At 41.8% G+C, this 57671-nt stretch carries 48 protein-coding genes (1 of these 48 running past the window's edge); 29 read left to right on the forward strand and 19 right to left on the reverse strand.

Translation table 11 applies throughout. The annotated features are described in order from the left end of the window. Positions 1 to 2597: S8 family serine peptidase (locus QZY09_RS19465; protein WP_295675080.1), on the reverse strand; the 2597-nt coding region annotated here is incomplete at its 3' end. 545 nt (positions 2598 to 3142) lie between these two features. On the opposite strand from QZY09_RS19465, the gene QZY09_RS19470 reads away from it, so the two are divergent. After that, complete coding sequence (locus QZY09_RS19470) at positions 3143 to 7876, forward strand: YDG domain-containing protein (RefSeq protein ID WP_295675082.1); 4734 nt, start codon at positions 3143 to 3145, stop codon at positions 7874 to 7876. 367 nt (positions 7877 to 8243) lie between these two features. Here QZY09_RS19470 and QZY09_RS19475 read toward each other — a convergent pair whose 3' ends face one another. Together QZY09_RS19475 and QZY09_RS19480 are read right to left on the reverse strand one after the other, a co-directional pair. Continuing rightward, positions 8244 to 8879 carry a DUF4136 domain-containing protein gene (locus tag QZY09_RS19475; RefSeq protein WP_295675084.1) on the reverse strand — a complete coding sequence of 212 codons (636 nt, stop codon included), beginning with the start codon at positions 8877 to 8879 and terminating at the stop codon, positions 8244 to 8246. 69 nt (positions 8880 to 8948) lie between these two features. Then, a complete protein-coding gene (locus QZY09_RS19480; RefSeq protein WP_295675086.1) occupies positions 8949 to 10598 on the reverse strand; it encodes an NAD+ synthase in 1650 nt (549 codons plus the stop codon). Between the two features lie 101 nt (positions 10599 to 10699). Here QZY09_RS19480 and gldB point away from each other — a divergent pair, with 101 nt between their 5' ends. Further along, the gene (gldB, locus tag QZY09_RS19485; RefSeq protein ID WP_295675088.1) at positions 10700 to 11737 is read left to right on the forward strand and encodes a gliding motility lipoprotein GldB; all 1038 of its coding nucleotides are present in this window, start codon (positions 10700 to 10702) and stop codon (positions 11735 to 11737) included. Between the two features lie 110 nt (positions 11738 to 11847). Here gldB and QZY09_RS19490 read toward each other — a convergent pair whose 3' ends face one another. From QZY09_RS19490 to QZY09_RS19530, 9 genes are all read right to left on the reverse strand, one after another. Then, on the reverse strand, positions 11848 to 12033 hold the full coding sequence (locus tag QZY09_RS19490) for a hypothetical protein (RefSeq protein ID WP_295675091.1): 186 nt from the start codon (positions 12031 to 12033) through the stop codon (positions 11848 to 11850). Between the two features lie 143 nt (positions 12034 to 12176). After that, on the reverse strand, positions 12177 to 12884 hold the full coding sequence (locus QZY09_RS19495; protein WP_295675093.1) for a DUF4349 domain-containing protein: 708 nt from the start codon (positions 12882 to 12884) through the stop codon (positions 12177 to 12179). 268 nt (positions 12885 to 13152) lie between these two features. Next, a complete protein-coding gene (locus QZY09_RS19500; RefSeq protein ID WP_295675096.1) occupies positions 13153 to 14010 on the reverse strand; it encodes a DUF4349 domain-containing protein in 858 nt (285 codons plus the stop codon). 186 nt (positions 14011 to 14196) lie between these two features. Continuing rightward, positions 14197 to 14577 carry a T9SS type A sorting domain-containing protein gene (locus QZY09_RS19505; protein ID WP_295675098.1) on the reverse strand — a complete coding sequence of 127 codons (381 nt, stop codon included), beginning with the start codon at positions 14575 to 14577 and terminating at the stop codon, positions 14197 to 14199. A 36-nt stretch (positions 14578 to 14613) separates the two neighbouring features. Then, the gene (locus tag QZY09_RS19510) at positions 14614 to 16587 is read right to left on the reverse strand and encodes a hypothetical protein (protein WP_295675101.1); all 1974 of its coding nucleotides are present in this window, start codon (positions 16585 to 16587) and stop codon (positions 14614 to 14616) included. 18 nt (positions 16588 to 16605) lie between these two features. Continuing rightward, complete coding sequence (locus QZY09_RS19515) at positions 16606 to 18405, reverse strand: response regulator (RefSeq protein ID WP_295675104.1); 1800 nt, start codon at positions 18403 to 18405, stop codon at positions 16606 to 16608. A 57-nt stretch (positions 18406 to 18462) separates the two neighbouring features. Continuing rightward, entirely contained in the window at positions 18463 to 19056 is a 594-nt protein-coding gene (locus QZY09_RS19520; protein WP_295675106.1) for a hypothetical protein, read from the reverse strand. Next, positions 19007 to 19594: a hypothetical protein gene (locus QZY09_RS19525; protein ID WP_295675109.1), complete on the reverse strand. Its 588-nt coding sequence runs from the start codon at positions 19592 to 19594 to the stop codon at positions 19007 to 19009. Before QZY09_RS19525 ends, QZY09_RS19520 begins: the two co-directional genes overlap by 50 nt. Positions 19595 to 19610: 16 nt before the next feature. Beyond that, positions 19611 to 20789, reverse strand: coding sequence for a hypothetical protein (locus QZY09_RS19530; RefSeq protein ID WP_295675112.1), 1179 nt, complete (start codon positions 20787 to 20789; stop codon positions 19611 to 19613). A gap of 661 nt (positions 20790 to 21450) precedes the next feature. Between QZY09_RS19530 and QZY09_RS19535 the strand changes: the two genes are divergently transcribed. The 19 genes from QZY09_RS19535 (at position 21451) to QZY09_RS19625 (ending at position 40433) form a co-directional block, all read left to right on the forward strand. Further along, complete coding sequence (locus tag QZY09_RS19535) at positions 21451 to 22728, forward strand: cytochrome c3 family protein (RefSeq protein ID WP_295675113.1); 1278 nt, start codon at positions 21451 to 21453, stop codon at positions 22726 to 22728. A gap of 41 nt (positions 22729 to 22769) precedes the next feature. Further along, on the forward strand, positions 22770 to 25820 hold the full coding sequence (locus QZY09_RS19540) for a TAT-variant-translocated molybdopterin oxidoreductase (RefSeq protein ID WP_295675114.1): 3051 nt from the start codon (positions 22770 to 22772) through the stop codon (positions 25818 to 25820). Between the two features lie 25 nt (positions 25821 to 25845). Then, complete coding sequence (nrfD, locus tag QZY09_RS19545) at positions 25846 to 27321, forward strand: NrfD/PsrC family molybdoenzyme membrane anchor subunit (RefSeq protein ID WP_295675115.1); 1476 nt, start codon at positions 25846 to 25848, stop codon at positions 27319 to 27321. Then, positions 27318 to 27854: a DUF3341 domain-containing protein gene (locus QZY09_RS19550; protein WP_096355288.1), complete on the forward strand. Its 537-nt coding sequence runs from the start codon at positions 27318 to 27320 to the stop codon at positions 27852 to 27854. The genes nrfD and QZY09_RS19550 overlap by 4 nt, the downstream gene beginning before the upstream one ends. Further along, positions 27847 to 28422 (forward strand): cytochrome c, encoded by a 576-nt coding sequence (locus QZY09_RS19555; RefSeq protein ID WP_367119244.1) that lies wholly within the window; start codon positions 27847 to 27849, stop codon positions 28420 to 28422. The genes QZY09_RS19550 and QZY09_RS19555 overlap by 8 nt, the downstream gene beginning before the upstream one ends. A gap of 13 nt (positions 28423 to 28435) precedes the next feature. Then, positions 28436 to 29704: a quinol:cytochrome C oxidoreductase gene (locus tag QZY09_RS19560; RefSeq protein ID WP_295675119.1), complete on the forward strand. Its 1269-nt coding sequence runs from the start codon at positions 28436 to 28438 to the stop codon at positions 29702 to 29704. Between the two features lie 49 nt (positions 29705 to 29753). Beyond that, positions 29754 to 30953: a cytochrome c oxidase subunit II gene (locus tag QZY09_RS19565; protein ID WP_295675120.1), complete on the forward strand. Its 1200-nt coding sequence runs from the start codon at positions 29754 to 29756 to the stop codon at positions 30951 to 30953. Between the two features lie 16 nt (positions 30954 to 30969). Continuing rightward, positions 30970 to 32856, forward strand: a complete 1887-nt coding sequence (locus QZY09_RS19570; protein ID WP_295675121.1) for a cbb3-type cytochrome c oxidase subunit I — start codon at positions 30970 to 30972, stop codon at positions 32854 to 32856. Between the two features lie 181 nt (positions 32857 to 33037). Beyond that, positions 33038 to 34099, forward strand: coding sequence for a COX15/CtaA family protein (locus QZY09_RS19575; protein ID WP_295675124.1), 1062 nt, complete (start codon positions 33038 to 33040; stop codon positions 34097 to 34099). Beyond that, a complete protein-coding gene (gene cyoE, locus QZY09_RS19580) occupies positions 34096 to 34959 on the forward strand; it encodes a heme o synthase (RefSeq protein WP_295675126.1) in 864 nt (287 codons plus the stop codon). Before QZY09_RS19575 ends, cyoE begins: the two co-directional genes overlap by 4 nt. Beyond that, on the forward strand, positions 34956 to 35537 hold the full coding sequence (locus QZY09_RS19585) for a heme-copper oxidase subunit III (protein WP_367119245.1): 582 nt from the start codon (positions 34956 to 34958) through the stop codon (positions 35535 to 35537). Before cyoE ends, QZY09_RS19585 begins: the two co-directional genes overlap by 4 nt. 20 nt (positions 35538 to 35557) lie before the next feature. Then, entirely contained in the window at positions 35558 to 36286 is a 729-nt protein-coding gene (locus tag QZY09_RS19590; protein WP_295675128.1) for a cytochrome c oxidase subunit 3, read from the forward strand. 20 nt (positions 36287 to 36306) lie between these two features. Then, a complete protein-coding gene (locus QZY09_RS19595) occupies positions 36307 to 36663 on the forward strand; it encodes a cytochrome C oxidase subunit IV family protein (protein ID WP_295675130.1) in 357 nt (118 codons plus the stop codon). Then, the gene (locus QZY09_RS19600; protein WP_295675132.1) at positions 36660 to 37361 is read left to right on the forward strand and encodes an SCO family protein; all 702 of its coding nucleotides are present in this window, start codon (positions 36660 to 36662) and stop codon (positions 37359 to 37361) included. The genes QZY09_RS19595 and QZY09_RS19600 overlap by 4 nt, the downstream gene beginning before the upstream one ends. A gap of 168 nt (positions 37362 to 37529) precedes the next feature. Next, positions 37530 to 38102, forward strand: a complete 573-nt coding sequence (locus QZY09_RS19605) for a DUF420 domain-containing protein (RefSeq protein WP_295675134.1) — start codon at positions 37530 to 37532, stop codon at positions 38100 to 38102. 96 nt (positions 38103 to 38198) lie between these two features. After that, positions 38199 to 38477, forward strand: a complete 279-nt coding sequence (locus QZY09_RS19610; protein ID WP_295675136.1) for a hypothetical protein — start codon at positions 38199 to 38201, stop codon at positions 38475 to 38477. Between the two features lie 40 nt (positions 38478 to 38517). Then, positions 38518 to 38925, forward strand: a complete 408-nt coding sequence (locus tag QZY09_RS19615) for a DUF983 domain-containing protein (RefSeq protein WP_295675138.1) — start codon at positions 38518 to 38520, stop codon at positions 38923 to 38925. After that, positions 38903 to 39565 carry a DUF2461 domain-containing protein gene (locus tag QZY09_RS19620; RefSeq protein ID WP_295675140.1) on the forward strand — a complete coding sequence of 221 codons (663 nt, stop codon included), beginning with the start codon at positions 38903 to 38905 and terminating at the stop codon, positions 39563 to 39565. The genes QZY09_RS19615 and QZY09_RS19620 overlap by 23 nt, the downstream gene beginning before the upstream one ends. A 19-nt stretch (positions 39566 to 39584) precedes the next feature. Then, complete coding sequence (locus tag QZY09_RS19625; RefSeq protein ID WP_295675142.1) at positions 39585 to 40433, forward strand: OmpA family protein; 849 nt, start codon at positions 39585 to 39587, stop codon at positions 40431 to 40433. Positions 40434 to 40509: 76 nt separating this feature from the next. On the opposite strand, the gene QZY09_RS19630 is transcribed toward QZY09_RS19625, so the two are convergent. Together QZY09_RS19630 and QZY09_RS19635 are read right to left on the reverse strand one after the other, a co-directional pair. Further along, positions 40510 to 40812 (reverse strand): DUF4286 family protein, encoded by a 303-nt coding sequence (locus QZY09_RS19630; RefSeq protein WP_295675145.1) that lies wholly within the window; start codon positions 40810 to 40812, stop codon positions 40510 to 40512. A gap of 130 nt (positions 40813 to 40942) precedes the next feature. After that, positions 40943 to 42751, reverse strand: coding sequence for a tetratricopeptide repeat protein (locus QZY09_RS19635; RefSeq protein WP_295675147.1), 1809 nt, complete (start codon positions 42749 to 42751; stop codon positions 40943 to 40945). A 247-nt stretch (positions 42752 to 42998) separates the two neighbouring features. Between QZY09_RS19635 and QZY09_RS19640 the strand changes: the two genes are divergently transcribed. Genes QZY09_RS19640 through QZY09_RS19650 form a run of 3 tightly spaced genes read left to right on the forward strand, consistent with a single transcriptional unit; the run spans position 42999 to position 47248 of the window. After that, positions 42999 to 44900, forward strand: coding sequence for a prolyl oligopeptidase family serine peptidase (locus QZY09_RS19640; protein WP_295675150.1), 1902 nt, complete (start codon positions 42999 to 43001; stop codon positions 44898 to 44900). An 8-nt stretch (positions 44901 to 44908) separates the two neighbouring features. Next, entirely contained in the window at positions 44909 to 46552 is a 1644-nt protein-coding gene (locus QZY09_RS19645; protein WP_295675152.1) for a HAMP domain-containing sensor histidine kinase, read from the forward strand. A 3-nt stretch (positions 46553 to 46555) separates the two neighbouring features. Then, on the forward strand, positions 46556 to 47248 hold the full coding sequence (locus tag QZY09_RS19650) for a response regulator transcription factor (protein WP_295675154.1): 693 nt from the start codon (positions 46556 to 46558) through the stop codon (positions 47246 to 47248). A 43-nt stretch (positions 47249 to 47291) separates the two neighbouring features. Here QZY09_RS19650 and QZY09_RS19655 read toward each other — a convergent pair whose 3' ends face one another. Further along, the gene (locus QZY09_RS19655; RefSeq protein WP_295675156.1) at positions 47292 to 47912 is read right to left on the reverse strand and encodes a bifunctional 2-polyprenyl-6-hydroxyphenol methylase/3-demethylubiquinol 3-O-methyltransferase UbiG; all 621 of its coding nucleotides are present in this window, start codon (positions 47910 to 47912) and stop codon (positions 47292 to 47294) included. A gap of 164 nt (positions 47913 to 48076) precedes the next feature. Between QZY09_RS19655 and QZY09_RS19660 the strand changes: the two genes are divergently transcribed. Beyond that, complete coding sequence (locus QZY09_RS19660) at positions 48077 to 49918, forward strand: CocE/NonD family hydrolase (RefSeq protein WP_295675160.1); 1842 nt, start codon at positions 48077 to 48079, stop codon at positions 49916 to 49918. 98 nt (positions 49919 to 50016) lie between these two features. Here QZY09_RS19660 and QZY09_RS19665 read toward each other — a convergent pair whose 3' ends face one another. Further along, positions 50017 to 50910, reverse strand: coding sequence for a c-type cytochrome (locus tag QZY09_RS19665; protein WP_295675162.1), 894 nt, complete (start codon positions 50908 to 50910; stop codon positions 50017 to 50019). 229 nt (positions 50911 to 51139) lie between these two features. Here QZY09_RS19665 and QZY09_RS19670 point away from each other — a divergent pair, with 229 nt between their 5' ends. The 4 genes from QZY09_RS19670 (at position 51140) to QZY09_RS19685 (ending at position 54496) form a co-directional block, all read left to right on the forward strand. Further along, complete coding sequence (locus QZY09_RS19670; protein WP_295675164.1) at positions 51140 to 51313, forward strand: hypothetical protein; 174 nt, start codon at positions 51140 to 51142, stop codon at positions 51311 to 51313. Then, positions 51300 to 51671: a type II toxin-antitoxin system VapC family toxin gene (locus tag QZY09_RS19675; protein WP_295675166.1), complete on the forward strand. Its 372-nt coding sequence runs from the start codon at positions 51300 to 51302 to the stop codon at positions 51669 to 51671. Before QZY09_RS19670 ends, QZY09_RS19675 begins: the two co-directional genes overlap by 14 nt. Positions 51672 to 51736: 65 nt before the next feature. After that, a complete protein-coding gene (locus QZY09_RS19680) occupies positions 51737 to 53455 on the forward strand; it encodes a glycosyltransferase family 39 protein (RefSeq protein WP_295675170.1) in 1719 nt (572 codons plus the stop codon). An 18-nt stretch (positions 53456 to 53473) separates the two neighbouring features. Further along, positions 53474 to 54496, forward strand: coding sequence for a hypothetical protein (locus QZY09_RS19685; protein ID WP_295675172.1), 1023 nt, complete (start codon positions 53474 to 53476; stop codon positions 54494 to 54496). Positions 54497 to 54624: 128 nt separating this feature from the next. Here the strand turns inward: QZY09_RS19685 and QZY09_RS19690 are convergent, their stop codons facing one another. The 3 genes from QZY09_RS19690 to QZY09_RS19700 all read right to left on the reverse strand — a co-directional run. After that, positions 54625 to 55362, reverse strand: a complete 738-nt coding sequence (locus QZY09_RS19690) for a head GIN domain-containing protein (RefSeq protein WP_295675174.1) — start codon at positions 55360 to 55362, stop codon at positions 54625 to 54627. Between the two features lie 186 nt (positions 55363 to 55548). Then, a complete protein-coding gene (locus QZY09_RS19695) occupies positions 55549 to 57207 on the reverse strand; it encodes a M1 family metallopeptidase (RefSeq protein WP_295675177.1) in 1659 nt (552 codons plus the stop codon). A 39-nt stretch (positions 57208 to 57246) separates the two neighbouring features. Then, a protein-coding gene (locus QZY09_RS19700; protein ID WP_295675180.1) for a CocE/NonD family hydrolase crosses the window boundary here: on the reverse strand, positions 57247 to 57671 show its 3' end. Its footprint extends 1450 nt past the window's final position; 425 of the gene's 1875 nt are visible here — the last part of the coding sequence; its start codon lies off the right edge, out of view; the stop codon is at positions 57247 to 57249.

The raw sequence follows: 57671 nt of genomic DNA on the forward strand, positions 1-57671 counted from the left end.
TAGTTTTTATTGTTATTACAGTAATAGGCTGATAAATTGTTGATGGTTGACGGGGTATTGATGGTTATCGTTTCGGTTGCCTGGTTATTGGCGCTTATCGGGTCACTGCCAAGGTTGGTTGAAGCTGTTATGGTGTAAACGGCACCGGCAACAGCGGTAAAGCTGCCGCTCAGGGTAAATGCTTCCTGATCCTGCGGTTGCAGCGTTGCGCTGTAGGTTTGGGTTAATGTAGTTACCGTTTGACCGGGACCTGTAATCACCACCTTTACAGGAACATTGCTGATAGGTTTACTCCCATAATTTTTGATCATCACTGTAATTTGCGGGTTGCCCGGACACGTGCCCGTAGTATCCGGGTTCACAATTGAAAGAATACCGGCGTCAGTAGTTGTTTGTAAAAACTGCACGCGGTAGTCCTGCGTTTCGCCTTTGGCATAGTTTCCACATTGCTTAATGGTTGATGTATCGCTGGTTTCGGTCAGCACAACACGTAGCAGACTATAATTTCCCGGAATAACGGTAGCGGGAACTGTAATATTGGTACTGTATGTCCCGGTTCCGTTGATGATCCCTGTGGTAGCAACCAGCTCTTCTCCATCAAAAACACCATTACCATTCCAGTCGATATATATTTTAGCCGCTTTATTAAAATTACCACCACAGGTGCCCAATGTTATATTGAAAGGATATGTTTTTCCCTGCTCCAGTTGAATGGTTTGATCGGTATGATCTAAGTAAGTAGTGCAACCTGCGGGCGCTAGATAATTAAGGTTAGCAAGTGACAGGCTATTCACCTTTGAATCGGCATTGGATAACGGCCCTGATAAACAGTAAGCGTGGCCCCCGCAACCTGTTACGATCAATGAATAATCCTGTAGTCCACCTTTTAACGTGCCTTTGTGAGTTACCGTAATGGTATAAGCTTTCCCGGGCACTGTTCCGGGGATAAAAACCTGTTCAACATTATCCAGAATATTATCACCCGTTTTTGCAGCCGAGGAGGGGTTATTAGGGTCGAGTATCCATGGATAAAAGGTAGTTGAACCATCAGTTATGCGGATATCGAGGTCATTCACCAATTTGGGGATACGGCTGTTAACTACCCCATCCGCATTGGCCTGTCCTGCCGGATCGGTCCATGAAATAGTTGCTGACAAAGGGCCGCTTCCTGCAGCAACAACGCTATAGGATTGGGTTTGCCCCTGCTGCAGTGTTGCTTCAGTCACCAGGCTTCCTGATCCGTTATCTGTTAACGCCTGCGCTGCTTTCTTCATATCCAGCAGTCCCCATCCATAAATATAATCAGGTCCGGTATTACCGGCATCATAGGCCGTATGGCATGCAATGCCTTTCAGTGTCGCTGCCCGCATGAAGGTGCCATTGTGTTTTTGGGCATAATATTCCTGCAAAAGGTATAACGAGCCGGTAACATTGGGTGCAGCCATGGAGGTGCCTGACAAGGTAATGTAAGTGTTTGAACTGGCTGCTCCGGCAGAAGTTACGTCAACCCCATCGGCAACGATATCAGGCTTTACCCGTCCATCATCCGTTGGCCCCCAGCTGCTGAAATAGGCGATAGAAATATTGTTGCTGCTTGCCGGGCCATTGGGTAAAGGGTTTACCGCGCCTACAGTGAGTATATTTTTTGCATTTCCCGTCGAACTGATCACATCGTAAGCACCATTACTGCTAATAGTTGATGGCCTTGGGCCCTTATCGACCAATGTTTGATTATTAACACTTTGATATCCATAATAATCCTGGCCAACATCCGGGCCGGGATAAGCATGTGCATTGCCTGCTGATTCAACAATTAAATAATAACGTGCATTAAAAGCGATCTGGTCATACTGCATCGTCCGGGTTCCGTAAAATCCGAAGTTATAATCAACTGTATCTCCCGGTAAACCGTACCATTCCCATCGATTTTGGTCGTTGTTAAAATTCCAGCCGGCTTCGTCGCCGTAGGAATGATTTGACAACAATAAGCCTGACGCTGCAGCATTCATTTTCGACACGTCGTTATCAAAATAATACGAATGCAGGGTAGCCGCATTAAAAGCCATTCCCTTTGCTGGGGGATATACGCCTTTTGCTATCATAGTCCCCGCCACATGGGTAGCATGATCTGCAACAGGTTGTGCATCTTCAAGCGTTATTGTTTTCCCCGCAAACTCCTGGTGAGCTTTATCAACTTCGCCGCCATCCCAAATGGCTAGTTTATCATTTAAACCTGCGCTCGCGCCTGAAAGGTTCAAGCCCAAAAAACCTCCCGGCTGTACGGTATTTGTTTGGGTGGTTGCTGCTGCGATAATATTGTCATAAGTAACCAGGTAAACCGGGTAGCCAAGGCTATTTGTGCCTTGCAGTGAAGCCAGTCCCCCATTTTTTGTTTTGATGGTCACAGGCCATCCATGGGTTTTAGCAAGCGTTATTGCCTTTTGATGATTTACCTGGAATAAATTATTTAAACGCGTAGACGTATCAGCCAACTCCCTGCTTTTTACATCGGAAACCAATTTGTGCTGACCGAATGTTTCAGATGCTATACACAGCAAAAAAAATGGCATTAAAACTGCTGCGTATAAATTATTCATACTGACCAAGGGTGGTTATTATTTAAAATTCTTTGAAGTAAATTAAATTTCAAAATCAAGCTCGGCGACAATATATTATGAATTTGACTATTTCCCTTCATCTAAATAAAAATATTAAACAGGGCAAACGCTTTATTTTTTATAAATTATTCTTCAAAAGAAAAGTATTTAGTAAAATCACTGTTTCCAAACTTTCCCTGTTGGTGAACAGGCCGTCGTTTTAACCCGATTAACTACTATCACCCCATTTAAATGAGCCTATTTAATAATTGAGAAAGCATTACGGGTAAAAATGGGGAATTTAGTCTAAAATATTGGACGGGCGTGAATTTAAATTTTACACACCTCGTTAATCCTTAAGAAACAACTTATATTTTTGATTAACGACAATCTCTATAAAAGAAATTTTCAAATATTATAGATAGTTTTTTTCATTTTATTCCACACATTTTCATGCATTGAAGGCCCTTAGCACTTTATGGCAGAGATTTTGCCATAAATGGTTCTATAAATTATTTGTAAATAGAGAATTAATCATCTGGCGTATGCGTGGTAAATTATTTTGGGGGGCTTTAATTTTGGTAACGGCCAATTTGTTTTTAGCAAACAAAACATTTGCAACCAATTACAAACTCCCGGCGGCGGCTTATGGAGCACAAACCGGTACGGCCACCTATGGCACTGTTTCATCGGTAACCTATACTATAACTTATGCTGTCGTTACTTCAACCGGTACCAGTGCCCAGGATAAACTTGCTCTTGCTTGGACCAGTGGGACACCAACAGGCGTAACCTACTCTTTGACGACTGTATCTTCAGGCATGGGGCTAACCGGCGGAACAAATGCAGCGGCTAGTTTTTTACCTACGTCTACCGGGACAAAAACAATTACGTTAACCATAACAACATCTGCTGCAACACCTGCGTCAACAGCCGGATATGGTTTCACCCTTTCCACTACGGATAATAACGGCGGCGTATCTGGCAGCAGTTCCGGCCTGACATTGGTTGTCGGCACAAAACCTTTAACAGTTACGAGCCCCGTTGCCGCAAACAAAGTTTATAACGGCACCACAGCCGCAACAATTGCCGGAACGCTAAGCGGCATTGTGTTGCCCGATGTAGTTACCCTTTCCGGCACCGGCACTTTTGCGAGCGCTAACGTTGGTACCAGTATTGTTGTTACACCAACGTGCACGCTAACCGGCGCAAATGCGGGTAATTATACATTAACACAGCCTGCTGGTTTGGCGGCCAATATCACGGCGGCGCCCTTAACCATTACTGCAAACAGCGTTTCAAAAGTTTATGGTACCCTTTTAACGGGGGCGGCAGGATCAACAGCATTTACTTCTACCGGGTTACAAAATGGAGAAACTATTGGCAGTGTAACCATTGCCTATGGTACCGGTTCAGCTGCAAACGCCCCGGTAGGCACCAATACCGGTACCGTAACTGCATCAGCCGCAACCGGCGGTACTTTTACAGCCGGAAATTATTCATTAACCTATCTAAGCGGGAACATAACAATAACACCAAAAGCAATAACCATGATCGGCGCTGCCGGTGGCAACAAGGTTTATGACGGAACAACACTGAATTCCGTTACCGGCGGCACATTATCGGGCATTATTTCACCCGATGCGGTAACAATAAACGCTACCTGTACGTTCGCAACAGCAAATGTAGGTAATGGGATAGTGCTAACTTTTTATATCGGCGGTGCAAATGCCGGGAACTATACACTTACACAGCCAGGCGTAACTGCCAATATAACGCCAAAAGCTTTAACAGAAAGTGGTGCCGCAGCAACTAACAAGGTATACGACGGAACAACCGTTGCAACGATCACTGGCGGAACGCTTATCGGGGTGGTTTCACCGGATGTGGTAAGTGTAAGCACAACCGGAGTTTTCGCAAGCGCAAACGTAGGAACCGGAATTTCCGTAACCATAGCGTTAACGGGTGCAAGTGCCGGTAACTATACCATAACACAACCAGGTATAACTGCCAATATTACCCCTAAAGCTTTAACAATTACAGGCATAACCGTCAGTAATAAATCCTATGACGGTACAACAACTGCAACCATATCAGGCACCGCAGCATTAAGCGGGATTATAGGCAGCGACGTTGTAACACTGGGCGGAACGCCAACTGCCGTATTTACGTCTCAAAACGTTGCTACGGGCATTGCTGTAACAGTAACCGGGTATGCGTTAAGCGGAGCAAGGGCCGGTAATTATACCATAACACAGCCCGGCGGGTTAACCGCAAATATTACTGCAGCTACATTAAATATAGTAGCTACTGGCCCAGCCAAAGTTAATGGAACAGCTCAGGCAAGCCTTTCAGGCGCCGGAAGTGTTGGTTTTTTCAACTATTCAGGAATTGTATCCGGTGAAAGCATAACCAGCGTAACGTTAACACTAAGCAATACGGCAGCACAAACAGCTGGCTCAACCTATACAGTTACACCCTCGTTACCTGTTGGCGCAGGCGGATTTAATATAAGTAACTATTCCCCCACGTACACGGCTTATAACGGTATCGTAGCGGGCCACAATTATACATGGACGGGAGGGGCAAACACAACCTCCTGGACTACCACCGGTAACTGGTCATCAAACCCCAGCGGCGGAACGTATCCGGGAGGTTGGGGCGTTACCTACGATGGGGTTATCCTCCCATCAGGCACCACCTATACGCCTACTTTATCAGCAGGCGTTACGGTTAATACCCTAACTTTTACCGGTAATAATACGCTTACCATAGCCGCAGGTATTAGTTTAATTTCAACCAACTCCTTCATTGTAAATGCAGCCGCTACCAGCGCAAACCTGGTCTTTTCGGGGGCTTCAACTTCTACTATACTTGAGTTAAGCAGCTCTGTGTTTAGCAACTATGGGGGCTTTAACATCAGTGGTACAGGCCTCTTCCAGGTTGATAATAACGGTTCGTATATTTATAATGGCGGTACTATAACCGCCAACGGCAATTGCACCCTGTACCTGCAGGGCGGCTCCAATGTAACCCATGCGATTACCAATGCAGGGACTTTTTATGCAGGAACTGCCAATTCAAATTGCAACATCGAGATGGACGATTATGGATCGATAGAAAATTCGGGGTCCTTTTATGTCGGTCCAACATCCCTGATGTATTATTTTAACGATCAAGCCCAGTTCTGCATCATCAACAACGAAAACGGCGGAACTTTTACCCTGCAGTCAAATGCAAATGGTTCGGCAACGATAGGTGAAATCCCGCAGGGAAAAAACAACGCTTTTACCGGAACATTTAATGTTGAAAGATATTTTCAGGGTTCAGCCACAGTATCGGCAGGCCGTTTTATTGAGCGCAATTACCGAATCATATCCTCCAGCGTAAACACAGGCACAACCTTAAATGGTAATTATGTATATGGATTAAATTACATTGTAGGCGCCACAGCGGGCCAGACAACAACTGCCAACAGCGCCACAAATACTTTCGTTACCGGCTGCACCGGGTGCAGCACCAGTGGCGGCAATCCATCTATTTATTTGTATAACGAAAGCTACACCCCAAGCAATCAAACATTTACCAGTGGAAATTTCCTGGGGATCACCAATATCACCAACTCTACCAGCGGCGGAACTATCACCGCAAGTGATGGCGGCACCTATAGTTTACCGGTAGGTACCGGTGTGTTTTTCTTTTTCAGGGGCGCAGCAACAAACTGGGCAACCAGGACTGTTTATCCTTATATAGCGCCTGACAATGTTACGCTAACCTCGAAAGGAAACCTGAATGTGGGGTCGTACACTTTTAAAGACTGGTACACGCCAGCGTCATCAAATTTAGCTTATACCGGTGCAGGTATCGGCACCAATTATGCGGTACGGGGTTTTAATATGATTGGCAACCCATTTCCCTCCGCCATTGACTGGCTGACATCTTATTCAGGATCAGGAGCTATCGTGCGTACGAACATCAGTCCCACTATTTGGGTATTTAACCCCGTAACCAGCCAGTACGATACTTACCAGGCAACATCATCAACAACAGGCACCGCTACGGGCAACGCGTCGAGGTATATTGCCAGCGGTCAAGGTTTCGTGGTACAAGCTACTGCTGCCAGTCCGGCGTTAACGATTTCCGAATATGCTAAAGTAGTATTAAATAATAATGGAGTATCAGGAACAGGTACAGTACCAGCCGCTGCAAAGCTAACCGGTTCAGGTTTATTAATGAACACTTCTCCTATACAATCAGCCGTACCACAATCCCTTCGTTTAAAACTGGTAACCGATTCAATAAATTATGACGATATTTTTGTCGGATTTAATTCATCGACCTCAACTAATTACGATCCCTTTGAAGACAGCAAATTTTTGGCTGGCAACAACGCTCCGGAAAGTTTAGCAAGCTTTTCATCCGATGGCGTACCACTTTCCATTAATAATTTGCCGCTGCCAAAACTGGCACCACAGGTTATAAAATTATTTGTTACCGCAAAAGCATATGGTACCTATACCCTTCAACGAACCGATTTGCAGGCTGTACCAAAGATTTATGACATATGGCTAATGGATAAATTCAAAAAAGATTCATTAAATATCAGGGTTAATTCAACCTATAGATTTGACATAACTACAGATACGACCAGCTACGGAAACAACCGCTTTCAACTGGTAATAAGGCAAAATCCGGCGTTAGGACTTCATTTATTAAATTTTACAGCAAACAAGGTAGAAAACGGTACGCAAGCAGTTTGGGTAACTGAAAACGAAGAGAATTATACCAACTTTACTGTTGAAAGAAGTACTGACGGAGGAATCACATTTAAAGTATTGGGCGGCTACGCTTCCAGCGCGCTGGGTACTTATACCTTTTTAGATAAAAACCCCGCGAAAGGGGCAAACCTTTACAGGTTAAAAATAGAAGATATTAACGGAACAGTTTCATATTCAAACGCGGTTACTGTGATGTATGGTAATGGAACGGGCCTGGTTAAAACCGGGATAGTGGTTTACCCTAACCCGGTAGAAAGCATAGTGAATTTAAATATTGCTCCGGATTTTAACAGCAGCATACTTACACCGGGCACCAGTTCATCAGTTGCCTACAATATCCAAATAACAAACATATTGGGGTCGGTAGTGACTAATGCGACAACAAATGGCCAAAACTGGCAAACTGACGTAAGCAGCATAATGCCCGGCACGTATGTTATAACGGTAACAAATACCAGTAATAACACTGCCATCGGACAGGCCACCTTTATAAAGCTCTAGCAATTTTAAAGCAATACCGGTATGTAAGTATTTTCATCGAAATATATCAATTTGAAATATAGGTGTTAATTTTGATAAATATTTTGCGGGAAATTGTACATTTGTAAATAGAGAATTAATCATCTGGCGTATGCGTGGTAAATTATTTTGGGGGGCTTTAATATTATTTATTCTAAATTCATCTATTCTTTTTGCACAGCCCGGCGAACCTTGCGGAGGAACTGACCCCGACGCAACGTGCCCGCTTGATACCTGGATTATCGTTTTAGCTATAATTGCGGTAATTTCTGCAGCATATCATTTGCACCGTAAACAAAAATCCCCTTTGCCTGCAGCAAAAGGGATTAAATAATTGCATCAATAACTTTTAAGATTGCCTTACTCCCATTTGTGGGGGCGGAGTTAAATGCAACTGATCCAGTATGCCGTTAACTACCTTTGGCAGATCATCAATGTCTTTTTGCGGGTTATGATGAACTTCGCCAACGCCAAATCCTCTCCATACAATTTTACCCGTACGGGTATCAATAATATCGATAATCAGTGTACCTTCTTTGTAATGCTCTTTTTCGGCATAGGTTAAACCGCCATAGTATGAAAACGGACCACCGTATGCATAGTATGGACGATACCATCCGCCCCAACCCCCGCCCCAGCCGAATCCCCAGCCAGGATAAAACCCACCGTAATAAGGGGTATAGTAATTAGTTCGGGCACCACGGCCGACAATACGTGAATAGGTAACTACCAGGTCGGGATGATTTTGACCTAACTGTAAACCTTTTGCCAGCAGAGCGCCGGTGGCCGCATCCTTTATTTTTACATCCGCCGCCTGGTTCACATTGTTCCCCTCGCCTTTTGAAGGTGGCATCCAGGCAAAAGTGCGGTAGCCCCCCATATGTGTTTTATTAATAGCAGCGGTGTAGTAGTCATAACTGGTACACGCTGAAAAACCCGACAGCAATATAACTGCGAGCCCCAAATAAATTAGTGATCTTTTCATGATATTTCTCTCCCGGTATTTTTATTAGACTGACTAATGGTAAAAGGTTTAATAACAAAAAAAATAAGTTTACGACAAATATTTTCCTACAATTGGCATCCTGCGGCCCATCCCGAATGCTTTTGGCGATACCCGCAGTATTGGCGGTGTTTGGTATCGTTTATGCTCCGACAGGTTAATTAACCGTATCACCTTACGTACTATTTTTTCATCATACCCCATTTTTATGATGGTTGCCGATGAGCATCTGCCTTCGACATATTCTGCAATTATTTTATCAAGAATATCGTATTCCGGCAATGAATCGGTATCCTTCTGGTTCGGCCTTAATTCTGCCGACGGCGGTTTAACAATAGAATTTATGGGGATGATCTCCCTATCGCGGTTAATATACCGGGCAAGTTCAAAAACCTGGGTTTTGTAAACATCACCGATAACCGAAATACCGCCGCACATATCGCCATATAAAGTACCGTAACCTACGGCAGCCTCGCTTTTATTAGAGGTATTCAGTAAAATATAGCCAAACTTATTACACATGGCCATTAACAAAACAGCCCTGGTACGTGATTGGATATTTTCTTCCGCTATGTTAAATGGAAGGTTTTTAAACTGAGGACTCAGCGTTTTTTCAATGGCTTCGGTAATGTTTTTGATATTGACGGTTTCGTGCATACAGCCCAGGTTTTCCACCAGATCTTCGGCATCTTTAATAGAATGATCGCTTGAAAAACGCGATGGTAATAATACCGCCATCACATTTTGGGGGCCTAACGCTTCGGCGGCCAATGCGCACACCACCGCAGAGTCGATCCCGCCTGAAAGTCCCAATATCGCTTGTTTAAATCCCGATTTATAAAAATAATCCCTTATCCCTAATAGTATAGCATGGTGGATCTGTTCAATATCGCTTTGCTTTTCTTTTCTTAAAGTTGATGGATGGCTAAAACTAACACCACCGTTTTTATCAAGCTGGTAATAAGCCATACTCTCTTCAAAATAAGGCATCTCGTCGATAAGCTCACCTGCATCATCAAAAACAAGCGAGCCACCATCAAATATCAATTCAGTTTGTGCGCCAATATTGTTCACATATAACAAAGGCAGCTGGTATCTCTTAGCGTTATCGCTCAAAATTTCAATCCGCTCCTCGTCATGGTTATAAGCAAAGGGAGACGCGGCGATATTGATCATTACATCCGGCCGCTCCTGGATCAGGATATCCATTGGGCGCGTAATGTAAAGCGGGTTTTCAATATCGTTCCAAAGGTCTTCGCAAATGGTAAGGGCTATCCGGTGTCCTTTAAAGTCAATACAACTAAATTCGGTAGATGGTTCAAAGTATCGGTATTCGTCAAATACATCATAGTTAGGCAACAGCGCCTTATGCGCAACCGCCTTAACTTTTCCGTTTTCAATAAAATAAGCCGAGTTATATAATTCTTTGCCTTCATTATTGTTGTTAGGTGTAGGCAGGCCTATAATACAGGCAATATCCTCACACCCGGCAGCAATTTGTTGGGCTGCGGTTTCGCACAGATCAATAAATTCATCAAACTCTAAAAAATCGCGTGATGGATACCCACAAACGCACAATTCAGCAAAAACAACGAGGTCAGCGCCGTTATCGCGCGCGATTCGGATATGATCAATAATTTTCGCAGTGTTTGATTCAAAGTTGCCGATATGGTAATTAAGCTGTGCTAATGCGATCTTCATTATTAATAGTGATTTTATACAGGTCCTAAACTAACGTTTGAAATGCTGCGTTTAGGGTGTTTAATGCAAATAAAAAATTAATTTTGCCGAAAGCATAAAAAATGATCCTTTTCAACAAAACAAAACAAATTTACCTATTTTTTTTAACAGGTGTATTATTAAGCGCCTGTGGCCATAAAAAGGTTGATGTAAGCAATATTCCGGTAAATGTAAAAATTGAACGTTTTGATAAAGAATTCGATGCCATGAAAACCAAGCCTATGGCGCAGCAGGCGGCCTACCTGCAAAAAAAATACGGCCCATTTTACCACGATTTTATCGCAACGCTATTACAGGATAACCAGATCAACACCACCGACACTGCTTATTTTGCTTTGCTACGCAAGGTTTTTGTTACTAAAGATTATAACGACCTGAAACATGACATTGATTCAGTATACCCCAACCTGGATAAAGCCGGGGCCGAACTGACAGACGCTTTCAGACATATCAAATACTATTACCCTGAAAAAAAACTGCCGGCGGTATATGCATTCGTTTCGGGATTTGAGACACCCATTATTACTGACAATGGCTTATATGGTATTGGGCTTGATTTATTCTTAGGCGGCAATTCAAGGTTTTACCCGGCGTTAACGTCCGCATGGCCCCGCTATATGTCCCGCAATTTTAACGAACAGAATATTTGCCCCCGGCTAACTGAGGCTATAACACGCGAAGACATGTTCCCTGAAAGCGACAGCAGCAAAACATTGATGTCGAAAATGATCTATAACGGCAAGATCATGTATTTTATGGACCAGGTATTGCCCGATGCCGCTGATACCCTTAAAATTGGTTATACAGATGCACAGTTAAAGTGGTGCAAGCAGTTTGAATCGAAGATTTGGGCCTGGTTTATTGACCAGAACCTGCTTTACGAAAGCGATTACCAAAAAATTCAAAAATATATTTCCATGGCGCCTTTCACCCCCGGGCTTGGCGAAAAAAATGAATCGGCACCTAAACTGGCCATTTGGACAGGCTGGCAAATTGTACGAAGGTATATGGAAAAGCACCCGGATGTTACCTTACAGCAACTAATGGGGGATAATGACGCCCAGAAGATATTAACTGAATCGGACTATCATCCGAAATGAAGTCTTGAGTCAGGAGTCTTAAGTCAAAAGTCGGCAGAAAGCACAAAAAATAACGAAACAATAAGCCAAAATGATTTTTGACTGAAGACTAAAGACTTAGAACTTAAGACTTATTCAAGTATTCCAAAAACGCCTTTTAAAGCGATTCCCACACCGGTTATTAAAAGAATATTGGCAACAATATTATTGTAAGGGAAATCGGCAAAACGAAGATACACACCCAAAAGGCCTATAATAATTGCAATGACGATAGTAATGTAGTGACGTTCGGAATTGGCGTTTTCAGTAGTATTCATTTTTCGCTGTTTTTTATGGTTGGGCAAAAATATAAATGTTTACCGAATTGTTAAAATTTAATTAGTTGATTAAGTTGGAATAAGTTGATCAGGTGAGTAGTTATTGATCGTCACTCCATTAACCACTCACCTGGCCACCCCGATCAACCTTTAACCAACGCCTTTCTTTTAAAATAGCTGATCGTCAGCCAAATTATAAAGCCCAGGGGTAGCAGTATCCAAAAGTTGGAAATACCGATCAATATCTCCACAAATACATTCCAGCCAGTCTCAAATGAAGCGCCGAATCGTCTTGAAAATGGTTGCTGATAATCTGAAAGTTTATTATCAGCCATCATCCTTTTGCTAACTACGTTGGATTCATAAAAACTGAGCGTTACTGTGCTGAATTTTACAGAATCATCAATCTTACTGTTGTTTATTTGCTGATCGACCATGTTGTTTTTAAAGGCCAGCAAATTATCAGGGTCTTTTTTATTGCCCGTTGCTTTCTTTTGCACTGCCACCAATTCGTTTTGATTTTTAAGTTTCAGCCGCGTTGAAAGGTAGTCCAATGTTTTATCCGTCACCTCCATTTTTTGATCATTCACCCGGATACCCAGTTGAGCTACCTTATTCATAAAATCGCTCAGGCTTGCCGGCGGGATCTTAACGGTCATCTCCGCCGTTGAATTAACGAGGGTAACCCGCATAATGGAGTCGTCACTTTTTCGGACGTCGACGCTATCCCCTGCCGTTGAGCGCATCACATGATGAATTACCTGCCCGTTATAATTTTCCGTTATTGCCGTAATTTGCTCCGTTGTTTGCCGCACATTCTTTACCTGGAACCGTATTTCGGCTGTCTTCACAACTTTAGGATGACTTTGTATTGTATCATTATGAATAACTTTTGCTGCGCCCAATACTTCTTATGTTGTATCTGCTGATGCTTTTAGCGTATCAGTGGATTCATATGAACTACTTTGGCCTTTGCATGCGCATAGCAATGCCAGCCCCGCAAGCGGGATCAAAAATTTTGTTTTCATGATTTGTAGGGATTGGTTATGGAGACCTTTAACTATTAAAAGGTACCCGGGTTAGGAATTTATTTATTGAATTTTATGCTAAATAACTGGATCAGCTTTTAATTGGTTTTATTATCTTTTTGCCCCGATAGTTTCGGAGCAGCACCCAGGCGCCTATTCCGGCCAATATAAACACCCAAAGATTAGCCATACCTATAATAACATCTACGAATATTCCCCAGCCGTTTTCAACGGCCATGCCCAGGCGCCTGAAAAATGGAAGATTATATGCTGACGGATCGTCATTGGCAATTACTTCTTTATTAATGGTATTGCTTTGATAAAAACTGAGGGTAACAATGCTGTTTTTAACAGCATCATCAATTTGCCGGTTGCCGATCTGCTGGTCAATCATATCATCCTTTAAATTCAACACATCCTCAGGTTTTTTGATGATGATCTTTCCTTTCCTTTGCTGGCTTACCAGTTCGGCCCTATTTTTAAGTTTTAGCTGCGCGGAGAGGTAATCAAGCGACTTATCGGTGATATCCATGCTGCGGTCATTCACATAAATACCCAAATGCCCTACCTGGTTCAAAAATTCATCCAGTTTGGTTGAAGGTATCTTTACCGTCATTTCTGCGGTGGTGTTAAAAGCTGTTACCCGCATAACCGAATCATTGCTGATGCGGATATCCTGGCTGCGCTCGGCAGTTGAACCCATCTGGTGATGGATCACCATACCGTTAATACCTGTTGTGAGCGCCGCTATGTGTTCAGCAGTTTGCTGCACATTTTTCACTTTGAAATGGATGCCTGCGGTTTTTACCAGTTTCGCCCCGGAAATCGAATCTTTCATAAGCGTATCGGCGCTGATGCTGTTATTCAAAGTCTCATAACTGCCCGATTTGCCTTTGCATGCGCAAAGGAATGCCAGCCCCGCAAGCGGGATTAAAAATTTTGTCTTCATGTTTTTTGGATTTTATATTGATACCGGATAGTGGCAAAAGGTAACCCTTGGGGCTAATTGGTTATCAAATTGTTACGAAGACGGTATTTGATATAGAAGGGCAAAGCATCTGTCCCCCACCTGGTGGCAGGGTAAATCACAAACGCCTATTTACCTTATTATTGGGAGAACGTGTATATTTTCAACTCAAAGTTTTATAAATTTCGCCTTGCCAACCAAGCTTTTGTCTTTATTGTTAGTAACAGTGATGATATAAGTACCCGGCATAAGTGCGCTTACATCCGTTTGCCAGTTCAGCTGATTGATCGTTGTCTTCTCCATTGCTGATCCTAAAATATTGGCTATCTGGATATCGTAGGACTTACCAGCCGCGGGGTTAGCAATCGATGCAGTGGTGATGCCCGGGTTAAATCCGGTCGCTATACTCAAATTCATGATGTTTTTTGCGGGATTAGGATAAACTGTGATCCCAGTTTTTACCAGGCTTGCTCCGTTGCCATACATCACAGTAACCACGTTTGAACAGGTAATAGTTCCGTTAATATCTTCTAACTTTAACCTGTACATGTTTGCGCCATTCGCCGGATTTTTATCTAAAAAGCTCTAGGTACTCTGGGCGCTGGATGCATATCCTCCCAAAATCGGAAACGTTTTTCCACCATCTGTGCTTCTTTCAACGGTAAAGTTGGTGTAGTTTTGTTCGTTTTCGGTTACCCAAACTGCCTGTGCGCCGTTTTGTGCTTTGGTTGCAGTAAAATTTAGCAAGTGCACCATTAATGCCTGATTTTCGCGAATAACCAATTGAAAACGCTTGCTGCCATAACTATTGGTATCTGTGGTGATATCAAAAGCATAGGTTGGATTGTGGCGCATATCTAATGAATCCTTATTGAATTTATCCATCAGCCATATATCATACATTTGGGGTATAGCTGCAATTTCAGTAAGGTTCAAACGATAAGTACCGTATGCCTTTGCAGTAACAAACAATGGAATGATTCTCTGTTGTAATTTTGGCAGAGGCATTTTGTTTATCGCCAGCATAACACTGTCGACAGAATAACTGCCCAGGCTTACCTGGCCGTTCCCCGGCCGGTATGGGGCGTCATAATCGGCCGTAAATTGAGCAGATGCGCCAGCATCAAAGCCGATATAAACATCATCCGAATTGACCGAATCCATTGACATCTGCAAGCGTAAATGCGGGTTTATATTCACCTTATTCAAAGTGGTCATATCCCCCTTAGTTGTCATAAAAAGATTAAGGCCAGTATTTTGGGTTAATGATTTTGCGGTTTCATTAAAAATAAGCTTTGGGCTGGAATTGTTGGTGGCCAAGACAAAAAATCCCTGCCCGCTTGCTATCGTTCTGGAGCCATGGTTAGTGAAGATGCCGCCCACCTGATAAACATCGTAATTATTAGTGGCCGGATTAAGCTCATAAATTGTATTTGATACGTTATTAGCATAAATACCAGATGTTGTGGTGGTGGTATTATATTGCTCCCAATCAATGGAACTTGCATATGGGTTTCCAACCAAATTAAAACCTCTTACAGCGGCATTTGCGGTAGCGCTTGTGTACCCTAAATTTGCTAACGCAGGGGTGTACCAGTCGTGCACGACTACCTGTCCCTGGTTTAAAGTTGCCGTTGTGGTTGTGGTAACGGTTACTGGGGTATAGCCCGGTGTGGTTTCGGTTGTTAAAGAAGCGGAAGCCCTGTTCCCCCGGAAAAAAAACATTACCCCATTGCCGGCAGGAAGATAAAAAGCACCAAAAGTACCTGCACCGCTAACTGAATAATTATAGGCAGGGGAATTATTGATCGCGCTTATCCCCTCAAAATTCCCGCTGGTAAACGAGGAGTTAGAGGGTAACTGGTCCTCGCGGTATAAATATAGCGTCGGGTTGCCGGTTTTATCAAAGCCGCCACCCGAACTGCCGGTCAGAAATACGGAAGAAGTGAGGTAATTGATGCTGAAAACATTATTTGAACTAACGGTGGCCGAATACACTGGTGAGGATATTAAACGGTAACCCCGGTAACCAGCCCCGCCGGTGATATAACGTTGTACGTTTACACTGTTGGTAATTGTTGACCCTGAAGGAATAGCTGCAACTGTTGCTGAACTGGTTGCATCCGAATTCAATGTTAAATTGCCATTCGCATTTAAAGACGTTGAATTAACCATAGTTAGTACACCCTGGCTTGAAACAGAAAAATTACCCGAGCTCATAACGGCCGGATTTCCCGAACCGCCGTTTCCGCTAAAAAACACATTGGTAAACATTGTTCCGAAGCCGTTATCTGTAAGCACCTGGTTGCTGCCGTTAAAAACCATGTTCGCGGTGCCCTGTGTGTAAGTGCCGCTATTGGTATAATTGCCCGACATCGTGAAGTTTCCGGATTGCAAGTTTAAAGTGCCCGAGTTAGCCACATTTCCTGATACCACAACGTAGCAACTGTTGGCAATTACATAAGCATTTGACGAAGTTATTATGCCTTGCCCCATTAGGAATGACGGCAGGAGCATCAATCCCTGGATTAATGTTATGACGCTATTTTTAGTTTTCATTGCCTTAATTTTTAAAAGTTACACCTCTGTATTGCTGTGCAGGCTCCATTTTTCAAGTAAGTTTACAAGCTCTGTAAGATTTACGGGTTTAGCAATATAATCGTCCATTCCGGCCCTCAGGCATTCTTCACGGTCGCCTTGCAAAGTATTAGCCGTCATGGCAATTATAACCGGTTGATTACTCAAACAAACACGGATCATTTTAGTGGCCTCAAGCCCATCCATTTCGGGCATTTGGACGTCCATAAGTATCACATCATAATAATTGTTACTTACTTCTTCCAGCACCTCTTTACCATTGTTGGTCATTTTAGGTTCGTAACCAAGCTTATTTAAAATCTTGCCAACTATTTTTTGGTTCATCACAACATCATCGGCTACCAGGATTTTTAATGGGTACTGTTTTGCAAAATCGACAGAGAGTTTTTGCTTATTGCTATGATCACTGGTTAAAGCATTTTCCCCGGTTTGCCTGATCAGTGAAATAACTTGTTCTTTCAAAATATGCCGCCTGATGGGTTTATTTATAACTGAACTAAAAAGTTCCGGGTGTTTTTTATAGCCCTCATCGCCAGTGTTGTTCAAAAGCATAATGGGGGTGTGTGGGTACAATTTTTTTATTGATTGAGTCAGTGTGATACCGTCCATCTCCGGCATTTGCAGATCGGTAATTATTAAATCTAAATCCGGCTTGTCTGATAATATTTCCAGGGCATTTTTGCCGGAGCCGGCCTCGGATACTGTCAAAAGCCACGCCTCGAACCTGTTTCTGAGCATATCCCTTACGGTGGCATTATCGTCAATTATCAATACTTTCTTTCTTTTAATATCGTTGCTGATTGTAGGTAATAAGGGCTGTATATTTGTTCGAAACGGCAGTGTGAAATGAAAAGCCGCACCTTCATTTTCTACACTGTCAACCGCAATGGTACCCCCCATCAGCATCACAAGGTTTTTACAAATGATCAATCCTACGCCAGTGGCACCTCCAGTTTTTAGTACCGGCGCTGTTTGCATTAACACTCTTGACAGTTCCCGGATTTTAGCCTCTGAAATACCGATGCCGCTATCTTTAACTTCGATCATCAGTTTTACATGATTATCTTCAACAGCTTCAAGAAATTGAACGCCGATATATATCTCTCCTCTTTGTGTGAATCTGATGGCATTTTCTACCAGGTTCATCAATATCTGCCGAAAGCGCTGATTGTCGCCAACAAGTTGAACGGGTACTGTCTTTCCGATCCGATAAACCAGATCCAAACCCGCATGTGCTGCCGTAACAGCAAAAACATCAAACACTTCTTCAATGCTGTTTCGCAGATTAAATTCTTTAACATCAAGCTCTTTCCCTGTGTCCACCTTTGAATACTCTAGTATATCTTTCATTAATATATCATTGATCAGCCCGAGCAAACTTTCACCGGAAAGCAGGATGGCTGAAGCATATTCATGCTGCTCGGAGGTAAGTGTAGTTTCGGTGAGCAGCGACGCCATACCCATTAATGTAGTCATGGGGGTACGTATGTCATGGCTTATTTGTGATAAAAGAAGGCTTTTATTAGTATTGGCGTTCCGGGCATCTCCGCGGGCGATTTGTTCATTCCGCCGGGCATAAGTAAGCAATTCAGCACTTTGATGAAGTGCACTTTGCAGTTCAGCCATCTGGTTTAATGACTTGTTTATTTTTGACCGGTGGTAGAAATATCCAAATACAAATGCAACAAAAAGAATTACCAGGTAAAACCACCCTGGTGAATAAAAAGCAATAAGGGAAATATTTCCGATATTTATAAAAAGCTGATGATCTGTAACCATGATTGTTAATTAAAATTTATTGGCTTTTTTGGCATGTAGCTAACCCATTTTTATCTATTAATTGCCCCATTCTATATCTAAACCCAGCACAAAGTGCCTTGCACTTGTTGCAGGATTAAAAACATAAAGCGGGATGCTAAAGTTTTTATATATGTATCTTACTAATATGCCTTTTTCAAGCAACCCTCCGGTTTGCTGTAAAGACACACCGGCAGCCACCCAAACTTTTAGTTGATAAGTTAGATCAGACCAGCTATACGTAAAATTTCCAGCCTGGTTTTCTATTGAAAACGTGTATTGTGATTGCGATGAGAACGATAATTTTTTATAGTCCAGCGTAATATTTGCGCCAACAGAGCCTCCATTAAACTTTCCAATAACAAGCCCGGCCATCGGAGTGACCGAATAAGACATCAACGCCTCTTTCTTAAAAGTTTTCCCGAAGTATAAAGAACCTGAATTGATGGCTTCATAATTACCCCGGGCCTCGATATACCAATTACCGGGTGTACAATAACTTAAGGTTGGAACCCAGTAAGAAGGTGTGTTTTTACCTACATAATAGTATTGTTCGCAGGTGCCGTTCGACTGGTTAAACCCTTTAAGCGACAACCCTGAGAGTGCTATTGTCAACAGTAGCCTTCTTTTCATTTTCAATAATTATTAATTCTGCAGTTGCCAATTTGTTAAACACGTTGATTTTAACCAGGTTTGGGTTCCAGTTAAAAACAAGTTCATCAATAGGATGCCATAATATGACCCATGAAAAAATATCAATACTATTACTAACCGCCGAACTGATGCCCTTATCCGAAGTCAACACCATTGGTATCAGGATATGGAACAGCGTTACAATCAGGATACCTGCGGCAAGCATCATGATATTGCGGCGTTTGTATTCTTTAAAGGTCTTTATTCTATCCTCTTTCAACTCGGTAAAATGGCGCCGGATAGCGTACATCAGGGGTTCAGCATATTGTTTGTCTATCTCGTTTACGTACTTAAATTTGTAGAAGATGACATCGTATCTTTTAAACAAAGCAACTGTTTCCATTATATAAAGCTCAAACTGACGGCTCAACTGGCGTTTGTAAATTGGCGCCGGATCGTGAGGATTAAAATAACCTTGTATCACAAGCTGGTCAAGCGTTAGGTAAACGTTGATCGTTTTAGGGGGGTGATTTTTCATTCTCATATTTTTATTACTATTGGATCACTGTCACATCAAAAGTAATAGTACCAAGAGGATGTGCAGCAGCATCAGCATTTACAAAACCAATCGCCACAGTATTGCTACTAACTACCCGTGCCCAGGCCATAGAAACGGAATTTGGTAATGCCGTTCTTGGATTAACAATCACTGTTGCGTTAACATTGGCACCGGTTACAGTGACAGTTTCCACTTCTGTTGGCGAAGTATAGATAAAGCCAGAATTATCAGTAAATGTAAAACTGGTTTTGATCATATTGGTCAGCACTGTGCCTGAGGTACCAAGTTTGTACGTGCCACCAACATCCAGTTTTGCTGCGGGGCTGGCGGTTGCAACCCCGACATTTCCGCTGCCGTCAATACGTATACGTTCGTTGGCGCCAACGCCCCCAGTGAAAAATATTAAGTTTTTACCCGAGGTGCCATTACCGATAGAGAAATCGTTACCCGTGGAATATAGATAGCCATTACTTGCTCCGCCAATCACGCCAGTTCCGGTGTATCCGCTTGAGTTGATGCCGAAATCCACATAATTCACTAATTCCGTGGCGGCGTCATTACTGGCCACCACATCCGAACTCGCGCTGCTGGTAGCGGCCCTGTTTTGGATATTTAATTGAAGGTAATTGTCAATATAGCCTTTACCGCAAATCACATTGTAGGAGGTAGTAGGACTGGAGGAAGAACCAGCGTCTACCAGGAATTTCTCGCGGGGCGCGCCAGCTGTAAATACAGGGGCGGTGCCAACTGCTATACTACCTAAGCTATCGACTAAAATGCGCTGTGTGTTATTTGTGCGCACTTTAAAGGTGGTGTTATCAGTTGTCCCTAAAAAATTACTGCTTGAGTTTGTCCCGCCGTTGCCGGCTAAACTCCAATTGGTGCCGGCACTGGCTGTTAGCAGTACCCATGCAGTAATTGTGCCGTTATAGTAATAAAATCCCTTTGTAGCATCGGTTTGGTAAACCAGTAAGCCATCTGCAGGCGTAGCGATAGCAATGCGCTGCACCTGGGTCATCCTCGGAGCTAAAAAACCTTTTAAAACAGATTTGACGTCTAATACCGAAGATGAATTACCGGTATTATACGATGCATCATCAGTAACTACCACCGTCTGCGAAAAGGCCTGGCTACAAAAACTCAGGAAAACAAACAAGCTAAAAAGTTTTTTCATATGCTTTATAAATAATTAGAAGGTCCCCATTTTCTTTAGTTTAAAAAACTGTTTATGATATTCTTCCGCATGTAAACAGCGGCACTAAATAGTTTCTAATTAATCAAATTATATACCTTATACGGCATAGACGGGCGCCCATATTGTAGTTGCAATGATGAAAATTTTGTAATTGTTTGATTGACAAGAGTCAGGTTGCTTAACTATTGGGAGGTAAATTTATAATAAATCTGCTTATATTGGATTTAACTCCAACCTTAACCGGGGCCCAGGTTAAAAGGTGCCGGTTTTACGAAGATTACAAACCATAGTCGGTCCATTTCGCCTTTCTAAAATAAAACAAGGGTTAAAACGCCAAATTCTATGCCAATCCGGATGTTTTTTTACACATGTGACGAACATCATTTTTCGCACTAAATTCAGGCATATCTAATTTTATACATTTAATTCTATAATTCTTTAAATTAGCGTCGTTATAAACAAATTTAACCAGCACAATAATATTATTTAGAATTATTATAAATTAGATATTGCTGTCATTTGTTTGTCAGTGATACTGTAATAAATTTTACTTTTGTGACTGAAAAATTCGGATATATCATACATCTCCGCGTGAATTACAATCATTAATATAGAAAATTATTTAGTATAAATACACTTTATGAGGAGTTTCTCATTACTTTTTAAACAATTTTCAAGGTCGGTTTTAGTGGTTGCCGGTTTTGCTTTTTTAGGAACCTCTGCTTTTGCGCAGGGAGACGCCGCTAAGGGCGAAACCATATTTAAAGCCAAATGTACCACCTGCCACGCTATTGACAGAAGGGTGATCGGCCCTGCGTTAGGCCCACAGCTTGATACGGAAACTGATGACAAGTTCCTGACCAAGTGGATCCAGAACAACCAGGCTTTGATTACAGCAAAGGATCGGAAGGCCTTAGCCATTTACAACCAGTATAACCAGGCCGGCATGACCGTGTTTGCCGAATTATCTGACGCAGATGTAGCAGGCCTTATAACCTATGTGCGCACCACATACAAAGCCATGCAAACCGCACCGAAAGCTGCCGTTGGAGGACCTGCTGCAGAATCGGGCCCAAGCCAGATGGTGATCTTCGCACTGATCGGCGTTATTGTTCTAGCTTTTGTAATCATCCTTGTTTTAAACAAGGTGGTTAGCACACTCGAGAGATTGTTGCTAAAAAACAAAGAGCTAATGATAGCCGAGCCCGTTGCAGAAGCAGCCCCGGTTGACCGTATGGCGACTGTCAAAAAACTCGCCAAAAATAAAAAATTGGTGTTTTTCGTACTGCTGTGCGGCACATTGGCACTTGGCAGCTGGACATGGGTTACCCTTTGGACTACCAACGTTCACCAGGGTTACCAACCTGTACAACCAATTAAATTCCCGCACGACCTGCATGCGGGTGCAATGAAGATTGATTGTCAATATTGTCACTCTGGTGCATACAAATCAAAAAACGCGTCCATACCATCATTAAATGTTTGTATGAACTGTCATAAATTAATAGATCGCCGCAAAGGTGCTACAGTTCCATCACCTGAGATCGCAAAAATTTATGATGCATTGGGATACGACCCGGCAACAACTAAATACGATAGCACCAAGGCAAGGCCAATTCAATGGATCCGTATCCACAACCTGCCTGACTTCGCTTACTTCAACCACTCACAGCACGTAAAGGTTGGCGGCTTAAAATGCCAAACCTGCCACGGCCGGGTTCAGGAAATGCCAGAAGTTTACCAATATTCGCCATTAACAATGAAATGGTGTATACAATGCCACAAACGTACCAACGTAAATATGAAAGGCAATGCATACTATGAGAAAATGGAAGCAGTGCACGATTTGATTAAAGCTGGAAAACCGGTAACTGAGGCTGCCATGGGCGGTATCGAGTGCGGCAAATGCCACTATTAATAATTTGATTAAAACTTATCATTACAGTTTATTTAGCTTAAATGGATAGCAATAAAAAATACTGGAAAGGTTTAGAAGAGCTGAACAAAACCCCGGAATTTGTTGAATTGAACAAACACGAATTTGCGGAGCCTATTCCAATCGAAGATGTTTTAACAGGAGGCGGTTTAGAAGGAAGAACACCGCGCCGCGACTTTTTAAAAGCAGTAGGCTTTGGCGTAGGTGCAGTAACACTTGCAGCTTGTCAAAAAGTACCTGTTCATAAATCCATTCCCTATTTAATAAAACCTGAGGAAGTTACCCCTGGTATTGCCAACTACTACGCCTCCACTATAGAAGGCCAGGCTATTTTGGTAAAAACCCGCGAAGGTCGTCCGATTAAAATAGAAGGTAACCCTAACGATATCATAGGGAAAGGCGGTTTAAGTGCAAGGGCACAAGCGTCTGTACTTGACCTTTATGATGTTACCCGCTTAAAAAATCCATTAAAAGATAATGGCGATTACGGCTGGGAACAAACCGATAACTTTGTTAAAAGCGAACTTGACGCTATTAAAGCATCTGGTAAAAAAATCCGCCTGATCACATCGACAATTACAAGCCCATCCTCACTGGCAGTAATTGCTGATTTCCTGACGGCCTATCCAACTGCAAAACACATTAATTATGATGCGGTATCCTATACCGGCATTATCCAGGGTAACCAGAATAGCTTCGGCAAAGCGGTGTTGCCTCATTATAACTTTGATAAAGCAGATGTAATTGTAAGCTTTGGCGCCGACTTTTTGGGTACATGGATCTCGCCTGTTGAATTCATCAGGCAGTATGTACAAAACAGGAACAACAAGTCGCTCGAGGCTAAAAAAATGTCGCGTCACATCCAGTTTGAAACCTCGATGAGCGTAACAGGCACCAATGCTGACGTTCGTATCCCGATAAAACCATCCGAAGAAGGTGTTGCGCTGCTTAATTTATACAATGCTATTTCGGGCACTACTTTACCTGGCAGCCAGAAACTAACAAACAATCCAATTGCGGATAAAGCTTTAACACTTGTTGCAAAAGAATTACTGCAAGCTAAAGGTAAAGCGTTGGTGGTTGCAGGTTCAAATGATGTAGCTACCCAGATTTTGGTTAACGCCATCAACTCCCTGTTAGGAAGCTATGGCAAGACCATCGACCTGGACAATCCGTCAAAACAATTTGCAGGCAACGACGCAGAATTTGCGGAATTTGTTAGTGAAATGAACAGCGGCGATGTTGGCGCAGTATTTTTCCTGAATGCCAACCCGGTTTATGATTATTATAAAAGTGCCGATGTTGTAACCGGTTTGAAAAAAGTGCGCTTAAAAGTATCTTTCTCTGATAAAAACGAGGAAACTGCTGCACTTTGTAACATTATTGCTCCAAACCATCATTACCTTGAATCATGGGGTGATGATAGTGCATTGGAAGGCTACTATACTATTTTACAACCAACCATAAACCCTGTTTATGATACCCGCCAGGCCGAACATAGCCTGATGGTTTGGTCTGGAAGCACAGTAAAAGATTATTATACCTATGTACGCAACACCTGGGATAAATCGCTTCTTGCAAAAGGCGGGTTATCCGGACAGGCAGGTTGGGAAAAATTATTACAAACCGGTTTTGTACAAACCGCGCCTATCGCCGCAGGCAGCTACTCTTTCTCGTACGGATTAGACAGCGTTGCACAAAAAATACTGGATCACAGCAAAGAACTTACCGCCGATGGCAGCAAAGTTGAATTGCAGCTTTACCAAAAAGTATCCATGCGCGATGGTAAAAGGGCCAACAACCCATGGTTGCAGGAATTGCCCGACCCGGTTAGCAAAACAACCTGGGATAATTACGCTAACGTATCCCCTGCTGACATGAAGAAATGGGGCTGGCAAGACGGTGATGTAGTTAAAATTGACGCAAACGGTTATTCAATAAGTGTACCTGTAATATCACAACCAGGGCAGGCACAAGGCACTGTATCAGTAGCTGTTGGCTACGGTCGTACCATTGCCGGTCCGGTTGGCGACAACGTAGGTAAAAACGCATTTCCTTTCCATACCCTGCGTAATAACACGCTGCAAGCAAGCGTTGTTGCCGCTCTAACAGCTACCGGTACAAATTCGCCGCTGGCACAAACACAAACGCACCACTCTATTGAAGGGCGTAACAGCATTATCAAAGAAGCAACCTTTACTGAATACCTTAAAAATCCGGGTGCACGTACCGGTAAAGAAGAAGATCATAAAGTATACAACCTGTGGGACAATTACGAGCACCCTACTTATAACTGGGTAATGGCCATCGACCTTAACGCTTGTACCGGTTGCGGTGCATGCGTGGTTGCCTGCAGTGCTGAAAATAACGTACCTGTTGTTGGTAAAGACGAAGTTAGACGTCGCCGCGAAATGCACTGGATCCGTATCGACCGCTATTACAGCTTTAATGACAATGGCGACAATGGTGGTACAACCCGTGAACACGAGATTGCCAAACTTGACGATCTGGATCACGTAAAGGTGGTTTACCAGCCAATGCTTTGCCAACATTGCGATCATGCACCTTGCGAAACTGTGTGCCCGGTATTAGCTACCGTACACTCATCCGAAGGTTTAAACCACATGGCGTATAACCGTTGTATAGGTACCCGTTACTGTGCTAACAACTGCCCTTATAAAGTTCGTCGCTTCAACTGGTTTAACTACTGGAACGATGCCCGTTTTGAGAACTACTTACAGGGTGATCATACCCAACTGGTACTTAACCCTGATGTTACTACCCGTTTCCGCGGTGTGATGGAAAAATGCTCCATGTGTATCCAGCGCATCCAGGCAGGTAAATTAAAGGCTAAGATTGAAAAACGCCCGCTTAAAGATGGTGACGTAAAAGTTGCCTGCCAACAAACATGCCCTGCAAATGCGATCGTATTTGGTGACGGAAATGATCCTGAATCAGAAGTTTCAAAAGCGTTAAAGAGCGAGAGGACTTATTACGTGCTGGAAGAGTTGGGTGTACAGCCAGGAGTTGGATACCAGGTAAAAGTTAGAAATATATCTGAATTAGAAGCTTAATTAATTACAAGAGAGATTATAAAATATGGCATCTCATAGTGAATCAATAATAAGAGAACCGTTAATTACAGGCAAAGACATCACCTATGCCCAAATTACTAACGATGTTCTTCGCCCAGTAGAAAATATGCCGGGCAAAGCCTGGTGGATAGGCTTTGTGGTGGCTGTTTTAGGGGCTTGCCTTTGGTTATTTTCTGTTAGCTGGACCTTTTGGTACGGTATAGGCGAGTGGGGACTTAACAAAACAGTTGGATGGGCCTGGGATATTACAGGTTTCGTTTGGTGGGTAGGTATTGGTCACGCCGGTACGCTTATTTCGGCCATCTTGTTGCTGTTCCGTCAAAACTGGCGCAACTCCATCAATCGCTCTGCTGAAGCGATGACTATTTTCGCTGTAATCTGCGCAGCCTCGTACATCGTTTGTCACATGGGCCGCCCATGGATGTTTGTTTATTCGTTACCACTACCAAATACCTATACACTTTGGGTTAACTTTAACTCACCGCTGATCTGGGACGTATTCGCGATCTCAACTTACTTCTCTGTATCATTGGTATTCTGGTATACAGGTTTGTTGCCCGATTTAGCTACTATCCGCGACCGTGCTACAGGTTTACGCCGCAAAATTTATTCTTTCTGTTCATTTGGATGGACCGGATCGGTAAAAACATGGCAGCGTTTTGAAACAGTTTGTTTGATCCTTGCTGGTATTTCTACGCCACTGGTACTTTCGGTACACACTATTGTATCTATGGACTTTGCTACCTCGCTTGAACCGGGATGGCATACCACTATCTTCCCTCCCTATTTCGTTGCCGGGGCGATTTTCTCAGGCTTCGCGATGGTACAGACGCTATTATTGGTTACCCGTAAAGTATTAGGACTGGAGAATTATATCACTATGTTCCATATTGAGGCGATGAACAAGATCATCCTTTTAACAGGCTCGATCGTTGGCGTTGCTTATTTAACAGAATTCTTTATCGCCTTTTACTCAGGTGGCGAATACGAACAATATACCTTCCTTAACAGGTTCATCGGACCATACTGGTGGGCGGGTTGCATGATGTACGGATGTAACGTGCTGATGACCCAACTAATGTGGTTCAAATCCATCCGCAGGAATATCCCTATTGCTTGGGTATTATCTATCGTGGTGAACATCGGTATGTGGTTTGAAAGGTTTGTGATTATCGTTGTTTCCCTGCACCGTGACTTTGTTCCATCAAGCTGGGCAATGTTTTATCCAACATGGGTTGACATGAGTATTTTTATCGGTTCGATAGGATTGTTCTTCACGATGTTCCTTTTATTTATCAGGGTATTGCCTTCAATAGCAATGGCCGAAGTAAAACTGATCCTGAAGAGTTCAAGTGAGCAGGCCAAGAAAAAATTAATGGCACACGGCGACCTGGACGAAGAGCAGGTAGAATTTTATAAAGAATCATTGGTGAAATTTGACAGCGTTGAGATTTCTGATTACCAAAAAGCAAAAAAATGAGCAGTACCAAATATATTTTAGGCCTTTTTGCAGACCCCGATGAAATGATGCACGGGATAGATCTGTTACAAAAGAATAGTGTGCCAATTTATGATGTTTTCACCCCGATGCCGATTCACGGTATCGAAAAGAAACTCGGCATTAAGGATTCCCGTTTAGGTTTCGCAGCTTTTATGTTTGGCTGCCTGGGCGGTACAACCATCTTCAGCATTGCTTACTATATGCTGGTGCATGACTGGCCGATGAACATTGGTGGTAAGCCAGCATTTGCAATACCCGATTTTGTTCCCATCACTTTCGAATGGACCGTATTGTTTACGGCTTTTGGTATGACCCTTACCTTCTTTTTTGCAACGCATCTTTTTCCAGGCCGTACACCAAGGGTTATGGACCTGCGTGCAACAGATGACAGGTTTGTGATTGCTATTGACGCAAAAGGAAATACACCACACGACGATATAACTAAAATTTTAAAAGAAGCAGGAGCTGTTGAAGTAAAGCATAACGACAGAAAATATGTTAGCTATGAATAAAATAAAAATATTGGGCACAATAGCTGTTGCTATCACTGCTACGATAGCTATTTCATCGTGCAAGGATAAAAGAAGTACTGGCTGGGAATACGCTCCCAATATGTACGAACACCTTGCCTATGATCCGGACCAGATAAATGATAATTTTAAGGATGGCAAAACCGCGCAGGTTCCCCCTGCAGGGACAACGCCTATAGGTTTCGTACGTTTTGATTATCCAAATTCAAAGGATGGTTATGAAAAAGCCGGCCTCGAAGTAAAAAGCACGTTGCCGCAAACACAGGCAAATTATGCTGAAGGTAAATTATTATTTACTTCCTATTGCGCACCATGCCATGGGGTAAGCGGCAATGGTGATGGTTTGGTGGTTGCTCACGGCTTCTCCGCTCCTCCATCGTATTCAACTGGTGTATCATCACGCGGTGGCAATATGAAAGACCTTACTGACGGCAAAATTTATCATACTATTACTTATGGTGTAAACGCTATGGGTTCATATGCTTCACAGCTTGACCCAACCGAAAGATGGAAAGTAATTATGTATGTTCACCATTTACAAACTTTATAAGCTGATTTTTTAAATGAAGACTTCTCATAGTTTCGACGAACGATTTCAATTTCAAGGCAATGCCAAAACCTGGAGCCTTGTATTGATGGCTATTGGCGTAATTGGAATAGCAATCGGTTTTTTAACAGGCGGCGGCGAACGTACATTTGCTAACCTGCTGCTGATGTCCTATTATTTTGCTTGCGTTTGTACCTGCGGCGTATTTTTCCTGGCTGTACAGTATGTAGCCCAGGCTGGCTGGTCAGCTGCCATCCTGAGGATTCCACAGGCATTTGCTAAAACACTGCCAATAGCAGCGGTTATATTGTTTGCAGTTATCTTTCTGGGCATTTTTATGACCCATACCGGCCTAAACGAGTACGGCAAACAATCAACTATTCCCTTTCTATATAAACTTTGGGCAGTAAAAGGTGTAACTACCTTTGGCGATCCAAATTATGATGCCGTTATAAAAGCAAAATCGGGTTATTTGAATGTACCGTTTTTTCTTATCCGTATCGCTTTATACCTGGTTTGTTATTCAGGATTAGGTGCATTGCTGGTAAAATATTCCAATAATGAAGATGCTTTGGGCGGAATGTTTAACTACAACAAAAGCTTTAAAGTTTCGGTTATTTTTCTGGTGATATTCGGTTTTACCGTTCCGCTATTTGCCTTTGATACTATCATGTCATTAGAGGCTCACTGGTTTTCAACTATGTTTGGCTGGTACAATTTTGCAGCATTATGGGTTGGCGGTTTGTCAGTAATTACATTAACCATTATTATTTTACGCCAAAATGGTTACCTTGAATGGGTTACCGAAGATCATCTTCACAATTTAGGCCAGCTAATGTTTGGTTTCTCTGTATTCTGGACATACTTGTGGTTTGCACAGTTCCTGCTAACCTGGTATGCCAATATTCCGGAAGAGTCGGCTTATTTTTACAGTAGGTGGCGGCCTGAGTTTATAGGATGGTTCTGGTTAAATATCATTATCAATTTCCTTACGCCATTGCTGTTATTAATGAAACGCGATTCAAAACGCCTGGTGCCGGTATTAAAAGCGGCTTGTATCATCCTGATCTGTGGTCACTGGCTTGATTACTGGCAAATGATTATGCCAGGCGCTGTTGGCCCGCAGTCAAACTGGTATACCGAGATCAGCTGGCCAGAGATCACTATATTTTTAGGTTTTGCAGGTTTATTTATCTTTACTATGCTGAATTCATTAAGTAAATTTAATTCGCTGATACCAAAAAAACACCCGTTGCTGGACGAGAGCCTCCATCATCACATATAATAATTAATAAATTTGCACCAAAATAAAAGAATACCAAACATAAAATAAGATGGGATTCAAAAAACTATTAACTTCTAAAAAAGCGCTTTTACTTTTTGCGGCAACCATGCTTTTCGGGTCGCATCAGCTAATGGCACAAGCAGTAGCGCAGGGCACAACAACGGCAGGAACACCTGATACAATGGCCAGCAGCGGAATGTGGACTGGCGTGCTCTATTATGTACTCCTTGCCCTGGTAGCCTGTTTCTGTATAGCCATCCTCGGTAAAATATTAAAGGTTTATGATCTAACCCTTACAATGCAGGGAAAGAAACCAATCAACTGGAATAGTTTTATGGCTATTTTATGCCTGGTGTTCCTGATCGCTGGTTTGTACGGTGCATATTGGTCACTAACTGTGCAAGGCAGTATGACTTTGCCCAAATCAGCATCGGCCCACGGTGTTGATATTGACAGTATGTTTAACCTGACCAGTGCACTTACGCTTATAGTATTTGTAATTACACAGGTGCTTTTATTCGGATTTTTATTCTATTACCGCGCTTCAGACAAACGTAAAGCATACTTCCTGCCGCACAACAATACCATTGAAAAGGTTTGGACCATTATACCTGCTATTGTTTTAACCGTGCTGGTAGTATTTGGTTTCTTTACCTGGCAAAGTGTTGAAAATAGCACCAATATGAAAGGTGACATTAATATCGACGTTACCGGCCACCAGTTTGCCTGGGAATTACGTTATCCAGGTCCGGACGGTAAACTAGGTCAATTAGACTACAGACTTACAACAGGCCTTAACAAACTAGGCATAGACTATAAAGACCGGAACAGCTATGACGACCTGCAGGCTGATACACTGGTATTGCCTGTAAATAAATCAATCAGGTTAAATATTCATGCGCAGGATGTGATCCACAGCGTTTTTATGCCGCACTTCAGGTTACAACAAAACGCGGTACCAGGATTGCCTACTTATTTTAAGTTTGTACCAACTGTTACTACAGATCAAATGCGCTCTGAAACTAATAACCCCAAATTTGAATACCTGCTGTATTGCAATAAGATATGCGGTGGCATCCACTACAATATGCAAAAGGTGGTACGTGTAGTTTCAGAATCTGAATACCAGGACTGGATTGCAAAACAAAAACCATATTTAACTGATCAGTTAAAACAACAATTAAAAGTAGCTGCCGCAAAATCATCGGCCGGCGCATTATCATCAAACAAGTTAGCGTTAAATAATTAATATAAGATTAGCGAGTATGTCAACATTAGCAGTTCACGATCACGGCTTGGTACATCACGAAGAAGGACACGAACACCATCATAAAGCCACTTTTCTGAATACTTATGTATTTAGTCAGGATCATAAAATGATTGCCAAACAATTCCTGATCACCGGGATCACGATGGCATTTATCGGTATGTTGTTATCTCTGTTATTCAGGATACAGTTAGCCTATCCGGATAAATCATTCCCTTTACTGGAAACGTTATTGGGCCGTTTCGCACCAGGCGGACGTTTAAGCCCTGATTTTTATATGTCGCTGGTTACTATACACGGTACTATCATGGTATTCTTTGTGTTGACAGCAGGCTTAAGCGGAACTTTTGCGAACTTATTGATTCCTCTTCAGATAGGAGCCCGTGATATGGCTTCTCCTTTTGTAAATATGCTATCCTATTGGTTCTTCCTTATAGCAAGTATCATCATGGTTTCTGCATTTTTCGTCGAAAAAGGGCCCGCCAGCGGTGGCTGGACCATTTACCCGCCTTTATCGGCTTTACCTACGGCCATGCCGGGTTCGGCTGAAGGTATGACTTTATGGCTCATCAGTATGGTTTGCTTTATTGCCTCATCATTAATGGGCGGTATCAATTACGTAAGTACGGTATTAAATATGCGTACTAAAGGCATGGACCTCTGGAAAATGCCATTAACTGTTTGGGCATTATTCCTTACAGCAGTATTAGGCGTACTTGCATTCCCTGTATTAGTTGCGGGCGTTGTTTTGTTGATATTTGACAGAAGTTTCGGTACAAGCTTTTACCTTTCGGATATTGTTTTGAACGGAAAAGTAATGCCATTTGAAGGCGGCAGCCCTATATTATTCCAACACTTATTCTGGTTCCTTGGCCACCCTGAAGTTTACATTATCATTATGCCTGCGATGGGGATCTCATCTGAGGTAATGTCGGTAAATTCACGTAAACCTATTTTCGGTTACCATGCTATGGTTTATTCGCTTATTGGTATCACCGTGCTATCGTTTATCGTTTGGGGTCACCACATGTTTGTAACCGGGATGAACCCATTCCTTGGCGGTGTATTTATGATCACCACGCTCATCATTGCGGTGCCATCGGCAGTAAAAACATTTAACTGGCTTGCTACGCTATGGCGTGGTAATATCCGCTTCACTCCCGCCATGCTGTTTGCAATCGGTATGGTTTCTTTCTTTATCTCTGGCGGTTTAACCGGTATATTCCTGGGTAACGCTGCTTTGGACATCAACTTGCACGATACTTATTTCGTGGTTGCCCACTTCCACCTTGTAATGGGCTCTGCGGCAATTTTCGGTATGCTTGCTGGTGTGTACCATTGGTTCCCTAAAATGTTCCGCCGCATGATGGACGATCGTTTAGGATACCTGCATGTCTGGGTAACTTTTGTAGGTGCCTACCTGGTATTTTTTCCGATGCACTTTATGGGTCTTGAGGGAGTTCCACGTCGCTACTACGCCATAACTGAGTTTCACCAATGGGATCACTGGCTTAATGTAAATACGTTTATTACATGGGCAGCTATTATGTCAGGCTTTGCACAGGTTGCATTTATTATCAACTTTGTATATTCTATATTTTGGGGTAAGAAAACCGTTCAAAACCCTTGGAATGCAAACACTTTGGAATGGACCGCCCCTATCGAACATATACACGGCAACTGGATTGGTGAATTACCGACTGTTTACCGCTGGCCATATGATTATAGCAAGCCTGGACATGAAGAAGATTTCATTCCGCAAAACGTTCCTTTTTCACAAACCATGAGTTCAAATATGCCTCATGATTTTGAAGACAATCCTGAAGGGTTGGAAGAATTCAATAAGTGGACAAGTACACAAAAAGCTAACGAAGAAGTAAAATAAGTCCGAAGTTTTTAGTCCTGAGTCTTGAGCCAAAAGATTTGTGTATGTCTTTGGCTTAAGACTCAGGATTTGTTTTAATACCACTTTTATGCCGGTTGAAAGGTTGCTTGCCTTTCAGTTTGATTATTTAGTTAGCAACGTTCGGCTTAAAACTAACAATCGGTTTTTGCTTTAATTATAAATGAAGACATTCGCGTCAAAAGTCAGGTTCCAGAAATACAGCCTAGTTACTATAGTACTGCTCTTTATACTTATTCTTGCAGGCGCAGTAGTTCGTAGTACAGGGTCTGGAATGGGATGTCCTGATTGGCCAAAATGTTTCGGACAATACGTGCCTCCTACCTCCATCAACGAACTTCCAAAAGATTATAAGCAGAAATACGTTGCTGAACGGTCGGAGAAAAATCAAAAATTCGCCAAAACACTTGATCTTTTTGGGTACGGCGACCTTGCACGCCGGATTAGGGAAGACAAATCAATATTACTGCCAGAAGAATTTAACGCCGCCAAAACATGGACGGAATATATCAACCGCCTTATTGGTGCAATCTCTGGTTTATTGTTGGTACTGGTAGCTATTTTTTCATTCAGTTACGGCAGCGAAAACAAACTTATACCATTTTTAAGTATTCTAAATATTCTGCTGGTAGGTTTCCAGGCGTGGCTAGGGTCCATCGTAGTATCCACCAACCTCGTATCAGGTATTGTAACGCTGCACATGTTGATTGCGTTAGCTATCCTGGCTATACTCATAGGCTGCTATCATATGGCTAAAACTCATGGCAAGCACAAGTTGGATTCGAGCCCGATCACACACGTAGTAATGGTGCTTACCCTGGTTATATCAACAGTTCAAATTGTTTTTGGAACTGAAGTAAGAGAAAAGATAGACGCAGTATCAACGCATTTACAGGGCGGTTACCGCGAAGCATGGATCAGTAACGCAGGAGCGATATTTGTTCAGCATCGCGACATCGCTATATTAGTATTACTGGCAAACATTGTACTGTTTTTGCTCATTCGTAACGGATTTAGCAGGCATTCCAATCAACAACAGGTAATGAGCATTATATTCCTGGTGATCATGCTGCAAATGGGTACAGGAATCTTGTTATCCTATTGGGCGCTGCCACCGTTTGCACAGGCAATACATATTTTACTGGCCAGCCTTATATTCGGTGCCCAGTTTTACCTGATGCTGAATTTGTATACATCAGTAAAGAACCAGGAGGCCAACAGATGAAATGGAGCGATTTTTCGAAACTGATAAAGCTGCGACTAACCTTTTTAGTAGTTTTCTCCGCGTCCATTTCTTTTCTGATCGGCAGTAAAGTTAACGGAGACATCAACTGGTTTAACTGGGGCAAATTGATCGTTGGTGGCTTTTTAGTAACAGCGGCTGCAAACTGTTTTAACGAAATTATTGAAAAGGACCTTGATAAGCTGATGAAGCGGACGATGGACCGGCCGATACCGTCGGGACACATGACCACAGGCCAGGCGCTCGTATTAGGTTTATTTATGGGGATAGCGGGCACCTACCTTTTAGGCAGCCTTAATATTGATACGGGATTATTATCCGTATTTTCAATTGTACTATATGCTTTTGTTTATACACCGCTAAAGCGTAAATCGCCAATTGCAGTATTCGTTGGCGCCATACCTGGTGCATTACCCCCCCTAATCGGCTACGTAGCTGCACACGAAAGGATTGATGCCATCGCTTTAATATTATTCGGGATACAATTTGTTTGGCAGTTCCCACACTTCTGGGCAATTGCCTGGGTTTTGGACGATGATTACAAGCTGGCAGGATTCAGGCTCCTTCCTTCGGGAAAGAGAAATTTAACAAGTGCAATAGTAACTTTTATATTTACATTACTATTAGTACCAGTAAGTTTATTGCCTACCTGGTACCATTTTGGCGGCTATTATGTAGGGGCCGTATCATTGGTGTTCAGCCTGGCATTTTTATACCTGGCGTATAAGCTTTTAAGCACCCTGGAGATCGGATCGGCAAAAAAGCTCATGTATGGTTCGTTTTTATATTTGCCGGTAGTGCAATTAATGTTTTTATTTGATTTTATAGGAAAAGTGAAATGATGGCGCAGATACAACAAAAAGATAAGGTAAACCTTGGTGCAAAAAAATTCAGTATGTGGATATTCATATTCACATCGTTTATGCTATTTGCCGCCTTATCCAGCGGATTTATTGTTTACAGCGGCGGCAGGGGCCATGGCCTCGACGTAATTTTGCCGCAGGCATTTATGTACAGTACTGCTGTTATATTGCTCAGCAGCATTACCTTGTTTTTTGCATCAAAGGCTGCACGGCAATTGCAGTTTGCAAAACAGCGGCTTTATCTATGGCTTACTTTTTTCTTAGGAATAGCCTTTTTCGCGATACAGATCTATGCATGGTACGTCCTGGCAATAAAAATGGGCATCTATTTTATTAACCCGAATGCTTCAAGGTCATTCATCTATGTATTCAGCGGATTACATTTAGTACACGTTTTAGCGGGACTGGCAGTAATGTTAAATGTCATCATAGCCAGTTATCGCAATACACCACAGGTAAAGAATTTATTCAAAATGGAAATGGCATCTATTTTTTGGCATTTTCTCGATATTATATGGATTTATCTGTATGTTTTTTTACTTTTGAACCAATCTTAAAAACAAATAACTAAGTACAAATGAGTACAGCAGTAACACAACATGTTGATGAGGTAAAATCAACACCAGGGTCAGGAGGCAGATCGCCTTTTAATGTAGAGTATGGCAAAATGATGATGTGGTTTTTCCTCCTCTCGGATGCATTTACTTTTTCATCATTATTGATCTCTTACGGCGCTTTACGTTTTAGCGCCCCAACATGGCCTTCGCCATCTTTGGTATTCCAATCCGTTCCCGGAACTTCAATTGAGCACGGCGCTCCTTTGGTATTTGTAGGTATCATGACCTTCATACTGATAGCGAGTTCGGTAACAATGGTTTTGGCAGTTGAAGCGGGCCATCGCAATGCAAAAAAAGAAGTAGTTACCTGGATGTTGTTCACCATATTAGGCGGATTGATGTTTTTAAGCTGCCAGGCTTTGGAGTGGAATCACTTACACAGCGAAGGCTTCTGGTGGGGACATATTCCAACCAAAGAAGTGATGTCAGAGTTTTTTAAAGGAAACGTAACAGAAGGCCAGATGGCAATGACATCTCATCAGTTTGCAAATTTATTCTTTACTATAACAGGGTTTCATGGTTTCCACGTATTCTCGGGGGTGGTTATTAATATCATCATTACGATAAACGTTTTACTGGGCACCTATGCAAAACGCGGCAGCTATTTAATGATCGAAAAAGTAGGTTTATACTGGCACTTTGTAGATTTGGTGTGGGTGTTTGTATTTACTTTCTTCTATTTAGTTTGATAATTTAACCTGATTAAGATATGTCATCAGAAACTACAACAGTTCATGCCGAAGGCGCTGAACACGGCGAACACGAAGGAATGACCAAAAAAAGAATATTAAAGATCTTTTATATTCTAACGGCGATTACCTGTGTGGAATTTTTTATCGCACTAGTGATAGCTCCCCATTATAAAGACGGTGCGGTTTGGATAAACCCGGCTTATATTGTTTTAACTTTATTAAAAGCATATTTTATTGTCGCATTTTTTATGCACTTAAAATTTGAAAAAGTGGGATTGGCGCTGGCTATCATCGTTCCCATTCTTTTTATAATCGGTTTAATACTGGTGCTTACAAATGAGAGCCACTATTGGATCGGTTTAAGGCACATATGAAAATTGCGGTCATATTAAAAAAAACTATAATCCTGGTACTTGTCTTATTGGTGCCAGGATTTTTATATTATTTACTGGTATCCAAGGGCAAAAACAGGTACTTAAATCTACCGGTTTACGGGCCTAAAACCGTACTAAAAACAACGCACAAGGTTGGCCATAACGATGTACCTGATACGCTTTATCACACGTTGCCAGACTTTAAACTGACCGACCAGGACGGTAACACCATAACGCCAAAAACATTCTCCAAAAAAATATTCATCGCTAACTTTTTTTACACGCACTGTAAAGGCTTATGCGACCAGATGAACACGAGTATCAACCAATTGGCTACGGGTTATGCAGCCAGTAAAATGGTTTACTTTGTTTCTATCTCTGTTGATCCCCAACGCGATTCCGTAAAAGCCTTAAAAAACTATGCTAATGTGATTAAACCGGCGTCATCAAGATGGCTGTTTTTAACAGGCGATACGGCTGCTATTTATCCCCTGGCGCATAATGGCTTCCTGGTTAACGCACTACAGTCCGATAATGACAACTTTATTTACAGTGATAAGCTCATGTTGATTGACGGGGAACTACGGATAAGAGGATATTACAGCGGCGCATCCACTTCAGATATGATCAAGCTTGGTGATGAAATTAAAGTATTAATAAAAGAAGAGGTGTTAAAAAATGATACACCAATGTATTAGGTGACGAATCAGGGATCAGGACATTCAAAATATCGTAATAATCCAAAATTGCACCCTGTTGCTCAATGCATGCCATTTATACATTTAGTGATTGCTTTTTGACTCCCGATAACAAAGGGGTTTTTTCTATACGCCGGATTCCTTAATCCTGGTTCTAAAAACAAAGTTATGACAGATAAATTTATATTCCGTTTTGTTGCAGCAGTATCCGTATTCGTATTTGTTGTAGTGCTGGTATTAAACCGGAGGCTCATTCCTGCCCCTGCGGTAATTCCTTCATTCACTGTTTACTTACCAATGCTTAACGCATTTTTAAACGGTACGTGCAGCCTGCTGCTGCTGGCATCGCTTTATTTTATAAAGCTTCATAACATTCAAATGCACAAGCGCATAAATATTACGGCCTTTTGTTTGTCGTCGTTATTTTTAGTTTCGTACATCCTGTTCCACTATTTGAAATCCGATACCATATTTGGCGATGTTAATGGCGATGGGCACCTGTCCGCATCAGAAAGCGAAGCCGTGAGTACTTTACGCCCTGTTTATTTAGCTATACTCATCTCCCATATTATCCTTGCTGCCGGCGTTTTACCACTCATATTGCTAAGTTTTTACCGGGGCCTGCAAATGCAGGTTGAAAAACATAAAAAGCTGGTGCGATGGGCCTTCCCAATTTGGTTTTATGTAACAGTTACGGGCGTTATTGTTTACCTGATGATTTCTCCTTATTACCATTTTTAAGGATATCTGCAAAAGTTAAAGGTTGTGTCTGGCTTTGATTTAAAACGCAACCAGCCCGGATTGCTTCCTATCATTAAATAAGCTAAATTTGCATTTATGAAAGCATGGCTTAAAATAACTATAACACTTGGGATACTTTGCCTGGTGATGATTGCATTTGAACCAGTGCAAGCACAATGCTCTCAATGTGCGGCACAGGTAGCCACCAATTCAAAAAATGGCGGTAATGCAGCAAATGGATTAAATAAAGGCATATATCTTTTGTTAGCCGCCCCCTACCTTGCAGTGGGCTTTGTTGGCTTTATATGGTATAAAAAATTCAGGCGCAAAAATGTTAATCTCGATATCCAAAACGATAAATTACATTTAAACTAAGTGTATTAAACCTGGGGAAACCTGTTTATCTCAAAAATAAATGTCAAAAACAGCTAAATCATGGGCAATGCTGCATGCCAAATGCCCGCGATGCCGCAGAGGCGCTATGTTTAGTGGCGGGATTTATAATTTCGGGTCTAACAAGATATTTGACAGGTGCCCGCATTGTAACTTATATTACGAGATAGAACCCGGGTATTTTTATGCAGCAATGTATGTAAGCTATGCATTAAACGTAATGGAAGGCCTTTTGATAGTAGGGCTCACTTTGGGTATAACTCAAAATTCAACATCACCCTGGTTATATATCGGCACAATCTTAACAGGATTGCTCGTCCTTTCACCTATCAATTTCAGGTATTCACGCGTTTTGTTATTATATTGGCTATCCCCTAAAATAAATTACCAGCCACATTTAGATAAAGATGATTCAACGGCACACCATTGAGTTTTTAAAAGAACTGATTGCAAATAATAACCGCGAATGGTTTATGGCCAACAAGGAGCGGCACGAAACAGCCAGGGAAAATGTTATTGCCTTTACAAGCGAACTACTAAAACTGCTGCATAAAATTGATCCGCAAATTGATGAGGCACTCGACGCCAAAAAATGTGTAATGCGCATTTACCGCGATATTCGTTTCAGTAAAGATAAAACCCCTTACAAAAACTACTTTGGCGTAAGCATCCCTACCAAAGGAACAAAAGCGGGCAGAGCTGAATATTATTTTCAAATTTCACCCGGAAATTCATTAATAGCAGGTGGCTACTGGATGCCCGAGGCGGAGCATTTAAAAGCTATAAGACAGGAAATTGACTACAACGCAAACGATCTGAAAAAAATAATTGACGAACCGGAGTTTATAAGTCTGTTTGGCGATTTCAGAAAACAAGAACAACTAAAAAGTGTTCCAAGAGAATACAGCGCTGATAATGAAAATATTGAATTGTTGAAACTAAAAAGTTTTGTAGCTTTTCACCCTTTAAAGGATGATGAATTATTACTAAAAAATGCGGTGCCGGATATTGCCGGCATTTGCGGCAAAATTTATCCCCTTAACGTTTTTTTAAATAATGCATTAGCTTAATCAACCATAATTTATTGTCATGAAAATAAGGTACTATTTAATTGCCACCGCCATCTGTTTTGTTTTACACTCATGCGTAGTGTTGTCACCTAAAAAATATAAAGCTTTAGTCGCTGAACGTGATTCGCTGGCTACCCGGACAGGTGCCCTTGAAGATACAGTTGCCAAACTGCGTGCCGACACAATGAGGCTGCACCGCGAGCTAAACGATATGCAAAATAATTACAATGCTTTAAATACAAATTTCAATTCGCTGAATGACAAATACAGCGCGTTAAACAATAATTTCACCACAAGTTCAAGCAGGGTAAGCCAGCTATCAGCCGACCTGAAAAAACGCGAAGCCCGGCTAAAAGAAGTTGAAGATGCCCTGCATAAACGGGACGATGCATCAAATGCACTGCGGGATAAATTGCAGAAAGCCCTGCTCGGATTTCAAAACAGCGGGTTAACCGTTGACATCAGAGATGGTAAAGTATATGTTTCTTTAGCTGACAAATTACTGTTCCCATCGGGGAGTATTGTTATTAATGAAAACGGTAAAATGGCATTGCAAAAGTTGGCTGCTGTGCTTAATAAAGAACCTGATATTACTATTGCCGTTGAAGGCCATACAGACGATAAAAAAGTAATCAACCTTGGCCAGATCAAAGATAACTGGGACCTGAGTGTATTGCGCTCAACTTCAGTTTGCCGGTATTTAACCGAAGTAGAAAAGATTGATCCGAAACGGCTTACTGCCACAGGTAAAAGTGAGTACCAACCTGTTGACCCAGCCAACACCAACGATGCGCGCACAAAAAACAGGCGTATTGAAATTGTGCTTTCACCAAAATTGGATGAATTGTATAATTTGATAAAGCAGTAAGGATAAGAATTTACAGGATTGCAGCATTGACAGAATTCTGAAAATCCTTTAATCCTGTAAATTCTGACCCCGGCAATTAATCAACTGTTTGCATCAGTGTATTAAATATCACAAACTGGTTTTCGAATTCCCGGTTATGGGCTTCCTGCAGACGGTGTAAATGTTTACTGTAAAACTGGTTAAAATCGGCTATGCTATCTGCACGGTATTGAATGCAATAGGTAACCCCTTCATTAGGCGAATCAATAACATTAAGGATCTGGTATGATTTGAAATGGCCCGTGCCCATAACCGAAGGTATGTGAACTTCCTTTATCCAATTAAGCCACTTTTCCTGAACGGCTTCTTCTATAATTACGGTATCGTTAAATATGATCATGTGTTAGTTGTAATATGTTGTAAAGGTTGTAATAGTTTTTAAAAGTTTAAATTCTTATTTCAATTACCCCCTTTATGTTGACTTTGTGCTCCGTAAATACCAATGAACAATAAACCAGTGAACTATTGCACTACGAAGCGTCATTCTTATCCCCTCTTAAAAGCCTGAAACGTTTACGGGCTTCGTTGATCCAAAGGCTACCTGCATAATCGGTAATGATCTTTTGATAATAAATTTTGGCTTGTTCTTTGTCAGCTAGCTGGTTTTCGTAAATATCACCGAGCATAAATACTGCATCATCGGCCCAAAGGCCCGTGCCATACTCCTGTGCTATTTTTTTCAAAAGAATAACTGCTGCCGGATAATCTTTTTGCTGAATAAGCAGTCTTGATTTTGCCATTAATATGCCATCAGCGAGGGAATTCGCCGGGTATTTAGTATCAATACTATCCAAAGTATGCATTGCTTTTTCGGGCTGTTCGGCATAAATTAAAAGGTCGGCCCTTGCAAACATCTTCAAAGCCGCCCCGGTGCTATCGGCAAATAAACTCTCTGAAATAAGCAACGACAAGTTCAAAGCGTCATTTGCGATCAGCTCAGACGTTGCAGCTTTTAAAACATCCAGCTGGCCTTTTGCCCAGGTAAAATCGCCTGTATAATAGGCCAGTTTTGCGTTGCGATATTTTGCATCCTGCCCAACGGTTGAAGCCTGGTTATCTAATTCAACCTGGCTATACAATAAAGTGGCATTCCATGGTTTGCCGCTCAGCAGCGAAATATCGCCCAGATCCAGCTTACATGAGGCAAGTAATGTCCGGTTGACCCCTGGGATAGCGACGGCCTCTTCAAGGATTTTTTGCGCCTCATCCAGTTTATGCAATTTAAATGCCTCTAAATTCGCGAGTTTTTGCATGGCAAAAACGGTGTTGACGTTTTTGCCAAATTCATCCAACAGCGCGCTATAATTTTTTTCGAGGCTCAAAAGATCCTCCTCAGTATATTTACCCGACGTAACTTTTTGGTTCTTGGTATTGATCAGTTCAATCTTCGAAGAAATGTAATAAGGCGAATCCTTCCCTTTACTGATCAGGTATTCATAGCCCCTGATCGCAGCGTCATAAGCATCATTTCCTTCAAGGGTACTGCAAAGCTCAAAAACACTGCTACCATCATCGTTAAGGCGACGGCTTAAAGCCAGCGCCTGGTTTAACGCCTGGTCGAAATCTTTTTGCTGCATGAATTGCCAGGTGAGCAATTGAGGATATAGGGGCTGTTGCGGATCCTTCTGTATCCTTTTTAAAACAGCAATCCTGAGTATATCGTAGTCCGCTGCGTTTTCATAAAGGCCTGCCAGCGTATTCTCCGCCTGGCTGATGAATGCGGGGTTTGCAGGTAAAAAGTTTAGATATTCTTCAGTAAGTGCTGCTTTATCTCTTTTATACCGGTAAAGATTGATCAGCTCGTAAGAGAAAAGGGCATCATTGTGCAGCATTTTACGGCCCTTTTCAAATATTTTAATGGCGTACTCAATATTCGCATTTTGGTAGAATTGAGATGCCAGGGCAGCTATTTCGCCCTGGTCGGGAGGCAGATTTTTCAGCAGGTCATCGTACAAAGCATTGGCCTTATCAACCTCGCCCTGCTGGATATAAGCAGTTCCAAGCGTTATAATATATTGATGATCGCCGGCGTGTTTTCGGATCATTTTTTTAGTGATCCCCTCAGCCTCATCAAACTTTTTAAGTTCCAGCAGGGTATTCACATATACACCAAAATAGCTTTCGTTATCCTGTTTATATAGCTTTTGATAAACATCAAGGGCCTTTTGCTGCTCGCCATTGGCAGCATATTGTTTTGCCAGCTGTAGTTCAGTATCCTGTGCAAAAGCACTTGAAAGGCAGGAGAAAACCAGTAAAGCACAAACCAGGAAATATTTCATCTTTTCAAAAGTAATCAATTAGCATTAATTTGAAGATAAGCACATTTGAAGATTTTAACTTTAATATTCTTCGTTTTATGAGTGAAAATCCTATTATTTTTTGCATTTTCAAATCTTCAATTTGTCTCTTTTTTAAATTGAAACTATAGTTATATAACGGTTTTGCAGGGTAAAATTGTAGTGACACTTAAAATTGATTGAGTATATTGCATACCTTAACCTAATTAAAACGATTAAATATAAACCAATGTTAAGGCCTTCAAGGATATTACTTTCTATCGCTGTAATAATGGCTTTATGTACTTGCAACCAACGAAGTACACCACTAATACCTATTTCCGATTTTTTTAAGATCCCTGAAAAAAGCACCTTCAGGATATCTCCGGACGGCAAATATATTTCCTACCTAAAAGCATATAAGGGCAAAGAGAACCTGTTTATCCAGCAATTACCGGATGGCAAGGAACAAATGGCCACTTCTTTGACGGACTATCCGGTTAGGGGCGATTATTTTTGGACCTATAACAATCATATAGTTTTTAGCCAGGATTTAGTGGCTAATGATGAATTAAAGCTGTTTACAATAGATGTAGCCACATTAAAACTAAAAAATATTCTTGACCAGCAAAATGTCAGGATAAGCCTTTTGAACAGGAATAAACAGCAGCCGGATATAATTACCATCAGGATGAACAAACGTGACCCGGCAAATTTTGATATTTACCGGTTAAACATTATAACAGGCGAACTGATCCCCTATCTTATCAACCCTGGAAATATAACAGAATGGTACCCGGAAGTGGATGGTAAAATACGGCTGATCACTTCATCAGACGGAGTTGACAAAACTATTTTATTCCGCCCTACTGAAAACGCTCCGTTCCGGCGAATTATTGAAAATAATTTCAGCACCTCAGTAAGGCCTATTGCCTTTACGGGTGAAAAAAATTATTTCTATGCTTTATCAAATGTCAACCGCGATAAAACAGCCCTGGTCGAAATTAATGCTGAAAACGGAAAGGAAATGAGGGTATTGTATTCATGCATAAATTCGGACATACAGGATGTTGAATACTCAAAAAACAAAAACCACCTTGAAATGGTGAGATGGGAAGCGGCAAAACCACAAAAACATTTTTTAAGTGCGGACATTAAAAGCATATATGACAAACTGCAACCCCAACTTAAAGGCACCGAAATAAACATTACCGACAGGGATAGCGCCGAAAATAAATTTATCATTATTACCTATACTGACCGAAACCCGGGCACCTATTATTTGTACGAAAATAAAACCGGGCAGTTAAAAAAACTGGGTGACATCAATTCGACGCTCAATTCAAAAGATCTGTGCATGGTACAGCCGGTATCATACAAGGCAAGTGACGGATTAACTATTAACGGGTATCTCACATTACCCCAGGGTACAAAAAGCACAAACCTACCCGTTGTAATAATGCCACACGACGGACCATTTAATCAAAGTTTTTGGTGGGGCTATAATCCCGAAGTACAATTTTTAGCCAACCGGGGGTACGCGGTTTTCCAGATAAATTTCAGGGGGTCCACCGGTTATGGCAAGGCATTTCACAACGCGGGTTTTAAAGAAGTAGGTGGCAGAATTCAACAGGATATAACGGATGGCGTTAACTGGCTCATCAGCAATAAAACGGCTGATCCGGATAAAATAGCCATTTTCGGCGCAGGGTTTGGCGGATTCTCCGCATTATATGGGATCTCACTCCATCCCAAATTATACAATTGTGCTATTGTGCAACACAGCCTCATCAATTTTTTCTCTTTCATTAAAGATGCGCCGCCGTTTTTAAAACCATCGGTAAAAATGATGTACGAAATGGTTGGTGATCCCGAAAAAGATGCCGTCCAACTAAGGGCTATTTCACCGGTTTTTCATACCGATAAGATTAGAGTGCCTTTACTGATTTTTCAGGGAGCGAAAGACGACAGGGCGAACATCAGTGAGTTAAACCAGTTTGTACGCGAGCTGCAAAAACAAAACGGGAGTGAAAATGTGAAGTACTTTTTAAAGCCAAATGAACGGACCTTTTTCAGGAGCGAGCATAACAGGTTGCAAATGTATTCCGAGATAGAACAATTCCTGGATAAAAATATGCGGGTTAATCCATAAACCCTGTTATGAACAAGTCAAAAAGCATTTATCGCAAAAACTTTTCGCTGGTCGTTGTTTTCCTTATTTTGATTTCGGTGATTTTTATTGTCGCGCTTTTTATTTCGTATGATTTTAACGCTAAAAATATCGATAATGAATTTGCTTCAAAAAAAATTGAGGTATTAGAGCAAACCATGAAGCCCTATAATGACTTATTTCAAAATAAGATCCCGGAGATCACTTCTTACCAGGGATTTTTGGATTCCACCTCTGCAGCAAAATATGCTGATGCAATTTTCCATAATTTCTCCTTTGTAAAAAAAATAGTATTCTACGATGCCCGGATTAGTAATCAAAAAAGCAGTACGGTATTAAGGGATAACCTTGGCATCTCCATCAACCAAATGTACCAGTATGCTCCTGCAAAAGGGCAAGTTAGGGGTATTAGGATTTGGAATACAAGCGACGAGGACGATTTTAAAGAAATGGCGGTGAAGCTAAGCGATTATATTGCGTTTTCCGACACCTCGAAGGAGTCGTCCCAGATCGAGATATTTAATACCTTTTATAATATAAAATCAGGAAAGATCAGCTATTCAAATATCCCCCGGCGCACAGATGTAAAAAACTATCGCGAATTGATAAAAAATGGTAGCCCATCCTCTTATTACAAACAAAATATCATGACTTTTTTCTTAGACCCCTATTCGCTTAGGGTTAAGAACACGCATAAAGAACTTTATCAGGATGTAAGTATTCAACCGGTAGTTTATGACCCCCTTGATGCAGGTAACAATAACCTGGTAACCGAAGCTGCTTTACCCGGGGCATTTGCTGATTTTAAACTCTACTTTACTTCCGACAGCAATTACCTTTCGGCAGAAACCAATCGCAGATTTATGCCTATTGCCGCGATGGTTTTATTAATTTACTGTTTTTTAGTGCTGATCGGGTGGCTTATCTACCGCAACCTGAATGTAAACCTTAAATTATTCAAACTGCAATATGATTTCATTAATAATTTCACTCATGAGTTTAAAACACCGGTGAGCGTAATTAAAATAGCCGGATCGAACCTGAGCGCCGAGGGCGGGCTGAGTGATAAACAACGTAAACAGTATGGAAGGATATTGAACGAAGAAGCTGATAAACTAAATGATCTGATGAATAAACTCTTGTCATTTACGCAGCTTGAAAACAAATCGATTGATATTAAAAAGGAAGAAATTGACGTTGAAGCTTTCGTGACGAAGTATATAGAAACATTTAAAATAAAATACCCTGACTTTAAAATCAACTTTAGGGCTCATGGGGTTACGTCGTTTTATAGCGACCCTGTGCTTTTAGGCAGTGTTTTTCAAAATCTGATCGAAAACGCCTATAAATATTCACATCCAAGTAAAAAAGTGTTGAATATTAATGTTTTACACCAAAAACGGGATATTGTTTTTTCTTTTACCGACAGAGGTATCGGTATCCCAAAAAACGAGTTGAATAATATTTTTAAAAAGTTTTACCGTATCGAAAATCAGTATAATCAAAACGGGAGTGTTGGCCTTGGTTTGGCTTTCTGTAAAGAACTGGTAAATTTTATGCACGGTGACATATCTGTTAACAGCAAAGTGAACGAAGGATCGGAATTTATCGTCACTTTGCCTTATGAAAATTGAATTATGAACAAAGAAATTAAGATCGCGCTGGTTGAAGATGATGAGAACCTGCGTTTTTTGGTAGCTGAGCGCTTACAATCAGAAGGGTACAAAGTATTAGAGGCCCCAAACGGCGATGATGGTGAAAAAGTAGTTTTGGCAGAAACCCCCCATGTGGTATTGCTGGACTGGATGCTGCCAGGTAAACAGGGATCAGAGGTTTGCACCAACATAAGAAACAACGGTTACGACGGCCAGGTAATTATGATGACCGCCAAAGGCCAGGATATTGACAAAATTGAAGCTTATAAATTTGGGGTGTCAGATTACATCATCAAACCATTTAATATGGATGTTTTGGTGGCGATGATAGATAGTAAAATCAAATTTTCATTAAATACGGATAAATCGGAGTCGTACAAATTTGCAAACATGGAGCACCAGCCCAATACGCACTTATTGATCAGGGATAACCGCAAAATTGAATTAACCATCCTTGAAAACCGGATTTTGCTTTATTTCCTTAAAAATAAAAATAAGGTGATCAACCGCGAAGAACTAATGATGGAAGTTTGGGGCTATAATGCCGATGTAAATACCCGCACCCTGGATATGCATATTGTAAGACTGCGCAAAAAGATTGAAACCAATGCTGATTCGCCGCAATATTTGCAAACCGTAAGGGGGATTGGGTACAAGTTTGTGTATGCAGGATAGTTTCTCAAAGACTTACGAAGTTTTGAAAACTTCGTAAGTCTGATCATCCTTGTTTATAAACCTGCGAAATTATAAATTCTCCAAAAAATGTTTGTGAGGCAATGGCCTTATAACCACATTGATTAAACTGGTTGTTCACATCGGGCAGCGCTGATGCTTCGATATCGCAAATCATCCTGAAAAACAAAAACATCGATTTTAGTAATCCCTTTTGCCACCATTTTCCTTTCAATTGAAAATCGCAATTGAGCCATAGGCCACCCGGTTTTAAAAAGGAATGAATATGATTGAATACCTGTTTGAAAGTTTGTTCCGTAAAATTATCAAACAAAAATGGCGTAATTATAACGTCAAAATCAGGAAGCAGACGAACATCTTCAATGGCCTCGTTTATAAAAATCACCCTATTGTTGCCGGCTTTTCTCTTTTTTGAAAGCGCCATCATTTTTGGAGCTATTTCTACATAAGTGATCTGCAAACCGGATGGATGAATATTAACTATTTCGTCCAAGATCCACCCTGTGCCGCCGCCAACGATCAAAATATTCGAATTTGGGGGAATAAACCGTAACAGGTAAACCTGCGCCTTAATCAAAGCCTTACCATATACCAGGCGGGAAAGCCTGTCGTAAAACCAGGCGGAATTGTTGTAGTTAGCGGGCATTGGTTATAATAAGTTGTAAGGGTTGCAAAGGTTTTAAGAAGTTAGAAATTTCATAGAAACAAGTCAGATTTTTTAGCAGCTAAAACTATTACAACATTTACAACCCTTACAACTAATTTCAACTAATTCCCTATCTTTAGTCATCCATCCTTAATTCAGCAATTATGAGCACATTTTTTACAAAGATCACATTTATAGGTATCCTATGTTTATGTTCAGCTAACCTTTTTGCACAGCCCACCAAACCTGATGATAAATATAGCCGCCAGGAAGTAATGATACCCATGAGGGATGGGATTAAATTGCATACCGTTATTTACACCCCAAAAAATCAAGCAGAGAAATTACCATTTTTAATTACGAGGACACCCTATGGCGTAAGTGAAAACCCGAGTCCGGAAAGGGAAGGATATATCAAAGATATGGCCGACGATGGTTATATTTTTGTGGCCCAGGATATCCGTGGCAGGTATTTATCACAGGGGACATTTGAAATGCAGCGTTTTAACCGCGATAAAAAAGATCCGAAAGCCATTGATGAAGCAAGCGATACTTATGATACCATTGATTGGTTGCTTAAAAACATTGCGGACAACAACGGCAAAGCCGGCATCTATGGTATATCCTACGATGGGTGGACAGCAATTATTGCCGGCACTGATCCTCACCCTGCTTTGAAAGCAGTATCAGAACAGGCCACGCCGGCGGATATGTTTATGAACGATGATTTCCACCATAACGGCGCATTCCGTTTAAGTTATGGTTTTGAGTATTCGGTATTAACCGAGGCTGCAAAAACGGATTCGCTATATAATTTTGGGCAGTACGATACTTATGATTGGTACCTTAAACTAGGTACCTTATCAAACATTAATAAAAAATACGCGCATAACACACTGCCCACCTGGAACAACTTTATTGCACACCCCAATTATGATAGTTTTTGGCAAAAACAGGCACTGGCTTACCGCCTGGACACCCCGAGAACCGCTATACAACATGTATCGGGCTGGTGGGACCAGGAGGATATGGTTGGCCCGCAAACCGCTTACAAGACTTTGGAGAAAAAAGATGTTAACCACAAAAATTTTATTGTTTTAGGCCCATGGAGACATGGTGGATGGGCCGGTGGCGAGGGCACCAGCCTGGGCAATATCAAATTCGACGGGCAGGCTACAGGCACTTATTTCAGGAAAGAGATACAGGCTAAATGGTTTGCATGGTATTTAAAAGGTAAAGGCGATGGTAATTTTGCCGAGGCTATATCTTTTCAAACAGGCTCAAACAAATGGATCAATTATAGCGCCTGGCCACCTAAAGAATCCGTGAGCAAAAACATTTACTTTCATACCGATGGCAAGCTTTCCTTCGAAAAACCCTCCGCGGCTGAGAAGACATTTGACAGCTATGTATCTGATCCATCAAAACCGGTGCCATATCGCCAAAGGCCAATTGAGGAAACTTACGGGCCAGGTTCCCGCTGGTATTTTTGGCTGACAGAAGACCAGCGCTTTGTGGATAACCGCCCCGATGTATTAACATGGCAAACCGATACCCTTACGCAAGACGTTACCATAACTGGCAATGTACTGGCAAAACTATATGCATCAACCTCGGGCAGCGATGCGGATTGGGTGGTTAAACTGATCGATGTTTATCCCAAGGATTATAAAAAAGAGTTAAAGATGTCGGGTTATGAGCTGATGATCGCGGATGATGTATTTCGCGGCAGGTTCAGGAAAAGCTTCACTAAGCCAGAGCCGATAACACCCGGAAAAGTGGAGGAATACAGCATTGACCTGCATGGCGCCGATCATGTATTTAAAAAGGGGCATAAAATAATGGTGCAGGTACAAAGCACCTGGTTCCCGGTAATTGACAGGAATCCGCAAAAGTACGTACCCAATATTTTTGACGCCAAAGCAAGCGATTACCAGTCGGCAACGCAAAAGGTGTATCATTCTATCGCGTTCCCGAGTAGTATAATTTTGCCTGTTATGCAATAAATCTCTGTGTGCTCCGCGACACTCTTTGCGTACGCTGCGTTAAATTTTAACCGCAGAGAACACCTGAGAAGGCACGGGGTGCGCTAAGTTTAGTTAAATTATTTTTGCGCAGCCTTCATCAGTCCAAACGGCCCGTATTTATGCTGCATTTCGCTAAAGTGATCAGCATAAGGCCCAAATGGGAGGTCAATAGGTTTGTTTTTTAGGTCTTTCCAGTCGTTACGCTGGTCGTAATGCGGGCGGGGCTGAGAATTGATGAACGCTGCTACATTCCAGGCTTCTTCATCTGTTAGCTGAGGGCTCTTGTATGTTGCGCCAAAAGGCATATTATTTTTAACAAAACCTGCCAGGTTACCGATGCGGTACATACCGGCGCCATTATTATAGCTATGATCTCCCCATAATGGCGGGTAGGTGTAGGTGAGCTGATCTGCGGCAAGCAAACCTTCACCATTAGCGCCATGGCAAACCCTGCATTTCGATACAAAAACAACTTTCCCTTTATCTGGATCAGCGGGGATTTTCAAAAACGCGAGTTTTTCTGTTGCCGAACCAAACAGCTTTTTGCCCTTTTTCACCCCCTGCCCTATCCAATTGATATAAGCCATCATAGCGCGCACTTCCCTGCCGTTTGTATCGGGAACTTTACCTGCCAGGCTGCGGTTAAAACAATCGGATATACGGCCTGAAAGCGGCTGAATTTTCCCGCTGCGGTAACTCTGTTTTGGGTAATTGGCCAGCACGCCTGAATAGTTGTTGGCGAACAGCCTGCGGCCGCCCTCAAGATGGCAATTCTGACAATTCATGCCGTTTGATAATTGGGCAATACTTCCCCTGGGGCCAAAATATTTTGCCGTATGGGCCAGTAGTTCTTTGCCATAACGGATCATATCGCCTGTTTTGTTTTTTGGGATAGTGGTTGAATCGGGAGCTTTCCACGTATTTACGGTGTTAGCAATAGCTTTTGACGGAATCACTCTTATACTGTCCATCTCTTTAGTCCCATGGTTTTTGTTGCATGAAATAAGAATAAACACAATAAAGAAAATCACCAAATAACTCAATTGTATTATAATCCAACTAAAAAGCCTTCTTTTTTCTTTTTTTTCACTCATAACTAAAATGTGTAACTATTTATAAGGTAAGATAATATAAGAGTATTTGTAAATTTAATAAGAGTTTTTAAGATATTTTAAATTTAGATAATTTGTATCTTTGAATATGTCAAAAATAATTGAGGTAGATAAATCGACCAGCAGGATAAAACTCGATGAAGCGATAAAAAAGCTGCCAAAGAGAAAAGCCCCGATAAACATTGATAAATATTTTGGTAAAATAAACTTTGGTATTGATGGGCTAACTTATCAATTTGAAGCGAGAGATGAGTGGAGATAACATTGTTGTTGATACCTCGCTCATCATAAATCTGTTCAACGGGGTAAATGAAGTAAGAGAATTAATCAACAACCGCAATCTCTTTGTTTCCATAAAATCCGAAATAGAGGTTTTAAGCTTTCCAAATATTACCCAAAAAGATTCAGCCCTATTAAAAGATTTTTTAGCGCAATGCCATATTGTTGATATCGAACCAGCAATTAAAGAAATCACTATCAGCATTCGTTCCAGGTACAAAGTAAAGCTGCCGGATGCCGTTATTGCTGCAACGGCTATATATTATGATTTACCTTTATTCACAATGGATAAAGGTTTTAAACGGATAACCGACCTTCAGGCAATTATCCTTGTGCTATAATTTGATTTATTAAGTGAATCATACTTTTCTGTATAATCCTAACTTTACGGCGATAATTTTTTCTAATGCCAGATAACGTTTCATATACCTCGGTCAAATCCAACAAAATCATTCTTTATTTTTTGGTGTTTTGGACGATATTGAACGCCGTACAGGCTTTTACCCTTGAGTTGCAGGCGGACGAAGCATACTACTGGATGTATTCCCGCTACCTGGATTGGGGTTATTTTGATCATCCACCCATGGTGGCTCTGTTTATCCGATTTGGCTATGCATTAATCCATAATGAGTTTGGAGTAAGGTTGTTGACCGTGCTTGCCAGTTCGGCATCCGTCTACCTGCTTTGGCTCATCCTAAAAAAATACGCGGTGGATGCTGTGGCCTTCGTACTGGTGGTTTCGGGGATTTTCATTTTCCATATTTATGGCTTTACCATCACACCGGATGGGCCGCTCTTCTTTTTTACCGTTTTGTTTTATTACGTCTACCAGCGATATATTGAACAGGAAAATTGGGGGCTTGCAATTATATTGGCCGTGGTTATCGCCTGCCTGCTTTACAGTAAATACAATGGGGTGTTGCTGATCGGGTTTACGGTGCTAGCCAATATCAAATTGTTAAAGCGCGGATCGTTTTGGGCCATCGTTATTTTATCAGGTGTACTTTATCTGCCGCATATATTATGGCAGGCAAATCATGGCTATCCTTCCATCAATTACCATTTGTTTGAACGTTCGGCCCGTACTTATGATTTAACCGATACCTTCTCTTATATTCCAGGGCAGTTATTTATGGCGGGCCCGCTGATTGGCTGGTTCCTTTTTTACAAAGCGTTTACTACCAAAATAAAGGATGCCTTTGTGCGAACCCTAATGGTGAACTGCGTAGGAACTTTTATTTTCTTTTTCTTTAGCAGCAGTCGCGGCGAGGTGCAACCGCACTGGACTTTCATCCTGTTTGCCCCATTGGTGATGCTTGTACTCATCCATTTTAAACAGCAAAACGGCAGGCCGAAATGGCTTTTCCCATTGGCGATGATTAATTTGAGCCTGATATTAGTAGTAAGGCTGATCATTATTTTCGGTTTCGGCTTCGCCAGGACTTATGGCCATTTAAAAAGCTATTATGGCTTTAAAGATTGGGCACATGTGGTAAATGAAAAAGCAGGCGACCATTATGTGGTAATGAGCGAGGGTTTCCAAAACCCGGCGAAATACGATTTCTATACCAATAGCCTGAAATGCTTTGCCTATGATACCCGCTATTACCGACGCACCCAATTTGATATCTGGCCGATAGAGGATAGCCTTCAACATAAAAAGGTATTTTATTTAAATTGGTTCCCCATAAAAGGCCTGACTACCGATTCTATAAAAGTGCCGGCCGGCACCTGGTACACCGCCTGGATTGACGATTTCCGGACCTACCAGCAAATCATTTTCGAAACCTCAACATATAAAATTACAACAGCACCGGGCAAGAAAACCAATTTCCAATTAACTTTTAAAAATCCATATCCTTATGCCATTAGCTTTGGCAATAAGGGTTATACACATGCTGTTGTTTTGGAGGCCTGTTTTTTTAAGGGCGGTAACGTTGTTAATGCCCAAAAAGCCGATAGCACATTCAATCAAATAAATTTAAAGCCAGGCGAGACAGGTAGTTATAATTTTACGATAAATGCACCGTTGGAGAAAGGAAGTTACGACCTGCTGTTTTCGCTGCGTACCGATCCGTTCCCGGGAAGCAAAAATGGCAGAATTATTACCTTTACAGTTAAATAAAACCCCTATTATTAAACAATGAAAAAACTCTACTTTACTTTCCTGATTTTAGTTATAACGGGAAGCGCTGCCCTTGCGCAAAGCATCGACGTAAATTTTAGCGGCCTTGGCTTTTTGGATAACCGTGAGTATAAAGATTTTGTTGCCCGCTCCCGCACTTATTCAGGCATGCGAACCGAACTCGATTTCGGCTTAAATATTGATAGCTTAAACCATTTTATAGTAGGCGCTAATGGTATACATGAATTTGGTGCGGTGCCTTTCTTTTTAAAAGTGAACCCTGTAGCATATTATAAATTTAAAAGCAACACCTGGCAATTTATGGCGGGTGAATTCCCGAGAACTGACTTGCTTGATAATTACCCCAGGGCGCTATTGAATGATACCCTTCAATATTACCGCCCGAATGTGGAAGGTTTGCTGGCCAAATATCAAACTTCCCATTTTATGGAAACCGGCTGGATTGATTGGGTGAGCAGGCAAACGGATACCGCCCGCGAGCAGTTTTTATTTGGGTTTGAAGGCAAGTACAAACCATCGCTAACCGGGCCGTTTTACATTGTTCATTATTTTTTGCTGGAGCATAATGCCGGAGCGGCAATACTGCGGCCCGATGACCATATACAGGATAACGGCGGCGGGCAGGTTAAACTGGGGCTTGATTTTAGCCATAAACAAAAAGCCTTTGACTCCTTAACATTTGAAGCGGGGGTGATGATATCGATGGAAAGGACCCGCGGTGTTGACGGCCTGCAAACGCCAAAAGGGTTTATCGCCAGCGCTTATGGAAGCTTTAGCCGCTTTGCCATTTTTGATGAATTTTATTCAGGGCAGGGATCGCACATCAACTTCGGCGATTCGTTTTACGAAAAGAAATTTTATAACCGCCTCGACCTGATCTTTAACACCTTCGTTTATAAAGGGCTTCGAGGGAAATTTGTATTGAGCGTACACCGAACGCCGGGCTACACAAGTAACCAGGAAGCATTTAACGTATCCTATGATTTGGGAAGACGAGTGATCGGGAGGTTTAAGAATTAGTGTTTGGAAATTAAAGAGCGGAGATTAGAAGAGAAACTAATCTCCGCTCTTTTTTCACAACTCAGATCATTATTGCCGAAACGTCAGTTGCAGCTTCTTTCGGACTTTACTGACTTTCGGCCTAATCTCTAGAACCTCGATATATCCCCGCTGCCACTTTTACGGCTGTTGACTACTTTTGCAGACCCTGTATAGCGAATATCGCCCGAGCCACTTACTGACGCGTCAATTCTTTCACTTACGTTTACCTGTGCATCGCCTGAACCGGAAACCCTTACAGCGCAGTTAGCAGTAAGCAAATTGCGGCCAGTAAAATCGCCCGATCCAACCAAACTAACCCCTGCAGTTTCGGCACGCCCTGAAAGTTTCATGTCGCCCGACCCCGTTATACTGCAATCAAGGTTTTTAGCATCTACCCTGCCTGTCATATCGCCCGAACCGCTGATACTTAAGCGTAATGTGTTTGATGAAATCCCATCTTTAAAAAAGGCATCGCCTGAACCAGTTAGATTAATGCTGTTAATGTTTTTTGCGACTACATATACGACAATTTTTTTATGGTGCCCCCAAAGGTCGCCCCAATTAAACGTATCGTGTTTGTTGTATATTTTTAGAACTCCGCCATCCACCTCAGTAATTATGCGGCTCATAATTTCAGCGGGCGCTTCCACCTTAACAGATTCTGTTGAACCCTGGGTGATATATACGTCAAACGAACCCGCAACATCTACGGCATGGAAACCCGTAAGATGGCGGTCGACTATTTCTGAAAAATTTACATTTACAGCTGAATGGGATTTTGCGATAGAAACGCCGCTAGTGGCCAACAGCACGATTACGGCCAAAATCCTTGTAATTGATCTCATGATTTGTATGTTTTATAGAATAAGACAACACTTAAAACAATAAGGTTGCACTAAAGTTACGAAATCAGGCTTATTATTTTAATATCAATACCCGACGAATAATATACAATAATGAATTAAGAGCGTCGAAATGCTGAATTCAAAATTTAAAAAACATATTATTTCCCCCTTTAGGGGGCCGGGGGCTTAATCCACCAGCACCCCTATATAATAATTAAACGTATCCACCTCTATGTTTTCCCTGGTAGCGCCTGTTATAGAAATTGGTCTGAATCTGGTTGAAGGCTGAATGTACTGGTATTCGCCGCCTTTTAGCTTTACCCTTACAGGCATATTAAAATCATTTGCATCAGCCTGCCAGCGGCAATTTAATTTCCCGCGGATCTCCATAAACTCCAATATCGGAAGATTTTTATAATGCAGGTACTGGTCAAATACAGGTTTCAGGCTTTTGCCTGATTGATTACTGATATAATCAACAACATCATCATATGTTACCGTTTGGTGGTAAAAAGTTTTGTTTAAGCCCCGCAATATATTGCGCCATTTTTCATCGTCATTAATAATGGTGCGAATCATGTTCAGCAGGTTACCACCTTTGTAATACATATCTCCCGAGCCTTCTTTGTTTACACCGTAAATACCTACAATCGGGCGATCGTTTTCAATAGACATCCGGGTACCATGTACATATTCCTGCCCGGCCTGTTTGCCGTAGCGCTGTTCAACAAATAAGGATTCGGAGTAATTGGTAAAACTCTCGTGGATCCACATATCGGCGAGGTCTTTTGAAGTGATGTTGTTCCCAAACCACTCATGCCCGCTTTCGTGCACAATAATAAAATCCCATTTCAGCCCCCAGCCTGTTCCGGAAAGGTCGCGGCCAAGATAGCCATTGATATAATGATTGCCATAGGCGGTTCCGCTTTGGTGCTCCATACCCAGGTGCGGGGCCTCTATCAGTTTATAGCCATCTTCGTAAAAAGGATAAGGGCCAAACCAATGTTCAAATGCGCTGATCATATCCTTCACATTCTCCCCAAATTGTTTTTTAGCTTTTTCAAGGTTATACGCCAATACCCAGTAATCCAGCGTCAGCTTTCCTTTTTCGCCGTTATAAGTATCGCTAAAATGGGTGTATTTACCAATATTGGCTTCAATATCATAGTTGTTGATAGGGTTTGAAACAAACCAATCATAACGGGTATACCCATTTTTCAGGTCAGTTACTTTTCTGAGGCGGCCGTTTGACGCATCCTGCAAGCCGGTGGGAACGCTGATACTGATCAGGGCGCTGTCTACCTCATCGGCTTGCTGATCCTTATTCGGCCACCAAACGCTGGCGCCCATGCCCTGGCAGGCCGTAGCCACCCACGGATTACCTGCTGAATCTGTTTTAAAAACTATACCACCATCCCAGGGCGCATTTTTAGCAATAGTGGGGTTGCCCGAATAATACACCGTAAACTCATCCTTACTGCCTTTAGCTATCGTAGCCGGGAAAGTAACAAACACAGCATTGAATTCGCGGGTGTAAGGTAATTCCTGCCCCTTATAAACTACTTTTTCAACTTTTAAATTGGCAAACAGGTCGAATTGCAGTTTGGTAAAATCCTGCATGGCGGTAAATTTAAAGAGCGTGCTCCCGCTGATGAATTTATGCTCGATATCAAACTTAACATCCAGGTGGTAATACCCGATATCATAGCAGGTACGGAATGGGGTTGATAAATCTCCCCGCAGGGTATCGGCACGTGTAAATACTGCTTTTGCTTTACCCAACTGAGCGTTTGCTTTTAGCGTAAGAAGCCCAAGGGCCAAAAGTAACAACTGGTATTTTTTCATTTAAATCGGTGTAATCTTTTTAAAAATCGATGTAATTCTCTATTCTAATACGGTAACTTTCACATTTGAAAGCGCGGCATCATTATGATAGATCCTGATGGTTGCTTTTTGAAAATCGGCATCTTTTGCCTGGTTAATATCCTCAAATTTTTGCGGATTGCGGTCAACCAGCGGGAACCATGAATTTTGTACCTGGATCATGATCCTGTGGCCTTTTTTAAATGTGTGGGCAACATCAGGAAGGTTATATTTAACCTCCGTAACTTTCCCCGGCACAAAGGGCTCTGGTTTTTCGAAAGAGTTACGGAATTTCCCCCTGAAAACCTCTCCCCTAACCAGCATCTCATAACCTGCCATCGTAACGCTTTTAGGATTTGGTTTTGGATCAGGATAATTATCCGGAAAAACATCGATCAGTTTTACTACAAAGTCGGCATCAGTGCCTGAGGTTGAAGCAAACAGGT

Origin of the sequence: uncultured Mucilaginibacter sp. (assembly GCF_903913935.1) — a bacterium.
Taxonomy (GTDB): domain Bacteria; phylum Bacteroidota; class Bacteroidia; order Sphingobacteriales; family Sphingobacteriaceae; genus Mucilaginibacter.

Coding starts and splice junctions, on each gene's coding strand:
- QZY09_RS19625 (WP_295675142.1), top strand. CDS start 39,585: ATGAAAATAAGGTACTATTTAATTGCCACCGCCATCTGTTTTGTTTTA.
- QZY09_RS19490 (WP_295675091.1), bottom strand. CDS start 12,033: ATGAATACTACTGAAAACGCCAATTCCGAACGTCACTACATTACTATC.
- QZY09_RS19650 (WP_295675154.1), top strand. CDS start 46,556: ATGAACAAAGAAATTAAGATCGCGCTGGTTGAAGATGATGAGAACCTG.
- QZY09_RS19675 (WP_295675166.1), top strand. CDS start 51,300: ATGAGTGGAGATAACATTGTTGTTGATACCTCGCTCATCATAAATCTG.
- QZY09_RS19530 (WP_295675112.1), bottom strand. CDS start 20,789: ATGAAAAAACTTTTTAGCTTGTTTGTTTTCCTGAGTTTTTGTAGCCAG.
- QZY09_RS19550 (WP_096355288.1), top strand. CDS start 27,318: ATGAGCAGTACCAAATATATTTTAGGCCTTTTTGCAGACCCCGATGAA.
- QZY09_RS19570 (WP_295675121.1), top strand. CDS start 30,970: ATGTCAACATTAGCAGTTCACGATCACGGCTTGGTACATCACGAAGAA.
- QZY09_RS19560 (WP_295675119.1), top strand. CDS start 28,436: ATGAAGACTTCTCATAGTTTCGACGAACGATTTCAATTTCAAGGCAAT.
- QZY09_RS19595 (WP_295675130.1), top strand. CDS start 36,307: ATGTCATCAGAAACTACAACAGTTCATGCCGAAGGCGCTGAACACGGC.
- QZY09_RS19470 (WP_295675082.1), top strand. CDS start 3,143: ATGCGTGGTAAATTATTTTGGGGGGCTTTAATTTTGGTAACGGCCAAT.
- QZY09_RS19665 (WP_295675162.1), bottom strand. CDS start 50,910: ATGGACAGTATAAGAGTGATTCCGTCAAAAGCTATTGCTAACACCGTA.
- QZY09_RS19585 (WP_367119245.1), top strand. CDS start 34,956: ATGATGGCGCAGATACAACAAAAAGATAAGGTAAACCTTGGTGCAAAA.
- nrfD (WP_295675115.1), top strand. CDS start 25,846: ATGGCATCTCATAGTGAATCAATAATAAGAGAACCGTTAATTACAGGC.
- QZY09_RS19510 (WP_295675101.1), bottom strand. CDS start 16,587: ATGAAAACTAAAAATAGCGTCATAACATTAATCCAGGGATTGATGCTC.
- QZY09_RS19515 (WP_295675104.1), bottom strand. CDS start 18,405: ATGGTTACAGATCATCAGCTTTTTATAAATATCGGAAATATTTCCCTT.
- gldB (WP_295675088.1), top strand. CDS start 10,700: ATGATCCTTTTCAACAAAACAAAACAAATTTACCTATTTTTTTTAACA.
- QZY09_RS19690 (WP_295675174.1), bottom strand. CDS start 55,362: ATGAGATCAATTACAAGGATTTTGGCCGTAATCGTGCTGTTGGCCACT.
- QZY09_RS19525 (WP_295675109.1), bottom strand. CDS start 19,594: ATGAAAAATCACCCCCCTAAAACGATCAACGTTTACCTAACGCTTGAC.
- QZY09_RS19475 (WP_295675084.1), bottom strand. CDS start 8,879: ATGAAAAGATCACTAATTTATTTGGGGCTCGCAGTTATATTGCTGTCG.
- QZY09_RS19605 (WP_295675134.1), top strand. CDS start 37,530: ATGACAGATAAATTTATATTCCGTTTTGTTGCAGCAGTATCCGTATTC.
- QZY09_RS19640 (WP_295675150.1), top strand. CDS start 42,999: ATGTTAAGGCCTTCAAGGATATTACTTTCTATCGCTGTAATAATGGCT.
- QZY09_RS19670 (WP_295675164.1), top strand. CDS start 51,140: ATGTCAAAAATAATTGAGGTAGATAAATCGACCAGCAGGATAAAACTC.
- QZY09_RS19575 (WP_295675124.1), top strand. CDS start 33,038: ATGAAGACATTCGCGTCAAAAGTCAGGTTCCAGAAATACAGCCTAGTT.
- QZY09_RS19620 (WP_295675140.1), top strand. CDS start 38,903: ATGATTCAACGGCACACCATTGAGTTTTTAAAAGAACTGATTGCAAAT.
- QZY09_RS19590 (WP_295675128.1), top strand. CDS start 35,558: ATGAGTACAGCAGTAACACAACATGTTGATGAGGTAAAATCAACACCA.
- QZY09_RS19660 (WP_295675160.1), top strand. CDS start 48,077: ATGAGCACATTTTTTACAAAGATCACATTTATAGGTATCCTATGTTTA.
- QZY09_RS19630 (WP_295675145.1), bottom strand. CDS start 40,812: ATGATCATATTTAACGATACCGTAATTATAGAAGAAGCCGTTCAGGAA.
- QZY09_RS19520 (WP_295675106.1), bottom strand. CDS start 19,056: ATGAAAAGAAGGCTACTGTTGACAATAGCACTCTCAGGGTTGTCGCTT.
- QZY09_RS19655 (WP_295675156.1), bottom strand. CDS start 47,912: ATGCCCGCTAACTACAACAATTCCGCCTGGTTTTACGACAGGCTTTCC.
- QZY09_RS19540 (WP_295675114.1), top strand. CDS start 22,770: ATGGATAGCAATAAAAAATACTGGAAAGGTTTAGAAGAGCTGAACAAA.
- QZY09_RS19645 (WP_295675152.1), top strand. CDS start 44,909: ATGAACAAGTCAAAAAGCATTTATCGCAAAAACTTTTCGCTGGTCGTT.
- QZY09_RS19695 (WP_295675177.1), bottom strand. CDS start 57,207: ATGAAAAAATACCAGTTGTTACTTTTGGCCCTTGGGCTTCTTACGCTA.
- QZY09_RS19535 (WP_295675113.1), top strand. CDS start 21,451: ATGAGGAGTTTCTCATTACTTTTTAAACAATTTTCAAGGTCGGTTTTA.
- QZY09_RS19565 (WP_295675120.1), top strand. CDS start 29,754: ATGGGATTCAAAAAACTATTAACTTCTAAAAAAGCGCTTTTACTTTTT.
- QZY09_RS19500 (WP_295675096.1), bottom strand. CDS start 14,010: ATGAAGACAAAATTTTTAATCCCGCTTGCGGGGCTGGCATTCCTTTGC.
- QZY09_RS19635 (WP_295675147.1), bottom strand. CDS start 42,751: ATGAAATATTTCCTGGTTTGTGCTTTACTGGTTTTCTCCTGCCTTTCA.
- QZY09_RS19610 (WP_295675136.1), top strand. CDS start 38,199: ATGAAAGCATGGCTTAAAATAACTATAACACTTGGGATACTTTGCCTG.
- QZY09_RS19685 (WP_295675172.1), top strand. CDS start 53,474: ATGAAAAAACTCTACTTTACTTTCCTGATTTTAGTTATAACGGGAAGC.
- QZY09_RS19480 (WP_295675086.1), bottom strand. CDS start 10,598: ATGAAGATCGCATTAGCACAGCTTAATTACCATATCGGCAACTTTGAA.
- QZY09_RS19615 (WP_295675138.1), top strand. CDS start 38,518: ATGTCAAAAACAGCTAAATCATGGGCAATGCTGCATGCCAAATGCCCG.
- cyoE (WP_295675126.1), top strand. CDS start 34,096: ATGAAATGGAGCGATTTTTCGAAACTGATAAAGCTGCGACTAACCTTT.
- QZY09_RS19555 (WP_367119244.1), top strand. CDS start 27,847: ATGAATAAAATAAAAATATTGGGCACAATAGCTGTTGCTATCACTGCT.
- QZY09_RS19680 (WP_295675170.1), top strand. CDS start 51,737: ATGCCAGATAACGTTTCATATACCTCGGTCAAATCCAACAAAATCATT.
- QZY09_RS19505 (WP_295675098.1), bottom strand. CDS start 14,577: ATGTACAGGTTAAAGTTAGAAGATATTAACGGAACTATTACCTGTTCA.
- QZY09_RS19600 (WP_295675132.1), top strand. CDS start 36,660: ATGAAAATTGCGGTCATATTAAAAAAAACTATAATCCTGGTACTTGTC.